The organism is Pedobacter sp. KACC 23697 (genome assembly GCF_045348445.1).
Taxonomy (GTDB): Bacteria; Bacteroidota; Bacteroidia; order Sphingobacteriales; family Sphingobacteriaceae; genus Pedobacter.
Map to the genome: position 1 here is coordinate 1 of NZ_CP157485.1, position 57,671 is coordinate 57,671.

Annotated in this window: 36 protein-coding genes, 4 tRNA genes and 6 rRNA genes (1 of these 46 running past the window's edge); 31 read left to right on the forward strand and 15 right to left on the reverse strand. The window is 41.6% G+C overall.

Translation table 11 applies throughout. The features are described 5' to 3' along the window. A complete protein-coding gene (dnaA, locus tag ABEG20_RS00005) occupies positions 1-1,431 on the forward strand; it encodes a chromosomal replication initiator protein DnaA (protein ID WP_090502090.1) in 1,431 nt (476 codons plus the stop codon). Positions 1,432-1,541: 110 nt separating this feature from the next. On the opposite strand, the gene ABEG20_RS00010 is transcribed toward dnaA, so the two are convergent. The 5 genes from ABEG20_RS00010 to ABEG20_RS00030 form a co-directional block, all read right to left on the reverse strand. Further along, on the reverse strand, positions 1,542-2,090 hold the full coding sequence (locus ABEG20_RS00010) for an NUDIX hydrolase (protein WP_406825382.1): 549 nt from the start codon (positions 2,088-2,090) through the stop codon (positions 1,542-1,544). 35 nt (positions 2,091-2,125) lie between these two features. Further along, positions 2,126-2,515: a hypothetical protein gene (locus tag ABEG20_RS00015; RefSeq protein ID WP_406825383.1), complete on the reverse strand. Its 390-nt coding sequence runs from the start codon at positions 2,513-2,515 to the stop codon at positions 2,126-2,128. Positions 2,516-2,654: 139 nt separating this feature from the next. Beyond that, positions 2,655-3,422 carry a TPM domain-containing protein gene (locus tag ABEG20_RS00020; RefSeq protein ID WP_406825384.1) on the reverse strand — a complete coding sequence of 256 codons (768 nt, stop codon included), beginning with the start codon at positions 3,420-3,422 and terminating at the stop codon, positions 2,655-2,657. A 1-nt stretch (position 3,423) separates the two neighbouring features. Beyond that, positions 3,424-3,867 (reverse strand): TPM domain-containing protein, encoded by a 444-nt coding sequence (locus tag ABEG20_RS00025; protein WP_406825385.1) that lies wholly within the window; start codon positions 3,865-3,867, stop codon positions 3,424-3,426. An 84-nt stretch (positions 3,868-3,951) separates the two neighbouring features. Continuing rightward, on the reverse strand, positions 3,952-4,533 hold the full coding sequence (locus tag ABEG20_RS00030) for a LemA family protein (protein WP_090502080.1): 582 nt from the start codon (positions 4,531-4,533) through the stop codon (positions 3,952-3,954). A gap of 553 nt (positions 4,534-5,086) precedes the next feature. On the opposite strand from ABEG20_RS00030, the gene ABEG20_RS00035 reads away from it, so the two are divergent. From ABEG20_RS00035 to ABEG20_RS00045, 3 genes are read left to right on the forward strand one after another with little or no spacing between them, the layout of a single operon-like run. Continuing rightward, positions 5,087-6,628 (forward strand): NAD(P)/FAD-dependent oxidoreductase, encoded by a 1,542-nt coding sequence (locus ABEG20_RS00035; protein ID WP_406825386.1) that lies wholly within the window; start codon positions 5,087-5,089, stop codon positions 6,626-6,628. Between the two features lie 34 nt (positions 6,629-6,662). After that, on the forward strand, positions 6,663-7,130 hold the full coding sequence (locus tag ABEG20_RS00040) for a DinB family protein (protein ID WP_406825387.1): 468 nt from the start codon (positions 6,663-6,665) through the stop codon (positions 7,128-7,130). Between the two features lie 53 nt (positions 7,131-7,183). Next, positions 7,184-7,543: a CoA-binding protein gene (locus ABEG20_RS00045; protein ID WP_406825388.1), complete on the forward strand. Its 360-nt coding sequence runs from the start codon at positions 7,184-7,186 to the stop codon at positions 7,541-7,543. Here the strand turns inward: ABEG20_RS00045 and ABEG20_RS00050 are convergent. Both ABEG20_RS00050 and ABEG20_RS00055 read right to left on the reverse strand, forming a co-directional pair. Continuing rightward, a complete protein-coding gene (locus tag ABEG20_RS00050; protein ID WP_406825389.1) occupies positions 7,540-8,649 on the reverse strand; it encodes an acyloxyacyl hydrolase in 1,110 nt (369 codons plus the stop codon). The two genes, ABEG20_RS00045 and ABEG20_RS00050, sit on opposite strands and share 4 nt — an antisense overlap. Then, positions 8,649-9,605, reverse strand: a complete 957-nt coding sequence (locus tag ABEG20_RS00055) for a lipid A deacylase LpxR family protein (protein ID WP_406825390.1) — start codon at positions 9,603-9,605, stop codon at positions 8,649-8,651. Before ABEG20_RS00055 ends, ABEG20_RS00050 begins: the two co-directional genes overlap by 1 nt. Positions 9,606-10,641: 1,036 nt before the next feature. Here ABEG20_RS00055 and ABEG20_RS00060 point away from each other — a divergent pair. The 13 genes from ABEG20_RS00060 to ABEG20_RS00120 all read left to right on the forward strand — a co-directional run bounded on the left by ABEG20_RS00060 (position 10,642) and on the right by ABEG20_RS00120 (position 26,578). Beyond that, positions 10,642-12,163: ribosomal RNA gene (locus ABEG20_RS00060) — 16S ribosomal RNA — on the forward strand. Positions 12,164-12,427: 264 nt separating this feature from the next. Further along, positions 12,428-12,505 (forward strand) — tRNA-Ile (locus ABEG20_RS00065). Positions 12,506-12,586: 81 nt separating this feature from the next. Next, a tRNA-Ala gene (locus tag ABEG20_RS00070) sits at positions 12,587-12,660 on the forward strand. Positions 12,661-13,072: 412 nt separating this feature from the next. After that, a 23S ribosomal RNA gene (locus tag ABEG20_RS00075) occupies positions 13,073-15,947 on the forward strand. Between the two features lie 127 nt (positions 15,948-16,074). Next, positions 16,075-16,186: ribosomal RNA gene (gene rrf / locus ABEG20_RS00080) — 5S ribosomal RNA — on the forward strand. Together the 16S, 23S and 5S rRNA genes with 2 tRNA genes alongside form the textbook arrangement of a ribosomal RNA operon. A gap of 605 nt (positions 16,187-16,791) precedes the next feature. Then, on the forward strand, positions 16,792-17,658 hold the full coding sequence (locus ABEG20_RS00085; protein WP_406825391.1) for a DUF808 domain-containing protein: 867 nt from the start codon (positions 16,792-16,794) through the stop codon (positions 17,656-17,658). 933 nt (positions 17,659-18,591) lie between these two features. Continuing rightward, positions 18,592-20,113 (forward strand): 16S ribosomal RNA (locus tag ABEG20_RS00090). Between the two features lie 264 nt (positions 20,114-20,377). Beyond that, positions 20,378-20,455, forward strand: a tRNA-Ile gene (locus ABEG20_RS00095). Positions 20,456-20,536: 81 nt separating this feature from the next. After that, positions 20,537-20,610 (forward strand) — tRNA-Ala (locus tag ABEG20_RS00100). Between the two features lie 412 nt (positions 20,611-21,022). Beyond that, positions 21,023-23,897 (forward strand): 23S ribosomal RNA (locus ABEG20_RS00105). A 127-nt stretch (positions 23,898-24,024) separates the two neighbouring features. Further along, positions 24,025-24,136: ribosomal RNA gene (rrf, locus tag ABEG20_RS00110) — 5S ribosomal RNA — on the forward strand. A 206-nt stretch (positions 24,137-24,342) separates the two neighbouring features. After that, entirely contained in the window at positions 24,343-24,636 is a 294-nt protein-coding gene (locus tag ABEG20_RS00115; protein ID WP_406825392.1) for a hypothetical protein, read from the forward strand. Next, the gene (locus tag ABEG20_RS00120) at positions 24,602-26,578 is read left to right on the forward strand and encodes a S8 family peptidase (RefSeq protein WP_406825393.1); all 1,977 of its coding nucleotides are present in this window, start codon (positions 24,602-24,604) and stop codon (positions 26,576-26,578) included. Before ABEG20_RS00115 ends, ABEG20_RS00120 begins: the two co-directional genes overlap by 35 nt. Before the next feature lie 170 nt (positions 26,579-26,748). Here the strand turns inward: ABEG20_RS00120 and ABEG20_RS00125 are convergent, their stop codons facing one another. The 3 genes from ABEG20_RS00125 to ABEG20_RS00135 are packed head-to-tail and all read right to left on the reverse strand — an operon-like array spanning position 26,749 to position 29,643. Next, on the reverse strand, positions 26,749-27,528 hold the full coding sequence (locus ABEG20_RS00125) for a polysaccharide deacetylase family protein (RefSeq protein ID WP_406825394.1): 780 nt from the start codon (positions 27,526-27,528) through the stop codon (positions 26,749-26,751). A 1-nt stretch (position 27,529) separates the two neighbouring features. Further along, positions 27,530-28,462, reverse strand: a complete 933-nt coding sequence (locus tag ABEG20_RS00130; protein ID WP_406825395.1) for a glycosyltransferase family 2 protein — start codon at positions 28,460-28,462, stop codon at positions 27,530-27,532. Next, positions 28,459-29,643, reverse strand: a complete 1,185-nt coding sequence (locus tag ABEG20_RS00135; RefSeq protein WP_406825396.1) for a glycosyltransferase family 87 protein — start codon at positions 29,641-29,643, stop codon at positions 28,459-28,461. Before ABEG20_RS00135 ends, ABEG20_RS00130 begins: the two co-directional genes overlap by 4 nt. A 173-nt stretch (positions 29,644-29,816) precedes the next feature. Here ABEG20_RS00135 and ABEG20_RS00140 point away from each other — a divergent pair, with 173 nt between their 5' ends. After that, complete coding sequence (locus tag ABEG20_RS00140; RefSeq protein WP_406825397.1) at positions 29,817-30,785, forward strand: phosphatidylinositol-specific phospholipase C; 969 nt, start codon at positions 29,817-29,819, stop codon at positions 30,783-30,785. Positions 30,786-30,911: 126 nt separating this feature from the next. On the opposite strand, the gene ABEG20_RS00145 is transcribed toward ABEG20_RS00140, so the two are convergent. Together ABEG20_RS00145 and ABEG20_RS00150 are read right to left on the reverse strand one after the other, a co-directional pair. Then, positions 30,912-33,497 (reverse strand): alpha-L-arabinofuranosidase C-terminal domain-containing protein, encoded by a 2,586-nt coding sequence (locus tag ABEG20_RS00145; protein WP_406825398.1) that lies wholly within the window; start codon positions 33,495-33,497, stop codon positions 30,912-30,914. A 6-nt stretch (positions 33,498-33,503) separates the two neighbouring features. Next, a complete protein-coding gene (locus ABEG20_RS00150) occupies positions 33,504-34,565 on the reverse strand; it encodes a glycoside hydrolase family 43 protein (RefSeq protein WP_406825399.1) in 1,062 nt (353 codons plus the stop codon). Positions 34,566-35,045: 480 nt separating this feature from the next. On the opposite strand from ABEG20_RS00150, the gene kdpF reads away from it, so the two are divergent. The 9 genes from kdpF to ABEG20_RS00195 all read left to right on the forward strand — a co-directional run bounded on the left by kdpF (position 35,046) and on the right by ABEG20_RS00195 (position 44,536). Next, complete coding sequence (gene kdpF / locus ABEG20_RS00155) at positions 35,046-35,123, forward strand: K(+)-transporting ATPase subunit F (RefSeq protein ID WP_138820818.1); 78 nt, start codon at positions 35,046-35,048, stop codon at positions 35,121-35,123. Between the two features lie 39 nt (positions 35,124-35,162). Further along, positions 35,163-36,881 carry a potassium-transporting ATPase subunit KdpA gene (gene kdpA / locus ABEG20_RS00160; RefSeq protein WP_406825400.1) on the forward strand — a complete coding sequence of 573 codons (1,719 nt, stop codon included), beginning with the start codon at positions 35,163-35,165 and terminating at the stop codon, positions 36,879-36,881. A gap of 128 nt (positions 36,882-37,009) precedes the next feature. After that, the gene (kdpB, locus tag ABEG20_RS00165) at positions 37,010-39,037 is read left to right on the forward strand and encodes a potassium-transporting ATPase subunit KdpB (RefSeq protein WP_406825401.1); all 2,028 of its coding nucleotides are present in this window, start codon (positions 37,010-37,012) and stop codon (positions 39,035-39,037) included. 123 nt (positions 39,038-39,160) lie between these two features. Next, positions 39,161-39,721 (forward strand): K(+)-transporting ATPase subunit C, encoded by a 561-nt coding sequence (locus tag ABEG20_RS00170; protein ID WP_406825402.1) that lies wholly within the window; start codon positions 39,161-39,163, stop codon positions 39,719-39,721. 309 nt (positions 39,722-40,030) lie between these two features. Then, complete coding sequence (locus tag ABEG20_RS00175; protein WP_406825403.1) at positions 40,031-41,101, forward strand: porin; 1,071 nt, start codon at positions 40,031-40,033, stop codon at positions 41,099-41,101. 137 nt (positions 41,102-41,238) lie between these two features. Continuing rightward, positions 41,239-41,487 carry a hypothetical protein gene (locus ABEG20_RS00180; RefSeq protein WP_293743699.1) on the forward strand — a complete coding sequence of 83 codons (249 nt, stop codon included), beginning with the start codon at positions 41,239-41,241 and terminating at the stop codon, positions 41,485-41,487. Positions 41,488-41,492: 5 nt separating this feature from the next. Then, on the forward strand, positions 41,493-42,623 hold the full coding sequence (locus ABEG20_RS00185; protein ID WP_406825404.1) for a sensor protein KdpD: 1,131 nt from the start codon (positions 41,493-41,495) through the stop codon (positions 42,621-42,623). 53 nt (positions 42,624-42,676) lie between these two features. Beyond that, positions 42,677-43,054, forward strand: a complete 378-nt coding sequence (locus ABEG20_RS00190) for a hypothetical protein (protein ID WP_406825405.1) — start codon at positions 42,677-42,679, stop codon at positions 43,052-43,054. Positions 43,055-43,567: 513 nt separating this feature from the next. Further along, entirely contained in the window at positions 43,568-44,536 is a 969-nt protein-coding gene (locus tag ABEG20_RS00195) for a helix-turn-helix transcriptional regulator (RefSeq protein WP_406825406.1), read from the forward strand. A 159-nt stretch (positions 44,537-44,695) separates the two neighbouring features. Here ABEG20_RS00195 and ABEG20_RS00200 read toward each other — a convergent pair whose 3' ends face one another. From ABEG20_RS00200 to ABEG20_RS00210, 3 genes are all read right to left on the reverse strand, one after another. After that, a complete protein-coding gene (locus tag ABEG20_RS00200) occupies positions 44,696-45,154 on the reverse strand; it encodes a DinB family protein (protein WP_406825407.1) in 459 nt (152 codons plus the stop codon). Positions 45,155-45,257: 103 nt separating this feature from the next. Continuing rightward, entirely contained in the window at positions 45,258-45,509 is a 252-nt protein-coding gene (locus tag ABEG20_RS00205) for a hypothetical protein (RefSeq protein ID WP_406825408.1), read from the reverse strand. Positions 45,510-45,688: 179 nt separating this feature from the next. Continuing rightward, positions 45,689-46,810: an acyltransferase family protein gene (locus tag ABEG20_RS00210; protein WP_406825409.1), complete on the reverse strand. Its 1,122-nt coding sequence runs from the start codon at positions 46,808-46,810 to the stop codon at positions 45,689-45,691. A gap of 191 nt (positions 46,811-47,001) precedes the next feature. Between ABEG20_RS00210 and ABEG20_RS00215 the strand changes: the two genes are divergently transcribed. The 4 genes from ABEG20_RS00215 to ABEG20_RS00230 all read left to right on the forward strand — a co-directional run. After that, positions 47,002-47,319, forward strand: a complete 318-nt coding sequence (locus ABEG20_RS00215) for a DUF6660 family protein (protein ID WP_406825410.1) — start codon at positions 47,002-47,004, stop codon at positions 47,317-47,319. A gap of 113 nt (positions 47,320-47,432) precedes the next feature. Continuing rightward, on the forward strand, positions 47,433-51,809 hold the full coding sequence (locus tag ABEG20_RS00220; protein WP_406825411.1) for a CusA/CzcA family heavy metal efflux RND transporter: 4,377 nt from the start codon (positions 47,433-47,435) through the stop codon (positions 51,807-51,809). Between the two features lie 11 nt (positions 51,810-51,820). Beyond that, on the forward strand, positions 51,821-52,993 hold the full coding sequence (locus ABEG20_RS00225) for an efflux RND transporter periplasmic adaptor subunit (RefSeq protein ID WP_406825412.1): 1,173 nt from the start codon (positions 51,821-51,823) through the stop codon (positions 52,991-52,993). 589 nt (positions 52,994-53,582) lie between these two features. Continuing rightward, on the forward strand, positions 53,583-57,671 hold the 5' portion of the coding sequence (locus tag ABEG20_RS00230; RefSeq protein WP_406825413.1) for an FG-GAP-like repeat-containing protein. Its footprint extends 1,731 nt past the window's final position; the window shows 4,089 of its 5,820 coding nt (coding positions 1-4,089); its start codon is at positions 53,583-53,585; its stop codon lies beyond the right edge, outside the window.

Sequence of the window (57,671 nt, forward strand, 5' to 3'; positions counted from 1 at the left end):
ATGGAAAAAACTTGTACAGAAGTATGGAAGAACTGTCTTCAAATTATTAAGGATAACATTCCGGGCCAAAGTTTCAAAACTTGGTTCGAGCCAATAACGGCTCTTAAATTGGAAGGCAAGGTTTTAACCATACAGGTGCCAAGTTTGTTCTTTTACGAATGGCTTGAAGAACATTATGTAGGCTTGCTGCGCAAGACTGTAAAAAAACAACTTGGAGAGGATGGCAGGTTGGAATATAATATCGTTGTAGATAAATCATCAAACAGCGGTAATCCTTATACTACCAATATGCCCTCAAATGGAAACGGAGCGGAGGCAAAGGTACAATCGATGCCGATTCCGGTTTCCATTAATAAGGATATTAAAAACCCATTTATTATCCCCGGATTAAAAAAATTAAATGTTGATCCGCAATTAAACGCTAACTATACTTTCGAAAATTATATTGAGGGAGATTGCAACCGCTTGGCACGTTCTGCAGGTTACGCTGTAGCGGCTAAACCGGGCGGTACGTCTTTTAACCCTTTAATGATTTACGGTGGAGTTGGTTTGGGTAAAACACACCTGGCGCAGGCAATCGGTAATGAGATTAAACGCAGTATGCCAGATAAACTGGTGATCTACGTAAGTTGTGAGAAATTCTGTCAGCAGTTCGTAGATTCCCTAAAAAACAATACCATTAACGATTTCGTTAATTTTTACCAGGCGATGGATGTCATCATCATGGATGATGTACATAACTTTGCAGGCAAAGAAAAAACACAGGATATTTTCTTCCACATTTTTAATCACCTGCATCAATCGGGCAAACAGGTAATCTTAACATCAGATAAGGCGCCAAAAGATTTAGCTGGTTTGGAAGAGCGTTTATTGAGCCGCTTTAAATGGGGTTTGTCTGCAGATTTACAGATTCCTGATCTGGAAACGCGTATCGCCATTTTAAGGAAAAAAATGTATGCCGATGGTATTGAGTTGCCCGGCGAAGTGGTAGAGTATGTTGCGCATAACATTGATAATAATGTGCGTGAGTTAGAAGGGGCTATGGTATCTCTTCTGGCACAAGCCACTTTGAATAAAAAAGAAATCGATTTAGCCCTGGCTAAACAGATGCTGAAGAATTTTATCAAAAATACTTCAAAAGAAATTTCAATGGAATACATCCAGAAATTGGTTTGCGAGTATTTCGAGGTTCCTGTTGATATGGTAAAGTCGCAAACACGTAAACGCGAAATTGTTCAGGCCCGTCAGATTTCAATGTATCTTTCTAAAAGCCATACCAAATCGTCGTTAAAAACAATTGGTGCTTTCTTCGGTGGCCGCGATCATAGTACCGTAATTTATGCTTGCCAAACGGTAGAAGATTTAATCGATACCGATAAGAAGTTCAAAGCTTATGTACACGATATCCAAAAGAAATTAAAAATGAGCTAAGCTTTTACAAGCTTATTGCTCAATAAAAAAGCAGCCAGATGTTTAAAATCTGGCTGCTTTTTTTAACTATAATTTTTGAGATAGGAATAAGGGACCTATCTCGAATTTTATTAACCTTGAGCTATTTCTTCGAGTCCGTAAAACAAAGCAGCAACATGTAACGCCTGGGCTATTTTATTTTCTTTGATCAGTTGCTTTACCTCCTCAACAGTATATTCTTCCACATTTAAAATTTCGTGTTCATCTAGATGCTGCTCATGGGTTTTGATACCACCCGTTAAGAAATAGGTAAAGGTTCTGTTGTTTGAAGTAGCTGGATTAGGATAAAGTTCGGCAACAAATTTACAGGTTTTAAAACTGTAACCGGTCTCTTCCAATAATTCACGTTTCACGGCAAACTCCGGAGCTTCATCACCGTCAATTACACCACCAGGAACCTCAAGCGAAATAATATCAGCTGCATGGCGGTACTGGCGTACCATAATTATTTTCCCTGCTTCTGTAAGTGCTATCGCATTAACCCAGTTAGGATACTCTAAAACATAATAATCGTCTTTTATCACGCCACCTGGAAGCTTTACTTCATCAATACGCAAGGTAGCCCACTGTGCGCGTACTAAATATTTAGAGGCAAGTTTCTGCCACTTTTCTATAATCATTTAATTTATATTGTTTAGTGCCGTGCGCCAGGCGCTTAGCGTATGTATTGCTGTATCGTTTTCTGGCGGTGCAGATTTACCAAATGTACAATCTTATGTTTGTCTGACAAGTATTGATAAACTAAATTAAGTTTGGGCGCTATGCTTTGGTTACGCTCCTGGCTTAGCCCTAACTCATAATATAGAAATTCGCTTAACGAATCGAGTTTTTCAGGAGGAAGGTTACCTGCAGTGAGCCACTTTTCAAAAACAGAAAGATCTTCATTTTCAAGAATTTCTTTTGGTAACTTAAAGCCTCCTTCCATAGTTTCGTCAAAAAGCTGGTTGGCCTCAGCCAATTTTCCCTCCAACTTTAAGCCCATAATACGGGCCAGAACCTGTGCAAGTTTTTGTATTTCTGCTGTGATTAAATCTCTTCGGTACATTATTGTTGTAATGTTAGGTTGTTAAAAAGTTAAAATATTCTGTAACATTCAGAACAAAAATCTTTTCCAATCTACGGACTACGGACTACGGACTACGGACTACGGACTACGGACTACGGACTACGGACTACGGACTACGTTACCAGCTTCCGCTGCTACCGCCTCCACCAAAGCTTCCTCCGCCAAAACCACCGAATCCACCGCCACCGCCAGAAGAACCGCCGCCCCAGCCACCGCTGCTCCGGCCACCGCCACTTCCAAAGAGCATAGCCCAAAATAATGCATTAGATGCGCCGCGTCCGCCAATTACTTCACTTCCACCACCTCCACCTTTTCGCATGATGATGATAATCACAATTACAATAATAATAATGATAACAATACTACCTGAGCCACCTTTTTTTGACGAGGCTTTCGGGTTATCGTTTTTATATTCACCTCTGGTATATTTTATAATCGATGTGGTAGCTTCATCCAGGCCTGCATAATAATTCCCAGCTTTAAAATTGGGTTTAATATCGTTATCAATGATCCGCTTGGCATAAATGTCGGGTAGTGCACCTTCCAGGCCGTAGCCTGTTTGGATAGAAATTTTTCGGTCGCCCACGGCCACAACAATCATAATGCCGTTGTTTTTGCCATTTTGGCCAACACCCCATTTTCTGCCCAGTTCTACGGCATATTCATTAATATCATAATCGCCTATAGATTTTAAAATAGCAATGGCGATCTGTGTGGAGGATGAGTCGTTAAAGGTTACAAGTTTATTTTCGAGCGCCTGTTTCTGATCTGCCGGTAATACATTGGCATAATCGTTAACTAAAGTGTTAGGCTTTTCTGGAAAATCCTGCGCAAAAGCAAAAGTGAATAATAAACTGAATAATGATAAAAGGAATATTTTCTTCATCTTATTTGTTCTTTAGGTTATCCATAAAAACAATATCGTTCGGCAATTCATTAATATCACCTTTTTGCGGAGGGAAAAACAAGGCTAACTTTTCTCCGGCCAATGCTATGCCTGCAATAATGCCATCAGCCAGATTACCTTTTGCAAAATGCGCTGTCATGGCAATTTTAGTCGTTTCCCAAAAGTTGTCAGGCACCACCTGGTGAATGCCAACATCGCCTATAATGGCAAATTTATGGTCGGCATGTGCCAGGTAGATCAGCACACCATTTCTCTTTGCAGTTTTATCCATATCCAGTTTAGCAAAATATTCGGTGGCCTTTTCATACGGATCGCCTGCGCAATGTTTATCAATAGCAATTCTAATTTCTCCGGAAGTTGCTCTTTCCGCATCGGAGATTGCATTTGCTATTCTTTCTTGTTCAATATCTGAAAATAATGGCATGTACTTATTTTTATATGAAGTAAAAAGGGTAATAAATGTTTAGTTTATAAACATTCACTACCCTTATATCTTTTGTCGGGAATATTAAAATTCTACTTTAGGTGCATCTTTTGCAGAAGCATCAGCCTCAAAATATCCTTTAGGTTTAAATCCGAACATGCCAGCTGTTAAATTAGTAGGGAAAGATCTGATTTTACCATTATATTCCTGTACGGCATCATTAAAATCTTTACGCGCAACAGTAATCCTGTTTTCGGTACTTTCCAGTTGCGCCGATAAATCACTAAATTGTTGTGTTGCCCTTAATTCAGGATAATTTTCTGTAATGGATAATAATTTACCTAAAGCCTGGCTCAATTGTCCCTGAGCAGCCTGATATTTTTGGATGTTCTCCGGCGTTAGTTCATCAGCTTTAACTGTCATCTGTGTTGCTTTTGCACGTGCTTCGGTTACGGCTGTTAAAGTACCCTGCTCAAATTTAGCCGCCCCTTTTACTGTAGCTACCAGGTTCGGAATCAAATCTGCTCTTCTTTGATACTGGGTTTGCACCGTTCCCCATTTCGATTTAACGTTCTCATCCAATTTAACCATGCTGTTATAGCCGCATGAACTTAAAGTGCTCACTGCAATAACTGCAGCTAAAAATCCAAATATTAATCTTTTCATTTTTATGGTTTTGTCTTTTTAATAGAATTGATTGATGGTCAATTTACGAATTAGATATCAAATTGCATGCCTTTGTTACACTTTCGGTATTTATCTGACAGGTTGACAAGCTACTCCTTGAATTTAATGAGATTATATTAATGTTTTTTGTTTTGGAGCGCGAGGTTCCCCACATTTTTTAAGCGGATGTTCCTGCTCTCCGCTTTATCCCGGTGAAAACCTGTGAAACCAGCAGGCACACCAAAATATTATATAACCTGGTGCTTAATCGGAATGCCCGCTCCGATCAGGGCTATACCATTAGGTCCGTAGCATGGAAAACCGAAATAGTAGCAGAAATAACCCGTATAAACCCGATCGAACGGATGCCCCCGGCCTTGACCGGGGCAGGAGGTAGAGCGGGAAGAAACCGACCTATGGAATACCGCATTTGCTTTCCAAAAAAATAAAGGATACTTTAGTCTGTTAATAACTTTTATTCATCACCTGAAATCATCAAATATGCTATCAGTTGCCTATCTTTGTATTGTTCAGGATAAAAACCTGACTGAATATGCAGAAAGACATCGAAATTACTTTGCTCCCTGATCAGGTTGAGCAAACTGAAGTTATTAAACAGAAACTGGCCGAAGGTTTAAAACTTTCTGAAACAAGAATTAAAGGCTACGAAATTCTGAAAAGATCGATCGATGCCCGTTCCAGAAAGGTGATTTTTCGTTTACAGGTAAGGGTTTTTGTAGATGAAGAAGCCATTCCTGAAGTTTATACCCTCAACTACCCCAACGTGAGCGGAGCCAAACCGGTAATTATCATCGGCGCTGGCCCGGCAGGTTTGTTTGCGGCACTGCAATGTATTGAAAATGGATTAAAACCCATAATTATCGAAAGAGGTAAAGACGTTAAACAACGCCGGAGAGATCTGGCAGCCATCAATAAGCAAGGTTTGGTTAACACCGAATCTAATTATTGTTATGGCGAAGGCGGCGCAGGTACCTACTCTGACGGTAAACTATATACACGTTCCAATAAACGTGGCGATATTAATAAAGTACTGCAGGTTTTTGTAAACCATGGGGCAGAACCTGATATTGCCATTGATGCCCGTCCGCATATTGGTACCAACAAACTTCCACACATCATTACTGCGATAAAAGATACCATTTTGAATGCCGGGGGAGAGGTATTTTTCGATAGTAAGATGACCGACATTTTGATCGAATTTGGAAAGGTAAAAGGAATAGAGGTGAATTTTGAAGAAAAACTCCTTGCTGATAATATTATCCTGGCAACTGGTCATTCTGCAAGAGATGTGTATCAATTATTGAACAGTAAAAACATCTTAATTGAAGCCAAGCCATTTGCTTTAGGTGTGCGGATTGAACATCCCCAGGAAATTATCGATTCAGCCCAATACCACTGCGATATCCGTTCTGAATTTTTGCCGCCAGCTTATTACAGTTTAGTTGAGCAGGTTGGTGCACGCGGCGTATTTTCTTTTTGTATGTGCCCTGGAGGTATAATTGCTCCCTGTTCTACTGGCGAAAATGAAATAGTGGTTAACGGCTGGTCGCCATCTAAAAGGAATAATCCTTATGCCAATTCGGGGACGGTAGTTCAGGTGACGTTAAATGATGTTCAGGGTTATGATCCGCTGAGGATGTTGCATTTTCAATCGGAGATCGAGAAAATGGCTTTTGAGGCCGGTGGCGGAAACCTGGTAGCCCCTGCACAGCGTATGGTCGATTTTGTGAACAATAAATTATCGATAGATTTGCCAAAGAACTCCTATCTGCCTGGAACCAAAAGTTCGATGCTGGATAATATCCTTCCTGAATTTGTATCTGATAGTCTGCGCGCGGCATTGCCTTTATTTGGTAAAAAAATAAGGGGCTATTACACAAATGAAGCTATTTTAGTAGGAGTAGAAAGCAGAACTTCCTCTCCGGTAAGGATTCCGAGAGATAAAGAGACTTATCAGCACCCCCAGGTAAAAGGTTTATATCCCTGTGCAGAAGGGGCAGGTTATGCCGGTGGGATTGTTTCGGCAGCAATTGATGGAATTAACTGTGCAAATGCAATATTGAACGCATCATAACAAACTTTTATAGTATGCCAATTGTTATTTTGTCATGTTCAATATTACAAACGAAATAAAAAAAGCTTTTAACGGAGATGCCTGGCATGGTAACCATGTGATGCAGACACTAAATAATGTGAATCCTGAAATTGCATTTAGTCATTTTGTACCGGGCGCACATTCTATTGCCGAAATTGCCCTGCACTTAACCGCATGGACCGAAGAAGTTTCTTCCAGGTTGATAGGTAAACCAGCTGCTGAGCCTGAAAGAGGCGATTGGCCTGAACCTGAAGAGCGGACAGCCCAGGCTTGGGAGCGCATTATCTTTGATTTTAAAATTGCGAACGAAGAACTGATCCGCCTTTGTGAAAGCCTGAAAGATAACCAATGGGATGATGAAGTAAAGGGCGAGCGTAATCCTGCATTAGGTACGGGGGTAACCAATATAGAATTGGTAAGCGGTTTGGCACAACACCATGCCTACCACTCCGGTCAGATTGCTTTATTATCTAAATTTTGATTTGCGTAACTTTCAATCGGTGTAATCTCTTCATCTGAATAATCAATTTTAAAATGAAAAAGACTTTAATTATTGGCGCATCGCCAGACCCATCAAGATATTCGTACAAGGCAGCCCATATGCTCAAGCGCTTCAATCATGACATTGTTAATGTTGGCATAAAAAAAGGAGAAGTAGCAGGTGTTGAAATTGAAAAGCCCGGAGAAATCCATCAGGATATCGATACCATTACCTTATATATTGGTCCTGCTTTGCAGCCACAATACCACGATTATATTCTGGCTACCAAGCCAAAGCGGGTAATCTTCAATCCAGGCACTGAAAATTACGAACTGGAGAAACTATTGGATCAGCATGATATCGAACCTGTTGAAGCCTGCACTTTAGTATTACTTAGTACCGGACAGTATTAAAACCTGTACACCACCCCCCAGTTTACAAAATCTGCCTGTGCAAAGTGCATATAGGTTTTGGCTTGTAATCCAATATGTGGAGTAATATTAAATGTAGGTCCAAATGTCCAGTACCAGGTCGCTTTATCCATTAATCTGTTGTAGTGGATGTATTTCCCGATCTGAGCTGCGATAGTTACCCTCCATAAATTAATGTCGGCACCAATACTGATGCCTGTGCGCCATTTATCATATGAGGTGCCGTAGTTTTGAAACGTGTTGCTATAATTATTGGGATCGAAAGTGGTATAGTAATAAACCGCATCGGCACCTGCCTTAAGCGACATGATATCATTCAGGTAAAAATTGTAACCTGCATAAATCCCGCTTTTGTATAAGCTTTTGGTTCTGTCACCAAATACCCCCCTGGCGCCTAAACCCGCACTAAGTTCAATAGAATTGCGCTGTAAAGTAGTATAGGTGCTTTTCCGCTCTGCAGTTAATGGCTTCTGATTGTTTAACTTTAAGCCTATATAAACATTTCCAGTATTCAAACCTCCGTTAGGCACCGTTGCACCACCATTTGAAACATGTAAGAAACCTAAACCCAAGAGTAAATCAGTGAATTTGCTTATTGGCAACTCCATGCCTAAATCTGCTTTAATGGTTTCGTTAACCGGGCTTCCCAAAAATCTGTTTTTGGTATTATTATAATAATACTTGTTTGTATAACCCAAGCCGACACCAGGTGTAAAATTAAATTTGGCTTTCCCGATTTTCAATAACTGGAAATCCATCTGGGCTACCAGGCCATATACCTGCCCAAAAGCATTGGCCGAAGTATCTTTTGTACCTTTCAGTTTGCTTAAATCCCTAAAAATAAAACCGACCCCGTAAGATTTAGCTCCACTAAATCCAATCCATTTATCGCTGTTCTGGCTAATGTCCTTAAAATAAGCGGCATCAAATCCGGTAATCTGATCCTGAAACAAATGTCCCTGATCGTTATTGATATGTGTGCCAAATATGGGCTTAAGAATAATTGAATGGTTCTCAGGAGCAATTTGAGCCTTCGCAAGTGAGCAAACGGTAATAACGAAAATAAAAAGGAGTAGTTGTTTTTTCATTAGTTTTTACTAAAACGGTAAGCAAGACTATAAAAGGCATAACGGTAGCCGGTCGCACTGTTTTTAACTTCATTCGAGGTAAAGGTAGCGGTGTAATTGGCTGTCCAGCGTGCAATGGCAAAAGTTAAGCCCAGCTGAGTGGTAAAAACAAAAGGTTTTGGTTTAAAGGTAATCGGTCCCTTATCACTCCTGAATAAACCACCCTGCAGGCTCGAATCAAATGCCACAGCATGTAATTGCGGACTAACCGAAAGAAAAAGTTCGTATTTACGTGGCGCTTTATAGTCATTGTTATTACTCACCAAACTGTTAAAAGCTGCTGAGCCTTCCATATCGTTAAATCTGCCCAAACGGAACATGGTGCCAAGGTTTGCCTTTGTAATCACGTTGCCAAGTGCAGCTGAAGCCGTTCCGGTAACATCGAATACCTTATTATTGGTGGTTATTAAAAGCTTGTTGTATTCGGCGCCCAAGTTCAGTGCAGGCTCACTTTTTAAGCCATATTCCCAACCTTCAATCTGGTTTTGACCAACTAATTTGTGAAATGCTTTCTGAAATTTTTCGCCCAAAGCATCTTTTCCCGTAACGCCAAGCTGTGCCGAAACCTTTAACAGCTGTTTGTTATTGTAAAACCGGCTATAATTAGCCTCGCCATATAAGTACGCTGTGAAAGGCCTGTCATGTAAAGCCGGATTAGGCACGAAACTATAATAGGGATTGTATATTTTTTGACCAAGCTCAAAGCCGATAATCTCTTTGCTTCTCGCGGTTTTCAGTTTTTCACCATTTAAAGCATGCCTAAATTTAATAAAAGCACCGTTTGTATAATAGCGGTCGCTGGTAATATCAATATAAGCATCATTCTCGGATATAATAACAAGCTCATTTTTGTAATTTTGCGCGTAACTAATTTCTGCTATGCCGATAAATAGCATAGAAAAGTATATTTTGAGCATCAACTTCATTGGTTTGGATGGTTTATTAAAGGCTATAAAAGTATTAATTATTGTTCAAAATATCGATACCACAATCCTTTGTTAGGCTTTGTTTATTCTTTTAGAATTTTTTTATTACTTTTTTCAGTAAAGCAGGTTTCGTGCTACTATATAGGTATGTTCCCGTTATTCGCTTCAAAGCCTCGGTTCGTTCCTCACCTTCGTGTTTTCCGCTGCTATCGGGTTTAGGTGGGCAGGTGATCCGGAAGTTTTAAGGGGCTGGGTGCAGGGGGAAGTTTCGGAAGTTTTTTAGATCAACCCTCACGGGCTTTCAAAACCTGCGGCGTTTATCGGCAGGTGCAAACACTCAATTCCTTAAAAAGTTTTAAGCGCATCAAAACTTTTTCTTACTGAAAATCATGAACTTACATAAAAGGCAGTATTCTCCCGGAGAAAACGTTTGGATGCTGTGATATTTTTCCTACTTTTGCATCCCGCTTCGGAGGAAGGGTTTTAGTTTGAAAGGCAGGCATAGAGATACAGGGAGCGAGATTTATTTTAAAATAAATATTGCGGAAGCGTAAAAGATTGCTACCTTTGCAGCCCGGTTCGGAAGAACGGAAAGCCAGTTAAACCTGGCATATTGAAAAGCAAACAAGGAAAAAAAAGAAGGCTTAAAAAATAAAATTTATTTTATTTGGAAGTTCGGAAAAGTTCCTTACCTTTGCACTCCCAACTGAAACGAAGGGCAAAAAAGTTGGAGCAGCGGATGTTGCACAAACAACAAAAAAGATTGAAACAAACGGAAACACGTTGAAGACGAATAAGACTTGAACGAACAGAAGTTTGAAGATATATAAAGACGGGCCGTGAGGCAACAACAGTCAATAAGTTCTTAAAAGAGATGTCAATGTAGCGTAGCGAGGTAATGGAGTACCGATCAAAGTACATGATTACGTAGCTTTATTTTAAAGGTGGTGTCTAACAGACAACATAAAAAAAAAGAAGACTATTTTTAACAATAGTTAAAACTGGTCAGCATCTTACAACACATTTTACAATGGAGAGTTTGATCCTGGCTCAGGATGAACGCTAGCGGCAGGCCTAATACATGCAAGTCGAACGATATTTTCCAGCTTGCTGGAAGAGAAAGTGGCGCACGGGTGCGTAACGCGTATGCAACCTACCTTTATCAGGGGGATAGCCCGGAGAAATCCGGATTAATACCGCATAAAATCACAGAATAGCATTATTTAATGATCAAACATTTATGGGATAAAGATGGGCATGCGTGTCATTAGCTAGTTGGCGGGGTAACGGCCCACCAAGGCGACGATGACTAGGGGATCTGAGAGGATGACCCCCCACACTGGTACTGAGACACGGACCAGACTCCTACGGGAGGCAGCAGTAAGGAATATTGGTCAATGGAGGCAACTCTGAACCAGCCATGCCGCGTGCAGGAAGACTGCCCTATGGGTTGTAAACTGCTTTTATCCGGGAATAAACCTCTGCTCGTGAGCAGAGCTGAATGTACCGGAAGAATAAGGATCGGCTAACTCCGTGCCAGCAGCCGCGGTAATACGGAGGATCCAAGCGTTATCCGGATTTATTGGGTTTAAAGGGTGCGTAGGCGGCCTGTTAAGTCAGGGGTGAAAGACGGTAGCTCAACTATCGCAGTGCCCTTGATACTGATGGGCTTGAATGGACTAGAGGTAGGCGGAATGAGACAAGTAGCGGTGAAATGCATAGATATGTCTCAGAACACCGATTGCGAAGGCAGCTTACTATGGTCTTATTGACGCTGAGGCACGAAAGCGTGGGGATCAAACAGGATTAGATACCCTGGTAGTCCACGCCCTAAACGATGAACACTCGCTGTTGGCGATACACAGTCAGCGGCTAAGCGAAAGCGTTAAGTGTTCCACCTGGGGAGTACGCCCGCAAGGGTGAAACTCAAAGGAATTGACGGGGGCCCGCACAAGCGGAGGAGCATGTGGTTTAATTCGATGATACGCGAGGAACCTTACCCGGGCTTGAAAGTTAGTGAATGATCTAGAGATAGATCAGTGAGCAATCACACGAAACTAGGTGCTGCATGGCTGTCGTCAGCTCGTGCCGTGAGGTGTTGGGTTAAGTCCCGCAACGAGCGCAACCCCTATGTTTAGTTGCCAGCATGTAAAGGTGGGGACTCTAAACAGACTGCCTGTGCAAACAGAGAGGAAGGAGGGGACGACGTCAAGTCATCATGGCCCTTACGTCCGGGGCTACACACGTGCTACAATGGACGGTACAGAGGGCAGCTACATAGCAATATGATGCGAATCTCACAAAGCCGTTCACAGTTCGGATTGGGGTCTGCAACTCGACCCCATGAAGTTGGATTCGCTAGTAATCGCGTATCAGCAATGACGCGGTGAATACGTTCCCGGGCCTTGTACACACCGCCCGTCAAGCCATGGAAGTTGGGGGTACCTAAAGTATGTAACCGCAAGGAGCGTCCTAGGGTAAAACCGATAACTGGGGCTAAGTCGTAACAAGGTAGCCGTACCGGAAGGTGCGGCTGGAATACCTCCTTTCTGGAGTAGCACCGCCTACTCGCCACGCAACATGATATTTCGAATTAAGGTAGAATGTTAAAGCATAAAGACTAAAGCTGAAAGGCGGTTGTTGATACTTGATACTGACTACTTTAAAAACACAAGAGAAAAAAAGAAACACCCAGAAGAAAACGGTGGGCTGCTATCAAGGTAAGCTTAACGGAGACAAGAAGGGGAAGCCAAAGGAAGCAGTAGCGGTAAGATACTATATACTGCGAACAGATGCTTTACCTTAAAACAAGAAGTCCCGTAGCTCAGCCTGGTTAGAGCACTACACTGATAATGTAGGGGTCTCCAGTTCAAATCTGGACGGGACTACCATTGAAGTTTACAATTGGCGGTTTGCAGTTAACAGTTATCATAACTGGAAACTGATAACTGAACAATGGAAACTGATACTCTGGGGGATTAGCTCAGCTGGCTAGAGCGCCTGCCTTGCACGCAGGAGGTCAACGGTTCGACTCCGTTATTCTCCACCTTGGAGCTGTAAAGCTTAAAGACCAAAGCAGAAAGCTTTTAAAAAACAGAAAACACCTTATTATCGGGATCGGTAATATACATTGACATAAAGAAAAAATAAAAGAAGAAAACGCCATGGGGCACATATACAGATATAATGATATCGAAATATGAAACGGTTCGAGACCGCAGTTTTTTACTAATAAGGTTAAGCAGAGGCTTAGGCGCAGGACAATGAAACCCTCCACCTTTACACCCTCCCCCTTCAACCTTAATAAAGTTCTTTGACATATTGGAAGAAGTTAAAAAAGAAGAGCAAACAACAATAGGCGACTGTTGTGTTTGTGCTCTCCCGACGTAAAGTTGGGAATGAGACATCATAACAAGAGCAAAAAAGCATACCATATGGCGCAAAAGGCATATGAGTAGAAGAAAGTAATAAAGAGTACACGGGGGATGCCTTGGCTCTCAGAGGCGATGAAGGACGTGATAAGCTGCGATAAGCTTCGGGTATTTGCAAATAGGAATTGATCCGAAGATTTCCGAATGGGGCAACCCGGCATGTTGAAGACATGTCACATATAATGAGCAAACCTGCCGAACTGAAACATCTAAGTAAGCAGAGGAAGAGAAAATAACAATGATTTCCTGAGTAGTGGCGAGCGAAAGGGAAAGAGCCCAAACCTACCTTGTTACGGCAAAGTGGGGGTTGTAGGACTGCAACATGGCATTAGCAACCAGAAGTGGAATGGGATGGGAAGCCCAGCGATACACGGTGATAGCCCGGTACACGTATAGAATGCTAGCCTAGCAGTATCCTGAGTACCGCGAGGTCGGAGACGCCTTGTGGGAATCAGCCGGCACCATCCGGTAAGGCTAAATACTCCTGAGAGACCGATAGTGAACCAGTACCGTGAGGGAAAGGTGAAAAGAACCCCGAACAGGGGAGTGAAATAGAACCTGAAACCGTGTACTTACAAGCGGTCGGAGCTGGCAGGTCCAGTGACGGCGTGCCTTTTGCATAATGAGCCTACGAGTTACTCTTCTCTGGCAAGGTTAAGTGCTTCAGGCACGGATCCGAAGCGAAAGCGAGTCTGAATAGGGCGTATAGTCAGAGGAGGTAGACGCGAAACCTTGTGATCTACCCATGGACAGGTTGAAGGTGCGGTAACACGTACTGGAGGACCGAACCGATAAACGTTGAAAAGTTTCCGGATGATCTGTGGGTAGGGGTGAAAGGCTAATCAAACTGGGAAATAGCTCGTACTCCCCGAAATGTTTTTAGGAACAGCGTCGGTGTAGAGTTATATAGAGGTAGAGCTACTGATTGGGTGCGGGGGAGTCAAATCCTACCAAATCCAGACAAACTCCGAATGCTATATAATATAACCGGCAGTGAGGCGCGGGGTGCTAAGGTCACGCGCCGAGAGGGAAAGAACCCAGACCATCAGCTAAGGTCCCCAAGTTACAGTTAAGTTGAACTAACGAGGTCCGATTGCACAGACAGCTAGGATGTTGGCTTGGAAGCAGCCATTCATTTAAAGAGTGCGTAACAGCTCACTAGTCGAGCGATCGGGCATGGATAATAAACGGGCATTAAACTGTACACCGAAGCTATGGGATTGAAATATATCGGTAGGGGAGCATTCTATCGGCAGTGAAGGTACCTGGTAATGGGTGCTGGAGCTTATAGAAAAGCAAATGTAGGCATAAGTAACGATAAGGCGGGCGAGAAACCCGCCCACCGAAAGGATAAGGTTTCCTGATCAACGCTAATCGGATCAGGGTTAGTCGGGACCTAAGGAGAACCCGAAGGGGAAATTCGATGGACAACGGGTTAATATTCCCGTACTTTTTATAACTGCGATGTGGGGACGGAGTAGTGACACTGCCGCGATCTGACGGAATAGATCGTTAAAGGCTGTAGGTATTAGAACGGTAGGCAAATCCGCCGATCTAGCTGAGCGCTGATAGTACCGCAAGCCTTCGGGTGCGTGGATAGAGCAGGTAATCAGACTTCCAAGAAAAACCGCTAAGCTTCAGGTTATAAAAACCCGTACCGCAAACCGACACAGGTATCCGGGAAGAGGATTCTAAGGTGCTCGAGTGAATCATGGCTAAGGAACTCGGCAAAATGGCCCTGTAACTTCGGGAGAAGGGGCGCTGGCAGTAATGTCAGCCGCAGTGAAAAGGCCCAGGCGACTGTTTAACAAAAACACATGGCTTTGCAAAATCGAAAGATGAGGTATAAGGCCTGACACCTGCCCGGTGCTGGAAGGTTAAGAGGGGATGTCATCGTAAGAGAAGCATTGAATCGAAGCCCCAGTAAACGGCGGCCGTAACTATAACGGTCCTAAGGTAGCGAAATTCCTTGTCGGGTAAGTTCCGACCTGCACGAATGGTGTAACGATCTGGGCGCTGTCTCAGCCATGAGCTCGGTGAAATTGTGGTCCCGGTGAAGACGCCGGGTACCCGCAACGGGACGGAAAGACCCCATGCACCTTCACTACAATTTAACATTGACATTGGATACAGGATGTGTAGGATAGGTGGGAGGCTTTGAAGCGGCGTCGCTAGGCGTCGTGGAGCCAACGTTGAAATACCACCCTTTCTGTATTCGGTGTCTAATCCTTCAAAGAGGGAGACATTGTTTGATGGGTAGTTTGACTGGGGTGGTCGCCTCCAAAAAGGTAACGGAGGCTTTCAAAGGTAAGCTCAGTACGCTTGGTAACCGTACGCGGAGTGCAATAGCATAAGCTTGCTTGACTGTGAGACATACAGGTCGATCAGGGTCGAAAGACGGATATAGTGATCCGGTGGTTCTGCATGGAAGGGCCATCGCTCAAAGGATAAAAGGTACGCTGGGGATAACAGGCTGATCTCCCCCAAGAGCTCATATCGACGGGGAGGTTTGGCACCTCGATGTCGGCTCGTCACATCCTGGGGCTGGAGAAGGTCCCAAGGGTTCGGCTGTTCGCCGATTAAAGTGGCACGCGAGCTGGGTTCAGAACGTCGCGAGACAGTTCGGTCCCTATCTGTTGTGGGCGTAGGAATTTTGAGTGGGGCTGACCTTAGTACGAGAGGACCGGGTTGGACCAGCCTCTAGTGAATCTGTTGTTCCGCCAGGGGCATTGCAGAGTAGCTACGCTGGGAATAGATAAGCGCTGAAAGCATCTAAGTGCGAAACTAGCCACGAGATGAGAATTCCATATAGGACCGTAGCAGACTACTACGTTGATAGGCTACAGATGTAAAGCTGGTGACAGCACAGTCGAGTAGTACTAATCATCCGAAGCTTTCAAAGCAAACAGACTGTTGTTTGTTCTTCAAACTAACTTCTTTCAATAATATGTCACTGTTTAGCGTATAGCGCTGAGCGTACAGCGGTAAACGCCTGACGCGAAACGCCAACCGCTCAACATTAAAAATATTCAGGTGCCTATATCGGTGGTGTCCACCTCTTCCCATTCCGAACAGAGAAGTTAAGCCCACCAGAGCCGATGGTACTGCGGTAACACGTGGGAGAGTAGGTCGGTGCCAGATCTTAAAAGAAACCCTTCAGCAGAAATGTTGAAGGGTTTTCTTCGTTTACAGGGGTTTGGGCAGCGGGCGAAGCGCATGGGGTATAGGGTGGTTTCACACCATTGAGGGGTTAAGGAAAGTCAAGTTAGCTGTATCCGCCGAACACACCGATATCCGCAGAGACCATAGATCATCGTTTATCCATCTTACGTTGCTATTCTTCTTCGGTCCCGGGTTAAATAGCCCTGATGGGAGCGGCATCCCTTTTGGGCGGGTTAATCTGCCTAACAGATCAGGTTTCCCAAAAGGATAAAGCGTACAGCAGGACAGGACCCAGCCCATACACACAGGAAACTGCGCTTCAAAGTAATAAAGTAGTTTCTCACTACAAATAAAACTACCTTAGGTTAATAGGCCTATTTCAGTTTCAACAACATAAAATTTATTTCTTTCTTTTTCGAACAGTTTTAGTGTATTACTGTTATAATCCGTGTTAATAAATATGATTTACTTTTAAATGAACCTGGCCAGCATGGTTTCAATGCAGGTATGGGTTAAAAGATTTGGTCTGTGATCATCCAAATCTAAAAAGGAATTGATATTTTGCAACATTAATAAATTTAAATATGGCTTCTGGTTTTTTTGCAATTTTAGATGATATTGGTGCCTTAATGGACGATGTGGCTGTAACGGCGAAGGTGGCGGCTAAGAAAACGGCTGGCATTTTGGGAGATGACCTGGCAGTAAATGCAGAAAAATCGACAGGTTTCCTTTCTTCAAGAGAATTACCGGTGCTATGGGCAATCACCAAAGGTTCTTTAGTAAATAAAATCATCATTGTTCCAGTTGCCTTGCTGCTCAATGTTTTTTTTCCGGTTGCGATTAAAGTAATCCTGGTATTGGGTGGCTTGTATCTTGCCTACGAGGGAGTAGAAAAAGTTGTTGAGTATTTTTTTCATCGGTCTAAGCCTTCACATGTTGAAGCTAAAGAGGTGACTCAGGAAGGTGAAGCTGCAGAAAAGTCAAAAATCAGATCTGCTATCACTACAGATTTTATCCTGTCTGTAGAGATTGTCATTATTGCATTAGGCAGTGTTTTGGATGAAAAGCTTGTCATTCAGATCATGACTGTTTCGGTTATCGCATTATTGGCTACCATTGGCGTTTACGGTATTGTGGCACTTATTGTGAGGATGGACGACGCGGGCTACCGTTTAATGAAAGCTTCAGGTGAAAAAGGTATTTTTTCAACAATTGGTAAGATACTGGTTAAGTCACTACCCGTTATCATCAAAATATTAAGTATTGTGGGCACAATTGCACTAATATTGGTATCAGGTGGAATCTTTGCGCACAATATTGCTTTTCTACATCATATTTTCCCTTCTTTCCCCTCAATACTTCGTGAATTTGCTTTTGGATTAATAGCTGGATTAATTTTGGTAGTGCTGTTAGCTTTAGGCAAAAAACTTGTAAGCCTTATCAAGGCCTAATAGAGAAAGAATTATTAAGTTGTTTTTTAGGGTCTTTTATTACTTTTTTCAGCAAAGCAGGTTTCGTGCTACTATATAAGGATGTACCCGCTATTCGCTTCAAAGCCTCGGTTCGTTCCTCCCCTTCGTGTTTTCCGCTGCTATCGGGTTTAGGTGGGTAGGTGATCGGGAAATTTTAAAGGATACTAGACACAAACCAATCGGGTTTTCGAAGCTGATCGGTTTGGTAGGCCCGCGCTAAACACCCAATTCCTTAAAAAGTTTTAAGCGCATCAAAACTTTTTCCTGCTGAAAATCATGAACTTACATAAAAGGCAGTATTCTCCCGGAGAAAACCTTTGGATGCTGTGATATTTTTCCTACTTTTGCATCCCGCTTCGGAGGAAGGGTTTTAGTTTGAAAGGCAGGCATAGAGATACAGGGAGCGAGATTTATTTTAAAATAAATATTGCGGAAGCGGAAAAGATTGCTACCTTTGCAGCCCGGTTCGGAAGAACGGAAAGCCAGTTAAACCTGGCATATTGAAAAGCAGACAAGGAAAAAAGAAGGCTTAAAAAAATAAAATTTATTTTATTTGGAAGTTCGGAAAAGTTCCTTACCTTTGCACTCCCAACGGAAACGAAGGGCGAAAAAGTTGGAGCAGCGGATGTTGCACAAACAACAAAAAAGATTGAAACAAACGGAAACACGTTGAAGACGAATAAGACTTGAACGAACAGAAGTTTGAAGATATATAAAGACGGGCCGCGAGGCAACAACAGTCAATAAGTTCTTAAAAGAGATGTCAATGTAGCGTAGCGAGGTAATGGAGTACCGATCAAAGTACATGATTACGTAGCTTTATTTTAAAGGTGGTGTCTAACAGACAACATAAAAAAAAGAAGACTATTTTTAACAATAGTTAAAACTGGTCAGCATCTTACAACACATTTTACAATGGAGAGTTTGATCCTGGCTCAGGATGAACGCTAGCGGCAGGCCTAATACATGCAAGTCGAACGATATTTTCCAGCTTGCTGGAAGAGAAAGTGGCGCACGGGTGCGTAACGCGTATGCAACCTACCTTTATCAGGGGGATAGCCCGGAGAAATCCGGATTAATACCGCATAAAATCACAGAATAGCATTATTTAATGATCAAACATTTATGGGATAAAGATGGGCATGCGTGTCATTAGCTAGTTGGCGGGGTAACGGCCCACCAAGGCGACGATGACTAGGGGATCTGAGAGGATGACCCCCCACACTGGTACTGAGACACGGACCAGACTCCTACGGGAGGCAGCAGTAAGGAATATTGGTCAATGGAGGCAACTCTGAACCAGCCATGCCGCGTGCAGGAAGACTGCCCTATGGGTTGTAAACTGCTTTTATCCGGGAATAAACCTCTGCTCGTGAGCAGAGCTGAATGTACCGGAAGAATAAGGATCGGCTAACTCCGTGCCAGCAGCCGCGGTAATACGGAGGATCCAAGCGTTATCCGGATTTATTGGGTTTAAAGGGTGCGTAGGCGGCCTGTTAAGTCAGGGGTGAAAGACGGTAGCTCAACTATCGCAGTGCCCTTGATACTGATGGGCTTGAATGGACTAGAGGTAGGCGGAATGAGACAAGTAGCGGTGAAATGCATAGATATGTCTCAGAACACCGATTGCGAAGGCAGCTTACTATGGTCTTATTGACGCTGAGGCACGAAAGCGTGGGGATCAAACAGGATTAGATACCCTGGTAGTCCACGCCCTAAACGATGAACACTCGCTGTTGGCGATACACAGTCAGCGGCTAAGCGAAAGCGTTAAGTGTTCCACCTGGGGAGTACGCCCGCAAGGGTGAAACTCAAAGGAATTGACGGGGGCCCGCACAAGCGGAGGAGCATGTGGTTTAATTCGATGATACGCGAGGAACCTTACCCGGGCTTGAAAGTTAGTGAATGATCTAGAGATAGATCAGTGAGCAATCACACGAAACTAGGTGCTGCATGGCTGTCGTCAGCTCGTGCCGTGAGGTGTTGGGTTAAGTCCCGCAACGAGCGCAACCCCTATGTTTAGTTGCCAGCATGTAAAGGTGGGGACTCTAAACAGACTGCCTGTGCAAACAGAGAGGAAGGAGGGGACGACGTCAAGTCATCATGGCCCTTACGTCCGGGGCTACACACGTGCTACAATGGACGGTACAGAGGGCAGCTACATAGCAATATGATGCGAATCTCACAAAGCCGTTCACAGTTCGGATTGGGGTCTGCAACTCGACCCCATGAAGTTGGATTCGCTAGTAATCGCGTATCAGCAATGACGCGGTGAATACGTTCCCGGGCCTTGTACACACCGCCCGTCAAGCCATGGAAGTTGGGGGTACCTAAAGTATGTAACCGCAAGGAGCGTCCTAGGGTAAAACCGATAACTGGGGCTAAGTCGTAACAAGGTAGCCGTACCGGAAGGTGCGGCTGGAATACCTCCTTTCTGGAGTAGCACCGCCTACTCGCCACGCAACATGATATTTCGAATTAAGGTAGAATGTTAAAGCATAAAGACTAAAGCTGAAAGGCGGTTGTTGATACTTGATACTGACTACTTTAAAAACACAAGAGAAAAAAAGAAACACCCAGAAGAAAACGGTGGGCTGCTATCAAGGTAAGCTTAACGGAGACAAGAAGGGGAAGCCAAAGGAAGCAGTAGCGGTAAGATACTATATACTGCGAACAGATGCTTTACCTTAAAACAAGAAGTCCCGTAGCTCAGCCTGGTTAGAGCACTACACTGATAATGTAGGGGTCTCCAGTTCAAATCTGGACGGGACTACCATTGAAGTTTACAATTGGCGGTTTGCAGTTAACAGTTATCATAACTGGAAACTGATAACTGAACAATGGAAACTGATACTCTGGGGGATTAGCTCAGCTGGCTAGAGCGCCTGCCTTGCACGCAGGAGGTCAACGGTTCGACTCCGTTATTCTCCACCTTGGAGCTGTAAAGCTTAAAGACCAAAGCAGAAAGCTTTTAAAAAACAGAAAACACCTTATTATCGGGATCGGTAATATACATTGACATAAAGAAAAAATAAAAGAAGAAAACGCCATGGGGCACATATACAGATATAATGATATCGAAATATGAAACGGTTCGAGACCGCAGTTTTTTACTAATAAGGTTAAGCAGAGGCTTAGGCGCAGGACAATGAAACCCTCCACCTTTACACCCTCCCCCTTCAACCTTAATAAAGTTCTTTGACATATTGGAAGAAGTTAAAAAAGAAGAGCAAACAACAATAGGCGACTGTTGTGTTTGTGCTCTCCCGACGTAAAGTTGGGAATGAGACATCATAACAAGAGCAAAAAAGCATACCATATGGCGCAAAAGGCATATGAGTAGAAGAAAGTAATAAAGAGTACACGGGGGATGCCTTGGCTCTCAGAGGCGATGAAGGACGTGATAAGCTGCGATAAGCTTCGGGTATTTGCAAATAGGAATTGATCCGAAGATTTCCGAATGGGGCAACCCGGCATGTTGAAGACATGTCACATATAATGAGCAAACCTGCCGAACTGAAACATCTAAGTAAGCAGAGGAAGAGAAAATAACAATGATTTCCTGAGTAGTGGCGAGCGAAAGGGAAAGAGCCCAAACCTACCTTGTTACGGCAAAGTGGGGGTTGTAGGACTGCAACATGGCATTAGCAACCAGAAGTGGAATGGGATGGGAAGCCCAGCGATACACGGTGATAGCCCGGTACACGTATAGAATGCTAGCCTAGCAGTATCCTGAGTACCGCGAGGTCGGAGACGCCTTGTGGGAATCAGCCGGCACCATCCGGTAAGGCTAAATACTCCTGAGAGACCGATAGTGAACCAGTACCGTGAGGGAAAGGTGAAAAGAACCCCGAACAGGGGAGTGAAATAGAACCTGAAACCGTGTACTTACAAGCGGTCGGAGCTGGCAGGTCCAGTGACGGCGTGCCTTTTGCATAATGAGCCTACGAGTTACTCTTCTCTGGCAAGGTTAAGTGCTTCAGGCACGGATCCGAAGCGAAAGCGAGTCTGAATAGGGCGTATAGTCAGAGGAGGTAGACGCGAAACCTTGTGATCTACCCATGGACAGGTTGAAGGTGCGGTAACACGTACTGGAGGACCGAACCGATAAACGTTGAAAAGTTTCCGGATGATCTGTGGGTAGGGGTGAAAGGCTAATCAAACTGGGAAATAGCTCGTACTCCCCGAAATGTTTTTAGGAACAGCGTCGGTGTAGAGTTATATAGAGGTAGAGCTACTGATTGGGTGCGGGGGAGTCAAATCCTACCAAATCCAGACAAACTCCGAATGCTATATAATATAACCGGCAGTGAGGCGCGGGGTGCTAAGGTCACGCGCCGAGAGGGAAAGAACCCAGACCATCAGCTAAGGTCCCCAAGTTACAGTTAAGTTGAACTAACGAGGTCCGATTGCACAGACAGCTAGGATGTTGGCTTGGAAGCAGCCATTCATTTAAAGAGTGCGTAACAGCTCACTAGTCGAGCGATCGGGCATGGATAATAAACGGGCATTAAACTGTACACCGAAGCTATGGGATTGAAATATATCGGTAGGGGAGCATTCTATCGGCAGTGAAGGTACCTGGTAATGGGTGCTGGAGCTTATAGAAAAGCAAATGTAGGCATAAGTAACGATAAGGCGGGCGAGAAACCCGCCCACCGAAAGGATAAGGTTTCCTGATCAACGCTAATCGGATCAGGGTTAGTCGGGACCTAAGGAGAACCCGAAGGGGAAATTCGATGGACAACGGGTTAATATTCCCGTACTTTTTATAACTGCGATGTGGGGACGGAGTAGTGACACTGCCGCGATCTGACGGAATAGATCGTTAAAGGCTGTAGGTATTAGAACGGTAGGCAAATCCGCCGATCTAGCTGAGCGCTGATAGTACCGCAAGCCTTCGGGTGCGTGGATAGAGCAGGTAATCAGACTTCCAAGAAAAACCGCTAAGCTTCAGGTTATAAAAACCCGTACCGCAAACCGACACAGGTATCCGGGAAGAGGATTCTAAGGTGCTCGAGTGAATCATGGCTAAGGAACTCGGCAAAATGGCCCTGTAACTTCGGGAGAAGGGGCGCTGGCAGTAATGTCAGCCGCAGTGAAAAGGCCCAGGCGACTGTTTAACAAAAACACATGGCTTTGCAAAATCGAAAGATGAGGTATAAGGCCTGACACCTGCCCGGTGCTGGAAGGTTAAGAGGGGATGTCATCGTAAGAGAAGCATTGAATCGAAGCCCCAGTAAACGGCGGCCGTAACTATAACGGTCCTAAGGTAGCGAAATTCCTTGTCGGGTAAGTTCCGACCTGCACGAATGGTGTAACGATCTGGGCGCTGTCTCAGCCATGAGCTCGGTGAAATTGTGGTCCCGGTGAAGACGCCGGGTACCCGCAACGGGACGGAAAGACCCCATGCACCTTCACTACAATTTAACATTGACATTGGATACAGGATGTGTAGGATAGGTGGGAGGCTTTGAAGCGGCGTCGCTAGGCGTCGTGGAGCCAACGTTGAAATACCACCCTTTCTGTATTCGGTGTCTAATCCTTCAAAGAGGGAGACATTGTTTGATGGGTAGTTTGACTGGGGTGGTCGCCTCCAAAAAGGTAACGGAGGCTTTCAAAGGTAAGCTCAGTACGCTTGGTAACCGTACGCGGAGTGCAATAGCATAAGCTTGCTTGACTGTGAGACATACAGGTCGATCAGGGTCGAAAGACGGATATAGTGATCCGGTGGTTCTGCATGGAAGGGCCATCGCTCAAAGGATAAAAGGTACGCTGGGGATAACAGGCTGATCTCCCCCAAGAGCTCATATCGACGGGGAGGTTTGGCACCTCGATGTCGGCTCGTCACATCCTGGGGCTGGAGAAGGTCCCAAGGGTTCGGCTGTTCGCCGATTAAAGTGGCACGCGAGCTGGGTTCAGAACGTCGCGAGACAGTTCGGTCCCTATCTGTTGTGGGCGTAGGAATTTTGAGTGGGGCTGACCTTAGTACGAGAGGACCGGGTTGGACCAGCCTCTAGTGAATCTGTTGTTCCGCCAGGGGCATTGCAGAGTAGCTACGCTGGGAATAGATAAGCGCTGAAAGCATCTAAGTGCGAAACTAGCCACGAGATGAGAATTCCATATAGGACCGTAGCAGACTACTACGTTGATAGGCTACAGATGTAAAGCTGGTGACAGCACAGTCGAGTAGTACTAATCATCCGAAGCTTTCAAAGCAAACAGACTGTTGTTTGTTCTTCAAACTAACTTCTTTCAATAATATGTCACTGTTTAGCGTATAGCGCTGAGCGTACAGCGGTAAACGCCTGACGCGAAACGCCAACCGCTCAACATTAAAAATATTCAGGTGCCTATATCGGTGGTGTCCACCTCTTCCCATTCCGAACAGAGAAGTTAAGCCCACCAGAGCCGATGGTACTGCGGTAACACGTGGGAGAGTAGGTCGGTGCCAGATCTTAAAAGAAACCCTTCAGCAGAAATGTTGAAGGGTTTTCTTCGTTTACAGGGGTTTGGGCAGCGGGCGGTTTCACACCATTGAGGGGTTAAGGAAAGTCAAGTTAGCTGCATCTGCCGAACACACGGATATCCGCAGAGACCATACATCATCGTTTATCCATCTTACGTTGCTATTCTTCTTCGGTCCCAGGTTAAATAGCCCTGATGGGAGCGGCATCCCTTTTGGGCGGGTTAATTTGCCTAACAGATCAGATTTCCCAAAAGGATAAAGCGTACAGCAGGACAGGCCCCAGCCCATACACACAGGAAACTGCGCTTCAAAAACAGAATGTTTTTACACTATCGTGGAGTGCAGAAAAGTTAAGGGATTATTCCATTACGCTGATCTCCTCACAGCCCATTCCATCATCGTTTATCCATCTTAAGTTGCTATTCTTCTTCGGTCCCGGGTTAAATAGCCCTGATGGGAGCGGCATCCCTTTTGAGCGGGTTAATTAGCCTAACAGATCAGGTTTCCCAAAAGGATAAAGCGTACAGCAGGGCAGGCCCCAGCCCATACACACAGGAAACTGCGCTTCAAAAACAGAAGAATACTCTTGTTAAAAGATGTGAAAACTTTCATCCTGAAAGTAATAAAACCGTATTATTGCAGTATTACGTACATGTTATGATGATGAATGTGAATCTTAAGAAATTAATTTTTCTTGTTTTTATTTTGGGCTTAAATTTTAATGTTTTTGCACAAAGTAAGAATGTACAACTCCCTGCAAATTGGTTTAACCTCGATTTACAGGAGAATGGATATTTTGGTATTAGTACGGAGAAAGCTTATCGTGAACTCCTAAAGGATAAAAAACCAAAACAAAATGTTATTGTGGCGGTAATTGATGGTGGTGTAGATATCAATCATCCGGATTTGCAAAGTGTATTATGGACCAATAAAAAGGAGATTCCTGGAAATGGAATAGACGATGACGGCAATGGTTATATTGATGATATCCATGGCTGGAATTTTATCGGTTCTAAAAAAGGTAATCTGGAGTTCGATAATTTAGAACTGGTTCGTTTATTAAGAATTTACACTCCAAAATATCAATCAACAACCAATTTAACTCCTCTGGATAGTGCACAAAAGGAAGAATTTAAACTGTATAAGAAAATGGTTGGCGATTTCGGTAAAAAATACGAAGATGCCAGCAATACTTTTTCTGTTTTGTTTGCCATAAACAAAGTTTTGGATTCTGTAGCTAAGATCAATAAAAAAGAAATGCCAACGATGGCGGATATCGATCAGTATAAGCCTGATGATGAAACGGAAGAGCAGGTAAAAACAATTATCAGAAAGGGTGCGAGGGAAGATGGTAGTTTCGAGAAATTTTATAAGAACATAAAGGAGGGGTACAAGCAATATGATGCGATGCTGAAGTATAACCTGAACCCTAAATATGATATGCGCGCTGAACTGGTTGGCGATGATTATAGTAATGCTTACCAAAAGGATTATGGAAACAACGATGTTAAAGGTCCCGATGCTTTTCATGGTACGCACGTATCGGGAATTATTGGTGCTGATCGTACCAATTCTACTGGTATTTTGGGTGTAGCCAATCATGTCAGTATTATGGCGATCAGGGTAGTGCCCACGGGTGATGAACGTGATAAAGATGTAGCCAACGGCATCAGGTATGCCATTGATAACGGTGCTAAGGTAATTAATATGAGTTTTGGCAAAAGTTACAAGTGGGATAAAAAAGCCGTAGATTCTGCGGTTAAATATGCCGAAAGCAAAGGGGTATTATTGGTGCATGCCGCAGGGAACGATAACCAGAACAATGATGTAGAAGAAAATTTCCCCAATAAGTTTTTTGACAGTAAAGAGGCAGAAATTTACAAAGAAGCCAATAAAAAACCGAGTAAACCAGATTTTACGCCACCTAAGCCTATGGCACAAAATAACGGAATGGGCATGAGGCCACCCTATAACCGATCTACATTTGTAAAACCTGTTCCAATAGACTCCGCAAAGTTTAATCTGCCGCATGCCAATAACTGGATTGAAGTAGGTGCAAGCGCTTATAAAGATGATGATAACCTGAAAGCTGATTTCTCTAATTATGGTAAGTACAGCGTTGATGTTTTTGCCCCAGGGTTTTTGATCAAATCGACTGTTCCTGATAACAAATATGAAGAGGCTGATGGGACGAGTATGGCTTCTCCTGTTGTGGCTGGCTTGGCTGCTTTAATCTTAAGCTATTACCCTGATTTAAAACCAGCACAGGTAAGAGAGATTATCATAAAATCTGTTTCGAAAGTAGCACACAAGATAAAATACAAGAATGATAGAGGGGAGAATACCCGCGTACTTTTTAGCGAAATTTGTGTGAGCGGAGGGATTGTGAATGCTTATAACGCACTTAAATTGGCAGAGACGTATAAATAAAAAAGAGGCATTTGGTTTTTTTGAAGCGCAGGGGCATTACAGCTATCAAGGTTTGTTCCCGTGCTCCGCTGTATCCCCTCGCTGCACTTTCGGGGATGCCGCTTCGCCCGGGGCTAAACACTCCGGAAAATGCCCTGAATGTTAAGCGAAAGAATACATTTAATAAAAAACTAAGATTTCAGGGTTTTAATAAACTCCTGAAAGGTGCCAAATCGATAATTTTTACGCTTCATCCAGGAAATGAGTATTTCCATACGCTCAATCATTTTTACACCCGTATTTTTTCTTACATAACCGGGGAAACCAAAACGTTCGAAATCATTTAAATCGGTAAATTCCCAGGGATGGAAATAGATATTCAGGTATTTATCCTTTTTATAAGTCCAGCTGGCTAATGTTTTGTAAATGCTTAAAGGCAGATTGTGGAAAGAGAGCCAGAATAGCGGGAAGCGAACCATCGGGCTAACAGAAGCAGGGATCTGCAAAACGTTATCTTTAATAAAATGCGTTCGCGAAATATTAAAATTATTATAGCGTCCGGGCAGGTAAGTTGGATTGATGGATGTATTGTAGGTGTATCCTGCCTTCTCAATCTCCTTTTCATCAACTGGCATCATTCTCGCCATGCGGTAACCGATAATTTCTTTACCTGAAAGTTCTTCGAGCTTTAGCTTTGACTGAAGCAAATGTTCGGGTTTAAAATTGGAATGATAATAACCGTGCGAAGCGAGTTCGTGCCCTGTTTCCGTAATCCGCTTAATCAGATCCGGAATATTTTCAGCGAAAGTAACCGTGCAGAAAAAAGTAGCTTTCACACTAAATTTATCCAAAAGGTCTAAAATAGCGATAGTACCTGCTCTCGAAATGGCAATCTGATCTTCAAAAGAGATTGCTTTCCCATATTCGAAAGGCATGTCAAACTCTTCGATATCAAAACTTAACAGTACCATTTTATTTTTGCTGAATATTGGTTGAACGGATAATATAATTCGGGCGGTTTTTAGTTTGCATAAACATTTTACCTACGTAAATGCCTATAATGCCCAATATAATGAGCTGTAGTCCGCCAAAAAAAACGATAGTCATAATTACCGATGCCCAGCCAGAAACTTCTACATGGTTTACAAAGGCGTAGATAATATACGGCACATAAAGCACAGAGGCAAAAGACAGGATAAAACCCAGGTAGACTGCTGTGTAAAGTGGCTTGATGCTAAAAGAAGTTACGCCATGCAGGGCTAGCCTAAGCATTTTTTTGAGGGTGTATTTACTTTTACCTGAAAAACGCGCAGCCGGATTATATTGAATAGCGTATTGCTTAAATCCGAGCCATTTTACCAGGCCACGAAGAAATGGTTCATTTTCATGAAAATTACGGAAAACATTAACCACCCGCTGATCGAGCAGTCGGAAATCTGCCGCCCCAGGCTCTAAATCAATATCAGAAAGCCAGTTTAATACTTTATAAAACAGGCTTGATGAGCTTCTTTTGCCTTTTGATAAATTTTTATCTTCTTCGCGAATGGTATAAACTACCTCATAACCCGCTTCCCATTTTGCAATCATGTCGGGAATCAATTCCGGAGGATGTTGCATATCGCAATCCATAGAAATCACACAATCACCAAAAGCATGGTCCATGCCAGCTTTAACAGCCAGTTGGTGACCGAAATTCTTCGAAAATTCCAGGAAAAATATATTACTTGCCGTTGAGGCGTAATCCTTAATTTTGTCAAGCGTGTGATCGGCACTACCATCATCCACCAGTATAATTTCGTAGGCATAATTGATGGTCGAAAAAACTTGTTTAATACTTTCGGCAATTACAAAAATATTATCGGCTTCGTTGTAGGCAGGGATTACTATAGAAACTAATTTATTCATTTATCGGAAATCAGATAAGACTCAAAATCTTCTTTCATCATTTGATAGATTATGGTTAGCCAAATGATAACGCAAGGTAGGGCTTTAAGCGAATATAGACGAATAAATTCTTTAACCGGCCTGGGGAAAATATCGGTTGGCGATAAGCTGGTTAATATAAACGCAAAAATAAACAAGGCTATTATCCACCCTTTTTTGGGGTTTTGCTGCACCATAAACCAAATGGCAATGCCTGCAAAAGCGATAATATAGGTGGGCGATTCGGAACCGCTGCTAAATATAACGGTAAAAATAAGCGTCGATGCCAATAACATTAACCTAAAGGCAATATGTTTATATTGTTTAATCCGTAAATAGGGCAAACCAAAAAGTATAATACCAACTAATAAAAACGGCGCATTCGGAATGTTTACATTACCTGTTGCTCTTCTTACTATTCCCATTAAAGAAATATCCTGAAAAGAAGTTAACGAGGCATTTAAATCATTTTTATGAGCAAGGGAATTATACCAGTCGCTATAGGATTGCATGACAAAAGCCGGCGAGGAAATGACCATTGGCAATGCAAACAACCCCACAAATGCAATAAAACAGCCTAAAACAAATTTTAACTTATTTTTTGTGAAAAAGAAAAATGCCAGTCCAACAATGCCATAAAGTTTAATCAACGTGCCTAAGGCAATAAAAAAAGCAGACTGTACTTCTTTCTTTTTAATCAGATAAGAGAAACTAAGCAATATTAATCCAGTCAGGGCGATGTTAAACTGGAAACTGAAAAGTGCGGTTAAGGTTTCATGTGCACAGATCCACGCTATGATTGTTCGCTTGTTAAGGGATATGGGGAGGCTGTAAATGCCCCAGAGTAATATAGTTACATTAGCTATGTTCCACAATATACAACCCAGGCCGTCAGGCAATAAGGCAAAAGGCGCTATGAAAATAGAAAATACAGGCCCGTAATGGTTACTGTCCTGGTATTCGGGATAATTATTATATAAATTCTGCAAGTCTACAGTATGCCAGTAAACATATTTGAAGATCAGGTAATTATTGTATGAATAATGGTGATATTGTTTGAAACCAGCTACCAAAGCCAGTATGAGATAAACAGCAAATACGCATTGCTTTTTTAAAAGTAATGAAGACAGTTTGCCAAGATTATTTTTTGTGAAAAAGTTCATTATAATTTGAGGCCGCAATATAACTATTTCGTTACGTCAATACGAAATAGATCATCGGACTAGCCAGACAATATTAACTAATTATGAAATTATTTACGGAATATCGATTTAGTAAATCATTTTACTAGTTTTAGTAACCTGAACCAAATAAATCATCAATCTTAAAAAAAACTATGAAAAAATTACAATTGCCGCTTTTTGTAGCCCTGGTACTAACCTTTAGTGCCTGTAAAAAAGAACAACAAGAGACTGAAAAATTTTCAGGGCCGAAACTTAAAGAAAATGTAAATCCAGGTACGGCTTTATCAACGCTTTCGCTTAATAGCTGGATGAGCTTACTTGCCGATCAAAATAGCATAGCGCTCATTTCTATCCCAGGTACGCACGATTCTGGCGCTACCATCGAGCCAATTTCAGGCACGGCTAAATGTCAGAACCTAAGTATAACCGATCAGCTAAATGCAGGCGTTCGTTATCTGGATATCCGCTGCCGGCATATCGATAATTCTTTTGCCATTCATCATGGAGCCATTTATCAAAATCTTAATTTTAATGATGTGCTGAATGCCTGTATCAATTTTCTGAACACTCACCCAACAGAAGCCATTATTATGAGCGTAAAAGAAGAACATACCCCATCGAACAATAGCCGTTCTTTTGAACAAACATTCGATAGTTATGTACAGCAAAATCCCGGCAAGTGGGACTTGGGAAACAACATTCCTACTTTGGGCAGTATCCGTGGAAAAATCAGGTTGTTGAGAAGATTTTCCGGATCATCGCCAAAAGGAATCGATGCTACGGCCTGGGCCGATAATACCACATTTGAGATCAATAACAGCGCTGCAAATTTGAAGGTTCAGGATTTTTACAATGTTAATGATGTAAATACCAAGTGGGCGAGAATCGAAACCTTGTTAAATGAATCCAAAAATGATACTTCGAATAAACTTTACCTGAACTATGCAAGTGGTTATAAAGCTGGTGTATTCAGTATCCCCAGCATTACTACGGTATCCAATTCGGTAAACCCAAAAATCACAACCTTTTTTACCAATAATAACCATGGTAAATTTGGTATTATTCCACTTGATTTTGTTGATTCTGGCAGAAGTCAATTAATCATTAATACAAATTTCTAATATTAACGCAGCGATTTATTGGTTCAGTTTGAGTTAAAGAGGATGCACAGCTTAATCAGCTAAAGTGCATCCTTAATACATACTGTTTCCTATTATATAGATTGTTAATGGGTTTTATATTTCCTGTTACTTAACATTAATCGGTTTAAATCTTAAAACCGTAAATGAATAAGCTGGTAGCTCAAGGTGTTCGGTTGACTCGGTACTGATTATTTTAATAACCGGAACAGCTTTCTTATCATTTGGTTTACCCGAGAGAACGGTTTTAACGGCATTTTTTTCGAGTTGTTGCGGATTGAAATCAAGCGAGGTGTTCACGGTAACCGGAAGCAGGTTAACCAGTTTAATGATCAAATCTCCGGTTTTGGCATCTTTAACCATCGAACAGGCCATCCGCTTATTTACGTTTTCCTGGTTTGAAGAAAGAACCACAGTTGATGGGATATATTGATCACCGGCATTTTGTCCGTATAATTGTTGTACAAAATAGCCTGTTGTGGGTTTTACCTCCGCGTTGTTAAAATAAATCAGGTCAGGATTCCACTGCGTATGCCCCTCTTTAGCGATAAGCGGGGCATAAGATGCCATACTCACCACATCACCATTGCGCTCCAGTGAAAGGAGATACAGTGCTTCAGCAAGTGAAGTTTCCAGGTTTGTTCTATTGCCACCAGGTAAACTAGCAGCATATTCGCCCAGGTAAACTTTAGATTTAGACCGATCGTAACTGTCGTAAAAATTTTGATTATTGATAAACCAACCAGGCGATTGGTAATAATGTTCGTCGATAATTGGAACATTAAGGTTTGATGCAATTTGCCAGCCAGCTTCATAATCGGTTCCTTCGTAAAACGGACCTGCCGTACCAATAATTGTAATTTCAGGATGCGATTTTTTTAGTGCTTTATAGATCATGGTAAACCGTTCAGCAAATACTTCTGTAATCTGGTCTTCATTACCAATGCCTATATACTTTAGGTTAAATGGCTTTGGGTGACCTGCTTCTGCACGTTTCTTCCCCCATTCGGTTTTTACATCGCCATTGGCATATTCTATTAAATCTACGATATCCTGTATATATTGTCCCATTTCACTCATGGGTATACCACCCTGTTGGCCACCACCACCTGTACCTGAATTTTGGCAGGGTACACCGGCAGCTACTACCGGAACGGGTACAGCACCAATATCTTCGCAGAACTGGAAATATTCATAATAACCAAGTCCCATGGTTTGATGGTAGCCCCAAAGGTTTCGGTCTGGTTTACGCGCAGCTAAGGGACCTATTGAATTTTTCCATTTGTAAATGTTGGCAATGCCATCGCCATGCGCCAGGCAACCTCCCGGAAAACGTACAAAACGAGGGTGTATATCTCCAATGGTTTGAGCGAGATCTGCCCTTAACCCATTTTTTCGGCCTTTAAAAGTATTTCTTGGAAATAATGAAACCATATCAATTGCAATACGTCCCGGATTACCCATCACGATTTCGAGTTTTGCATCGGTCACATCTGCAGAAGATACCAAAGTTAATGCTGCTGTTTTCCAGTTACTTGAGGTGATGCTTAAATTTGATTTAGCCAAAATCCCCTGTTTATCACTTATCAGCCTTACTTCGAGATTCATCTTTTTTATATTCAATAACTTTGCTGATAACGAAAAATCATAAGTTTCGCCTTTTTTCAATGCTATTCCATCAAAACCACTATTAAGAATGGATGCTCCGGTAAGGGGGACATCTAAAACTGCATAATGCGGATTATTGGCATGAACTGGCGAAATTGAATCTATTTTCATGGTCGCGCGATCACCTTTTAATGTCCAGGCATAACTGCTGTTCCAGTTTTGGTCGTTGTATTCTTTATCACGGGGGTGATATTCAAAATCACGGTTCTGAATCAGTTCGGCATACAGACCGCCATCGGCTGCATAATTTAAATCTTCGAAAAACACACCTGTTAGCATATTGCTGATTGCTTTTGCTTTATCAGGTTGAAAAGTTATTTTTGCTTCCACATTTTTAAGCCCTGCAAAACGCTGTGCATCATCCAGGGTAGTTTCCCTGTCCTGTTTGTTTTTATAATCTTTTAGTTCGTATGCTTTTTTTAAGCCCAGAATAACTTTCCATGGTAAACGGTGTACCTGTCCATTGCCTGTATTAGCCAGATTGACCGATGTACCTCTATTTACATAAGCTGAAGCGGGAACTTCTTTCACAGGGCTGTAATGGCTTAAATCATTGGTTTTGGTCTGGAAATATTTTCCATTGGCATCTGTATAGGTTACAGTATATTCATCAAGATTACGGTTATAGGTAATAACTGGGCGTAACACGTTTTTACCCTGATTTACATAGGGATAACTTTGTGGATTCCAGTTGATCAAATCTGTTGAACTTGAGGTTGCAAACTGTAATGTGCGGTCGTTCAGGCTCCAAATACATACCCAAAGTCCATTTTTGCCCTGAATAAGAAAAGGCGTAATCATTTTTTTTTCGCTTCCCCACCGGCCATAATCACTTTTTAAAAAGGTATAATCATTTCCTATTGGTGTCCAGTTTTGTCGATCCAAACTCCAGGCAAACCGAAGTCCGTTGGCATTATAGGCAAATAAGTAGGCCGAATCAGGCTCGTTGGCTATTTTTTTATTTGTAGCCAGTACTTGGGTTGCCAAGAAGAACAGTACGGCAAAAAGCCAAAATTTTCTTTCCATTTTGTGTTAAAATTTCATTTTTAAATTCCATTTATCGGCTAACGCTTGTGCCTCCTTTTTAGTGAGGTGTATTACTGCGCCGTGTTTTGGCGAAGAAAAGTTAGTTGATTTCATTATACCTTCGTTAAAGTGGCCCAGGTTTGTAAATTTTTCAAAATCGGTGGTTTCGCTAAAACCAAAATTGTGCGGATTAATACCGTAGATATCGTAAATCAATACCCACTTATTTTCCCCGATACGCTTGTAAATGGTTGGGGCCTCACATTCCCTGGACTCTGGATCATACCACTTATCATCATATTGATAATCTTTGTTAATAGTTGAAGAAACAGCTTGTTTAATACCCGCGGTGCCATCATGCGGAACATAGAACATGTGGAATTTATTGCCCACTTTTGTAATATCAGCATCTATATAGGAAACATCTTTCGGATATTGGAAAAGTAACTGTGGTGCATTTTCCAGCCTGGTGAAGCCCTTATCCATATAGGCATAATAAAGTTTGTTTTCTCCATTGCCAAAACGCAGGGTAAAGTAAATCATCCATTTCTTTTCCTTTTGATCATAAATTAATTCTGGTGCCCAGGCGCAACCAATATCTGCTAATTCGGGAAAAGACTGGTCGACCCGTAAAACCTGGTGCGACCAATTAATCAGATCGCGCGATTTCATCAATACCATTCCCCGGTTATTTCCCCATCCATAGTCTTTTCCATCGCGTTCCCATTCGCTTGTTCGGTAACCTGCCTTTTGCCCATAGATATGCAGATCAGTTAGCGCCATATAAAATAAACCGTCCGGTCCGCGGCAAATATATGGATCACGGATGCCCTTTTGTTCCGCAATGCTATCACCCGCAATTACTGGCTTCGCATTATTTATATCGGTAAAGCTATAACCGTCTCTACTTAGTGCCATGTAAAGCCCATGTGTACTATCCTTGAAATATACCATAAGATAAGCCGCCATGTCTTTTTCGCGGGGCAATTTCCTTTCATACTGTGCATCTGCGCTTAAGGAGGAAAGTGTCAGCAACAAAACTATCCCGGTTTTATAAAGTGTAGTCATATTGATTAGAAATTTTTCTAATTTAAATAATAATCGTTATAACGACGATTATTATTCAAATAACTTATGCAGAAATAATTACGATAATGGCTATTTATCTGATACAAAAGAAAAACACAAGCTTATGACCAGCTCATTTTGTCTGCATTGCCATTAGCGTTATGATATGCAAATAAATTGCAGAAGAAAGAAACGGCAGGCCATCTTAGATTATGCGTAACATAACTATAGATACCAATCTGAAAAAAACCCTTCCATTTTGGAAGGGTTTTTTAATGGCAGCTTATTTCTAAAAAACATGTTTTTTATTTAATGTTCTGTTTGTCAGTTGTTTATGTGTTTAATATTTTTTATGGTATAAGAGTTGGCTACTGGCCTGTAAAATCATTACAATCATGACAATATTACTTTTTTTAATCCTGGTGCTGCTCTGCTGGGCTACTTACAAATCGATAAACTGGTTCGAAAAAATCTAACACTATGACCGCATTATTTATCATCGCCGTCGCCGTATTTATCTATATGATTTACGTGCTGATTAAACCCGAAAAATTTTAATCCTTACCTCCTATAACGGAGCAATTAAAAAATTAAGAAATGAATACTGAATTAACAGGCATTATTGCCACATTTCTGCTCACCCTGGTTATTGCCATACCTTTAGGTAAATACCTGGCCAAGGTTTTTGCAGGAGAAAAAGTCTGGACAGATTTTTTAAAACCACTGGAAACTGGTATTTACAAGCTTTCCGGAATCAATATTAAAGAACAGATGAACTGGAAACAGCAGTTAAAAGCACTGCTTACCATTAATATACTCTGGTTGTTTTACGGTTTTTTTGTACTCATCTTTCAGGATAAACTTCCATTCAATCCGGATGGAAACCCTGGAATGACACCAGATCTGGCTTTTAATACCATTATCAGCTTTGTTGCCAACTGTAACCTGCAGCATTATTCGGGCGAGAGTGGCGTAAGTTACCTTACCCAGCAATATGTGCTGATGTTTCTTCAGTTTGTGAGCGCCGCAACAGGTATTGCTGCTGCTGTAGTCCTTTTTAAAGCTTTTAGAGATAAAACGACAACTGAGCTCGGCAATTTCTGGGAATTTTTTGTAAAATCAATTACCCGGTTATTATTGCCTTTATCTTTTGTAATGGCCCTAATCTTAACTTTTAGCGGTACACCTGCAAGTTATGAGGGTAAAGATCAATTTATCTCCCTACAGGGAGACACCGTGCATGTTTCGAGGGGACCAGCTGCTCAAATGATTGCAATTAAACATTTAGGTACAAATGGTGGAGGTTATTTTGGTGTCAATTCAGCACATCCTTTTGAAAATCCAAGCTACTTTACCAATATGGTTGAGCTGATTGCGCAGGTCATCATTCCGATTGCCATGGTAATTGCCTTCGGTTATTTTATCCGCAGGAAAAAACTAGCCTGGACCATCTTTGGTGTAATGACCATCGGTTTGTTTATGCTGCTGCTCCCTATGTTAAGCTCCGAACTGGGTGGAAGTCCGTCTCTGGCGAAAATGGGGATTTCACAGACTACCGGAGCGATGGAAGGTAAAGAGGTCCGTTTCGGCCCTGCAGCCTCCGCTTACTGGGCAACGGTTACGACAATTATTTCTACCGGATCGGTAAACAGCATGCACGATAGTACCATGCCGATGTCGGGTACCTGGCAGTTACTGGGTATGATGATCAACTCTTTTTACGGAGGTTGCGGCGTAGGTTTATTGAATTACTTCATTTACCTGATTGTTGCCGTGTTTATTTCGGGTTTGATGGTAGGGAGAACGCCGGAGTTTCTGGGCCATAAGGTTGAGGCCAGGGAAATCAAGATTGCGGCCATCATTACTTTGTTAAGCCCGTTTTTGATCCTTGCCGGAACTGCTGTTGCAAGTTACATCTTTACCAGTCATGGTAATGCAGCCTGGGCTGTTCAGCCTAAAAACTGGCTTAATAATCCTGGTTTTCACGGATTCTCTGAGATGCTGTATGAAATGACTTCATCAAATGCCAACAATGGTTCGGGATTTGAAGGATTAGGAGATAATAACATATTCTGGAATCTATCCACTGGCATTGTGATTTTTTTAGGTCGTTTCTTACCAATTATTGGTCCGGTTGCTATTGCAGGGTTATTAGGGGCTAAAAAATTCATTCCTGAATCGGCCGGTACACTTAAAACAGATACCAAAACTTTTGCACTGATGACTTTTGCGGTAATCATCGTTTTAAATGCACTTTCTTATTTCCCTGCCCTTGCTTTGGGCCCGCTGGCAGAATATTTTACCATGCTTAAATAAATGAGAGTTGTCACATTGAGCCTGATGAAATGAAATTATCAAAGGTCTTTCGACAGGCTCAGGATGACAAACTACACCATAATCTGTGAAATCAATTAAATCTGTGAAATCACATAACAAATAAAAAAATGAAACCCAATAATAAACTGTTCGAACCTGCCTTGGTGCAGACCGCGCTAAAACAATCATTCATCAAACTTGATCCAAGGGTAATGGTACGGAACCCGGTAATGTTTACCGTGGAAATCGGAACACTGGTAATGGCTTATGTTACTGTATATTCTTTCAGCCATAGTGGACAGGGATCACCTTTATACAATTTCTTTATCTTTTTAGTTTTATTGCTTACCGTTCTGTTTGCAAATTTCGCTGAAGCCATTGCAGAAGCAAGAGGTAAGGCACAGGCCGATAGCTTACGTAAAACCAGAGAAGAAACACCAGCTAAAGTGCTTTTGGCAAACGGAACCATCGAAATCCGTTCATCCAACCAGTTAAAAAAAGGTGATGTATTCGTTTGCGAAACCGGGGATACGATTCCAACTGATGGGGAGATTATTGAAGGTATTGCCACTATCGATGAATCGGCCATTACTGGTGAGTCTGCCCCGGTCATCCGCGAATCAGGAGGTGATAAGTCTTCGGTAACCGGCGGAACAAAAGTTTTATCTGATGAGATTAAAGTTCAGGTAAGCACCGCGCCCGGAGAAAGCTTTTTAGATAAGATGATTGCTTTGGTTGAAGGTGCATCGCGTCAGAAAACACCAAACGAGATTGCTTTAACCATTCTGTTGGCCAGTTTTACCCTGGTGTTTATCATTGTATGCGTAACCTTGAAACCTTTCGCTGATTATGCCAATACGCCAATAACCATTGCCGCATTGATCTCCCTGTTCGTATGTTTAATTCCAACCACCATTGGCGGACTTTTATCGGCCATTGGTATCGCAGGGATGGACAGAGCGCTTAGGGCCAACGTCATTACGAAATCTGGTAAAGCGGTTGAAACAGCAGGCGATATTGATGTATTGCTATTAGACAAAACCGGAACCATTACCATCGGTAACCGTAAAGCCACTAATTTTTATCCAACTGCAGGTGTAAACATTAAAGCATTTACTGATGCCTGCGTATTAAGCTCATTGGCAGATGAAACCCCTGAAGGAAAATCGATTATCGAACTGGCCGCTGAGGAGGGTGTTAAATCTGCCGGAACACCGGAGGGGTCAACATTCATCAAGTTTACAGCCGAAACCCGTTCGAGTGGATTGGATACGGTAGATGGAAGAAGGATCAGAAAAGGTGCTTTTGACTCGATCAGGAATATGGTGCAAAAAGCTGGAAATCACTTCCCTTCTGATATTGAGAACCATGTAAAAGCTATCGCTACGAATGGCGGAACACCTTTAGTGGTCGCTGAGAATGAAAAAGCCCTTGGTGTGATCGAATTACAGGATATTATTAAACCCGGGATCAGCGAGCGTTTTGAACGCTTAAGAAAAATGGGTGTAAAAACAGTAATGGTTACCGGTGATAATCCTTTAACGGCTAAATATATCGCAGAAAAAGCGGGTGTTGATGATTTTATTGCAGAGGCTAAACCTGAAGATAAAATGAACTACATCAAAGATGAGCAAGCGTTGGGTAAGCTGGTAGCCATGATGGGCGACGGTACCAATGATGCTCCTGCTTTGGCACAGGCCGACGTGGGTGTAGCCATGAACAGTGGAACACAGGCGGCGAAAGAAGCAGGTAACATGGTTGATTTAGATAATGATCCTACGAAACTGATCGAGATCGTAGAAATCGGCAAACAGTTGCTCATTACCCGCGGTACATTAACCACTTTTTCCATTGCGAATGATGTGGCCAAGTATTTTGCAATCGTTCCGGCTTTGTTTATCGCATCAATTCCTGCGCTGCAAAGCCTGAATATAATGGGCCTGCATTCACCAGAATCGGCAATTATGTCGGCGGTGATTTTTAACGCGATCATTATACCGATCCTGATCCCACTGGCTTTAAAAGGTGTAGCCTACAAACCTATCGGTGCAACTGCCTTATTGCGCAGAAACCTGTTTATTTATGGGATAGGTGGTGTGGTAGCTCCATTTATAGGCATTAAAATAATCGATTTATTGGTTGGCCTATTTGTGTAAATGTCATTCTGAGCGTAGCGAAGAATCTTCAAAGATGAAGTAGTTGCTAAAAAATAGCATTATTAATAGTAAAGATGCTTCGTCCCTCAGCATGACAGCAAGAAAATTTAAAAAGAAAACAAAATGAAAAAGTACATTATTCAATCCATCCGCTTAACACTTGTCTTATTGGTATTGTTATGCGTAATATATCCCATTACTGTTGCCTTTATCGGTAAAATGTCTAAAGGAAACGGTGGCGGAGAAAAAATCACCAAAAATGGTAAAACAGTAGGGTATGCATTATTGGGTCAGTCGTTTACCAAACCGCAATATTTCTGGGGAAGACCATCAGCTGTGGCCTACAATGCAGCAGGTTCTGCAGGTTCTAACAAAGGACCATCAAACCCTGATTATTTAAAAGAAGTGCAATCGCGTATTGATACTTTATTGAAATACAATCCCGGTATTAAAAAATCAGATATCCCTGCTGATATGGTAACTGCATCAGGAAGCGGACTTGACCCAAATATTTCTGAGCAAGGTGCCGCCATTCAGATCGACAGGGTTGCAGCAGCCCGTAAAATTGATGTTAATAAAGTAAAGGAACTGGTTGCCATGAATACGCTTAAACCATTTATGGGTGTATTTGGGCCTTCATCAGTAAATGTGCTGAAATTAAACCTTGCTCTTGATGCACTTTAGTTAGCAGAAATCGTCATTGCGAGAAGGCTTTTTCAGCCGGCGAAGCAATCTTTATTGCAACGGTCGCTAGCATGAAAGATTGCTTCGTCGTTCCTCCTCGCAATGACGACATTTCTTGGGTGTCTGTTATCCTGAACTTATCGAATAACTAAAAGTTGTTATTTCAACAATTGACGCGTTGTCGACAGGCTTAGACTCACAACCATTATTTAAACAATTTCCCAAAACAATAACAACGGTAATGCTTTCTGGTCTGGTGCCAACTCACCTGGGCCTTAGGCTTTGCCCAATATAAAACAATCAGATAAAATGAAAAAATTACTATTACTTGCCGCTACACTTACCACAGGGTTCTTCGCTAATGCACAGGAAGAACCAAAAATTAAAGTAGGCGGTTACCTTGAAGCTTATTACGGATACGATTTTAACAAACCTGCTGACCATAACCGCCCGGGTTTTATTTATTCCCACAATCGCGCAAACGAAATAAACCTGAACCTTGGTTTTATCAAGGCAGCTTATGATAGCGGTTTGATCAGGGCTAATTTAGCGGTAATGGCCGGAACTTATGCCAATGCCAATCTGGCTGCGGAGCCCGGAGTTTTGAAAAATATCCTGGAGGCCAATGCCGGGGTAAAATTATCCAAAACAGAAAATCTTTGGGTTGACGCCGGAATTTTTTCTTCGCACATCGGTTTCGAAAGTGCGGTTTCGAAAGATTGTTGGGTACTTACCCGAAATATTTCTTCAGAAAATACACCTTATTACGAATCGGGTGCCAGAATTACTTATGGTACCAAAGATGGAAAATTTACGGCTGCCGCATTGTACTTAAACGGATGGCAGCGCATTACCCGCCAGAATGGAAATAATAAACCGGCCGGCGGACTTCAGCTGACCTGGAAACCAACAGATAAAATTACGGTAAACTACAGCAATTATCTTGGTACAGAAGGGGCCGATTCTGTTCGCTTAAACAGGGTTTACCACAATGTTTATGGAATTTTTCAGCTTACCGATAAATTTGGTTTAACCCTCGGATTTGACTACGGCACGCAACAGAAACAAAAAGGCAGCAGCGATAAAAACGAAGTCATTTCTCCTGTAGCCATTGCACAATACAAATTTGCACCGAAATGGGCCGTTGCAGGTAGGTTTGAATATTATGAAGATAAAAATGGAATTTTTATCGTCACAGGAACACCGCAAGGTTTTAAAACCAAAGGTTACTCTTTAAATCTTGATTACTCGCCAATCGCCAATGCTGTTGTAAGGTTGGAAGGGAAAGCCTATGATAGCAAAGACAAAATATTTGCAAGAGAAGGTGCTGCGGTTAACGGCAATGCAAGTTTAACGGCGAGTATTGCAGTATCGTTTTAATCTCCCCAGTTTTCGTCATTTAGAGCGGAGCGAAGCGCAGTCGAGAAATTTTTTAACTTAGTCCGAAGATCTCTCCATTCCGTTGCACTCCAGTCGAGATGACGACCACTCTTTTAAAAGTACTCTAAAATAAAACAATGCATCCCTACATAGAAATCATATTCAGCCTGTTTTTAGCGTTCTTAGGAATATTAATGATGCGAAAATTGAATTCGTTAAAAAGGAATAAAACAGGTGCAAAAAAAAGAAGTTATGCCACAGAAAAATATTTTAAACTGCTTTATCATAAAATCTCTTTCAGGTTTATGATCTTATTATTTACGTTGGTTATGATTGTTGCGATTACGATATTGATCGAAAAAGGAGTAATGAATGTTACCTGGTAAAAACGATGGAAGAAGAACAAAAAGAAGAATCGGTCAGGCACTTTTTAGATCTGGTTAAAAAATCCAGGCGCGGAAAGCTCAAAATCTATATTGGCATGAGTGCTGGCGTGGGTAAAACTTACCGTATGCTTCAGGAATCGCATGCATTACTGCGAAATGGCGTAGATATTTGCATTGGGTATGTGGAGACCCACAAAAGGGCGGAAACAGAAGCACTTGTTGCAGGTCTGCCGGTTATTCCAAGGCGGAAAATCTTTTACCGGGGCAAAGAAATCGAGGAAATGGATCTCAAGGGGATCTTGAACCGCCATCCTGAAATTGTAATTGTGGATGAACTTGCCCATACCAATGCCGGGGGCAGTAAAAATACCAAACGCTGGCAGGATGTTTTCGATCTGCTCGAGGCAGGAATCAGTGTAATCTCTGCAGTAAACATCCAGCACTTGGAAAGCATCAATGAAGAAATCGAGCAGATTACAGGTATAGCTGTTACCGAACGGATCCCGGATAAAATACTGGAAATAGCTGATGAAATCGTAAATATCGACCTTACGGCTGATGAACTGGTTACCCGTCTTAAAGAAGGGAAAATTTATGATCAATCAAAAATTGAAAGGGCATTAAGTAATTTTTTCCAATCCGATAAAATTCTTCAGCTGCGCGAGTTGGCGCTAAAAGAGGTGGTGCATCAGGTAGAACGGAAAATCCAGACTGAAATTCCCAAATCAATTAAGCTCAGGCCTGAACGCTTTTTGGCCTGTATTTCTTCCAATGCCGAAACCGCAGGGGTAGTGATCCGGAAAACAGCCAGACTGGCTTCCTATTACCGGTCGCCATGGATGGTGCTGTATGTGCAAAGCGATAGTGAAAGCATGGAACGCATTAAACTGGATAAGCAACGTCATCTGATTAACCATTTTAAACTGGCTACCGAACTGGGTGCAGAAGTAATTAAAATAAAAAGCAATGCCATTACCAAAACCATTATCGATATCGCCACTGAAAAAGAAGTTACCACGATATGCATCGGCAAACCCCATCTTAATATTTTTCAGGTAATTTTACGTACAGCGGTTTTTAATGGACTGTTGAAAAACCTGGCCATGAAGGATATTGATCTGGTGATTTTATCATAAAAATAACTTTATCAAAACTATATCTTTTGAGTGGGGTTAAAATAATAGAACCTATGAAAAGCGATATGGAAAAAAATGATACGAAAACACGGTTGATTAATGAGATTACCACTACAGGTTTACAAAGTGCAGCAAAGAAACTAGGTGTTCCGGCAAGTAAAAGGCAGATTAGAAAAGGCGTTTCCAAAAACATCAGTTTAATAGACGAACTAATGCGTCTTGTTTTAATCAGAAATAAGGATTCATCGAAAAGGTTGCAGCGCAATATAGAGTTTGTTGGCCTCGGTGTAATGGCTGCTCATACTCTTTATCGTGGTTTTAAAAAGAAAAAAACGTTATGGATTTATGAGGGTATCTTTTTAACTGCAGCACTCGGTGGTGTATTGTTCGCTACCCAAAATAAAGCTGTAAAAAAGAAAATTAATCAGTAATGCCATGAGTTGCGTTGCGATTAACATCACTGTATTCATACTTCAAAATAATTGTACGGTGTCTTAAAATCTTAAACGTATCTACTTATTAATGAATTGTGATCTTGCTTTAATTGCTATATTTGATTACTAATTTTAGGTATATGTTGTTATTTGCGGTTCCACTCTATTTTATTGCCTTTTTTGGTTGGATCGTTTATGCCGTCTTCGTTAAGAAAAACCTGAAACAAAACATGCCAATGTTTTATTTTGGATGTGTGTTCAGTTTGATCTGGACGGTGATTATAACCATTTCCTATATTTAAATTCCTCATACATCACTAAGTGGATGCGATGGTTGTATCGTATTTGATTGTACTGTTATTTAATTCTGACCACTTCAAAACTATTATCGCCGCTGCCATCAGGCTGTCACAAAGTATGCTAAATTTGCATGATGCTTATTAATTTTAGTTCCCGGCAAGGGCAAACACATTAATTAGCTGTTAAATTAAATACCTGCATTTTTAACAAATGGACATTACCAAAAGATTTGACCGGATACTACAGATTTTTTTTCTATTGCAGTCTAAATCTGTTGTATCTGCTGAAGAATTACAAAAGCGTTTCGAGATTAGCTTAAGAACAATTTACAGGGATTTAAAGGCCCTGGAGGTGGCGGGCATTCCGATTGTGAATGAATCCGGATCTGGTTACTCCATTATGGAAGGTTTTAGGCTACAGCCATCCAGGTTTAGTCAGGAAGAAATTCTGAGTTTAATGGTTGCCGAAAAAGTGATGCAGAAACATGAAACCGAATTTGTAAAAAAACATTTTGAGGCAGCATTGATTAAGATAAAAAGTTCATTCCAGGTGCATCAAAAAAGAGATTTTTTGCATTTAGAAGATACCATACATCTTAAAAATAACTTAACATCCAATGATTACCTGCCCAACATTATCGATGTATTGCTCAATAGCACTTTAAAGAAAAAGATAACCCACATCGACTACCTCAAAAGTAGTGATGTTCATGCAGTTGGCAGATCAGTAGAATCCATAGGTATATTTTACGAACATGGTTGCTGGTATCTTTTAGCCTATTGCCATTTAAGGAAAGATTACCGCAATTTTAGGTTGGACAGGATTAAAAAAGTTTGGGTACTGGAAGAAAACTTTACCATTTCGCACCCGCCAATTCATGAATTCCGTAATAAAGGCGTGTCTGAAACCAGAACGAAAATCGAAATCAGGGTAGACCGGAAGTACGCAAATTTCTTATACTGGGACCGCCAGATTTTCGGCTTTACAGGAGAGGAAATTTTAGATGATTTTGTTTTGATGTATTTCGACTGTTCCCTTCCTGTTGTTTCTTTTGTACGCTGGTTTATTAAATTTGTTGATATAGCTGAAATTATAGAACCAGCCCATTTAAATCATGAGCTGGTAGAGATCATGGAGGCTGGTTTGAAAAGGATAAAAATTAAAGAGGTAATATCGTAATGTTAGAGTTTAGTTTATATTAGAAAAAATCCCCTCAGATTATCGTCATTGCGTGGAGGAACGACGAAGCCTCCTCGCAATGACGATTTTTAGATTAGCACCCTGCCAACGATCGCAAATTAAAGTTACCGTTACAACTTATAAAACCGGCTGTTTATTTTAATACCGATCCCAGAAAAATGGAGGCTCGATACCCAATGCCCTCAAATACACAAAACCCTGGCCACGGTGGTGTATTTCATTATCGATAAAATATAAGAGGTGACTTATAATGGTAAACTCATACATTCCAAATAACTTAAGGGTTTCATGAAGCTGATCCTCATTTATTTGACTAAAGTATTCTTCGATTTGTATAGTATCCTCATCCCATCTTGTCAGGATCTCTTCTTTGGTGTTCAATGGAAGATCATGGCTAAAAGTCCCTGTTTCTCCGGTAACCATCTCTTTTAAGCCAGGTACATCAATCGATATTAGCTCTTTAATTAATGAAGAAAAAGGCCTCATTCCACCAATCGAAAATTCAAATAACTCTTTTTCAGGGAATTTTTCAATAGTTTTTCGGGTTAGTTTTCTGTGGCCTAACCAATGTTGTAGTAATTCTCTTTTAGTAATCATAACTGCTGATATTTTGTTGTATTATTTAATAGAACAAAACTAAAACCAGTCTATGACAACAGCTTGTCAGTCGCTCAATTGAGAATTATTTTTTTTAAAAAAACTACTTTAGTCCTCTTTCTTTTAAAAGATTTTCTAATTCGCCATTATCATATTTAGAATTATTGACCAATTTATAGATGAAAAACAAAGGGATGAGGGTTAAGAAGCCTAAAGTATTTTTAGCCACGCTAAAAAATATAATGCCAGCCAGAAACCCTATTAACAGTGCATTCATGATGGCTGCCGATTTCTTCTTCTTTGCTTCTTGCAACAGTTCTTGGTCAGTTAATTCAGATAGTATTTTTTGTTCCATTTTTGGTTAATTAGCATTTTTTAATTGATGATTCCAGTCGATACTCCAAATATAATTAATTGGTGCAACTGGGATAAAAAATTGTGTTTTTAAAACTATGATGTCAGAAGTGTTAAAAACATGCTTTTGTATACTATACCTGATGCTGTGGCTAATGCTAACGAAATATAGAATGATAATCATGTCTGTGCAGACTTTTTTCGCAGCCATTTGCGCACTGGTTCATCGTACCACTTTAAGGCGGCATAGGCCAAAAAAATACTGCCAACCAAAATAAGTAAGGCATAAGGCCAGGCCTGTATTATGGTAGTACCCTTATGATTACTGATCCAGGCCACGTAAAAATAAATTAAAGGATAATGTATCAGATAAAGTGGATAAGATACATCACCCAAAAATTTGCACATCCTGTGCTCCGTTTGTGTTTGCAATATACCACTGGCCCCAATATACACAATAAGTGGAAAAACAATGATAATGCATAAAGATTCATAAATTCCGTTCATCCACAGATGTTCAGCACCGCCGATACGGGGCATATAAAGTACCAGTGCTACTAAAAGACTGCACCATAAAAAGGCATTTTTAATCCGGGTGGGTTTTGCCATCCGTGAAAGTAATAAACCGGCAAAAAACGGATAAAGGGTACGGGTAAGTCCAATACGTACCTGTTCTACATTCAGTGTCCAGCCACCACTTAGATCACCATTTGTAATGGCCAGTTGTGCCAATGCAATAGCTGCGATAACCACAAAGATACTTAATACCGTTTTAGAAAATTTCCTGATCCATAATGCATAAAGAATATTGGCAATGTATTCGAAGAACAAGGACCAGCCTACACTATTCATGGGGTGCATTTCCTGCCAGCCGCGGATATCAAGCGATAAAGGTACTGGCAGGATGGTATAACCGATCAGGAGTACCAGCAGCACCTTCCAGATGGGAACGCTGTGAATGAGCGGCCATATGGTGGAATCTGTAAAGTAAAATCCGATAGCGCCGAGAGTCATCCCCAAAATCACCATGGGTTGCAGGCGGATGATACGGCGTTTGAAAAAACTGCCAACACTCATTTTATTCCATCGGTCGTCATAGGCATAACCCATTACAAAACCCGACAGTAAGAAGAAAAAATCTACCGCCAGGTAACCGTGGTTAACCAGAATATCAAGGTGGCCGGTGCCCAGTGGTTCGGTTAAATGAAAAGTGACAACTATTATAGCAGCGACACCGCGAAGGCCATCTAATATTGGATAATGTGGCTTGCCGGCCAAATCGGTACTAAGGTTAGTATTCATGTAAGGGCTCAAAAAAATGCAAGCCATAAAAATAACCAACATTCCTTAACACATCACTTTGCATCTATAATGATACTTAAGGTATCGAGTCTACTTGTAGAGGTGATAATTTTTTACTTTTAAAAAAGTATAGTGATTTAATAAAAACCAGCTTTGTAAATTAAATACTTAAATCACTACATTTGCCCTTAGTGAAAAACTTTGTATTCCTTTTTTCTTTTTACCTGATCCTTCTGGGCCTAATGCCCTGTCAGGACAAAGAAGATATGGTTTCCAGGTCTCACACCGAAAGCATTGTGCACAGCGATCAATCAAAAGCCGGGCATATGCATGGCGAATCCTGTCCGCCATTCTGCAGCTGTGCCTGCTGCTCGGTCGGTCAGCACTTCCCATCCGAAAAGTTAACAAACCTGATTGTTCCGGTGTTCCGGAAACCATACCCGGTTTTCCAGTGCTCGGCATTGAAAAAACAACCACTCGATATTTGGCAACCGCCTAAACTCATTTAATCAATCTTTCATCTCATGGCGATGTCCATGAAAATGATTATGCTACGTACATGCATATTTTGCACCATAAGTGCAATGATGCCTGCTATTTATTGATTTTGATTAAACTGACAATGCTGAACAGAATAATACAGTTCTCCATCAGGCAAAAACTGCTGGTGGGAATTATGATACTGGCGCTCATAGCCTGGGGTATATATTCCCTCAGGCAGCTGCCCATAGATGCCCTTCCTGATATTACCAATAACCAGGTCCAGATTATTACCGCCTCGCCAAGCAACGGCGCAGAAGATATTGAGCGCTTTGTCACCTACCCGGTTGAGCAGACTATGGCTACTATTCCCGGAATAGAGGAAGTCCGTTCCTTTAGCAGGTTTGGCCTTTCAGTTGTTACGGTAGTGTTTAAGGAAAATGTAGAGATTTACTGGGCCCGCCAACAGGTAAGTGAAAGACTTACCGAGGTAGAAAGGGCTATTCCGAAAGGGATCGGCACCCCTGAGATTGCGCCATTAACTACCGGACTTGGAGAAATTTACCAATATGTAATCCACCCTAAAAAAGGATATGAAAAAAAATATGATGCCACAGCGCTCCGCACCATTCAAGACTGGATTGTTCGCCGCCAGCTCCTGGGCGTAGAGGGCATAGCAGATGTAAGCAGTTTTGGAGGGTACCTTAAGCAATATGAAATTGCCCTTAATCCCGACAAGCTCAGAAGTATGGATATATCCATCAGCGATATTTTTAAGGCGCTTGAAAAAAATAATCAGAACACCGGTGGCTCTTACATTGATAAGAAGCCCAATGCCTATTTTATCAGAAGCGAGGGACTCATTAACAGTATAGAAGACATTGAGAACATCGTTGTTCGGACCAATGAGAACAGTATTCCGGTGCTGATCCGAAACGTTGCTGAGGTAAGGATCGGTGCGGCCACCAGGTACGGTGCCATGACCAGAAATGATCAGGGCGAGGTAGTAGGAGCAGTAGTGATGATGCTAAAAGGCGCTAACTCTTCGAAGGTTATTGCGAATGTCAAAACCCGGATGGATCAGATCGCGAAGAATCTTCCGGAGGGCGTGGTGATCGAGCCATTCCTAGACCGTACAAAGTTGGTAGACAGTGCCATTGGTACGGTGACCAAAAACCTGGCAGAAGGTGCATTGATTGTGATTTTTGTATTGGTACTGCTTTTGGGGAATTTCCGTGCCGGATTGATTGTGGCTTCGGTTATTCCGCTTGCCATGCTTTTTGCCATCTGCCTGATGAACCTTTTTGGTGTCAGCGGAAACCTGATGAGCCTTGGTGCCATAGATTTTGGGCTGATCGTAGATGGAGCAGTGATCATAGTGGAGGCATCTCTCCACCATCTGGGTATCCGAAAAAATAAAAGTAGATTAAGTCAGCAGGAGATGGATGCAGAGATTTTTGAATCTGCTTCCAAAATTCGTAACAGTGCTGCTTTCGGCGAAATCATTATCCTGATCGTTTACCTGCCGATTCTGGCATTGGTCGGTATAGAAGGCAAGATGTTCAGGCCAATGGCCCAAACGGTCGCTTTTGCTATCCTGGGTGCTTTTATCTTATCATTAACTTATGTGCCGATGATGAGTGCGCTGTTTCTAAATAAAACCATCAGCACCAAAAGAAATATCTCAGACAGGATCATGTCCTTTTTTCAAAGGGTATATTCGCCAATGCTCAATTTTGCACTTCGGGCAAGAGTGGCCGTGGTAGGTATTGCGTTGGGGTTATTTGTGCTTGGCCTCATCATTTTTAATTACCTGGGTGCAGAATTTATTCCAACATTGGAAGAGGGCGATTTTGCCGTCGAAACCAGGGTGCTTACCGGAAGCAGTTTATCACAAACCATTGAGGCCGCTACACGGGCTGCAAAAGTGTTAAAAGCAAATTTCCCTGAAGTAAAAGAGGTTATCGGGAAGATTGGTTCCAGCGAGATTCCTACCGACCCTATGCCGGTAGAGGCCTGCGATCTGATGATTATTTTAAAGGATAAGGGGGATTGGACCAGTGCTTCAACCAGGGATGAACTTGCCGGAAAAATGCAGGCCAAACTTGAACAGTACATTCCTGGCGTGACCTTCGGGTTCCAGCAGCCCATCCAGATGCGGTTCAATGAACTGATGACTGGTGCAAGGCAGGATGTGGTGATTAAGATATATGGAGAGGATTTTTCGAAGCTGAGTACATATGCAGCAAAGATCGGTGCTATTGCAGGGAAAATTGAGGGTGCCCAGGATGTTTATGTGGAACAGGCTTCAGGACTTCCGCAGGTGATCATCAAATTTCATAGGGAGAAGATTGCACAGTTCGGACTGAACATCGAGGATGTGAATACGGCTATCCGTTCAGGCTTTGCCGGAGAAGTGGCTGGCCTGGTATTCGAAGGCGAAAAACGGTTCGATATGGTTGTCCGCCTGGAAAAAGAAAACAGGCAGTCGCTTGAAGATGTGAAAAATCTGTTTGTAACTGCGCCCAATGGTAACCAGATTCCGCTGGAGCAACTGGCTGATATCCAGTATAGGGAAGGCCCGAACCAGATTCAGCGCGATGATGCAAAGCGGCGCATTACCGTTGGCTTTAATGTGCGGGGAAGAGATGTGGAAAGTATTGTAAAGGAAATCCAGCAGAAGATTGATACAGAGGTTAAGTTTTCACCAGGTTATTATCCAACTTTTGGCGGTACTTTTGAGAACCTGCAGGCAGCGAATAAAAGATTAGGTGTTGCAGTGCCACTGGCCTTACTGCTCATCTTACTGTTGCTTTATCTTACTTTTTCATCCATTAAACACGCACTTTTAATTTTTACCGCAATCCCGTTATCGGCTATTGGTGGTGTATTCGCCCTATGGGCACGGGGCATGCCATTTAGTATCTCAGCTGGCATAGGCTTTATAGCGTTATTTGGTGTGGCGGTACTTAATGGTATTGTTCTCATCAGTGAATTTAACAGGTTAAAAAAAGAAGGAATGAAAGATATGCTAGAAATTATCAGAACAGGAACCTCAGTCAGGCTTCGTCCGGTTATTATGACGGCCCTTGTAGCCTCTCTGGGCTTTCTTCCAATGGCCATCTCGGGTGGCAGCGGTGCCGAAGTGCAACGCCCATTGGCAACGGTTGTTATTGGCGGACTCATCTCTGCAACATTGTTAACCCTTTTGGTGCTTCCGGTGCTTTATATCTGGATAGAAAAAATAGGGCGTAAAAAAGTAAAAATCTTACCGGTCGCAGGCATTATAGTTGTGTTTATTACTTTGTTTGGATTGCAGCCTGCTCAGGCGCAAACAGCGCTAACCCTAAAACAGGCGGTATCTTCGGCACTGGAAAACAACCGGGCAATTAACGGAGCTAACCTTGGTGTAGGGTTGCAACAGGCACTCAGGAAAGGCGCTTTCGAAATACCAAAAACAGAAGTATCTATGCTTTACGGGCAATACAATAGTCTGGTTAAAAACGACAATAACATTACCATTTCGCAAAATATTCCCTTTCCAACGCTTTTTGCTGCAAATGCGGCATTAAGTGATGAACGTATCAAAGCGGGCCAGCTGCAAGTTGCTTCCAGTAAAAACGAACTTGTTTTTCAGGTAAAAACGGTCTACACGAATCTCCAGTACCTTTATTCTAAAGAGAAACTACTGCTTGAGCAAGACAGTATTTATAAAGGTTTTGTAAAATCGGCTTCGTTGAAGTATAAAACAGGAGAGGGCAACCTGCTTGAAAAGGTAGCCGCAGAAACACAGCTGAAGGATGTACAAAGCCTGCTTGACCAAAATGGATCTGATATCGAAATTTATAAAGCGCAGCTTGCTACACTTCTTGGTCGGGGTGGCTTACCCTTAATTGCGGACAGGTTTTTAGCCGAAACTCCTGAAATTTCTATCGGTGATACTGCGCTTCTACATGAAAACCCGGCCATTGCCTATTTCAGGCAGCAGATTGTAATTGCCGAAAAACAGCGTAGCGTAGAAGTGGCCAAAGCTTTACCCGATTTTACCCTTGGCTATTTCAACCAATCGCTAACCGGTTTTCAAAACGTTAATGGAAACGAGGTTTTCTTTAGTCGTGATAAACGTTTTCAGGGATTCCAGGTAGGGCTTTCCGTTCCGTTATTTTACAGGGGCTATTCAGCAAAGGCAAAGGCTGCATCAATTAACCGTGATATTGCCTCTAACGATCTGGAACTCCAGCAGCGAAAACTAACAGGCCAATATCAGCAAGCCCTGGGCGAATACCTGAAAAACAGGAAACGTTACGATTATTTTATCACTTCGGCGCTGGCCAATGCGGCGTTGATCTTAAAAAATAGCCGAATTGCCTACCAGAACGGAGAAATAGGCTATTCGGAATATTTGCTGAACCTTAAACAAGCAAATGGAATTTATGAGGGGCGCCTGCTGGCCCTGCTCCAGTTAAGTCAGAGCATCAATCAGTTAGCGTTTTTAACCGGTAATAACCAATCATTTTAAGCATAAATATCATGAGATCCATATATAAATATTTTATTTTGGTAGCCTTTCTGTTTTATTTGGCTGGCTGTAGCCGTCGCAGTAAAGAAAAGGAACCCGAAAAAGAAACCGTTCACGAAAAGAGCGACATCATAACCCTTACTCCGGAGCAATACAAGTTATCGGAAATTACCCTCGGCAGTATTGAACTGAAGGAATTAAGCGGCACAACAAAAGTAAATGGCATGCTTGACCTCCCGCCACAAAGCCTGGTATCGATATCGACACCGCTGGAAGGGATTTTAAAAAGTACCGATATGCTGCAGGGAAAACGTGTAGCCAAAGGGGCACTCATAGCGGTTATGCAAAATCCGGAATTTATTCAGATGCAACAGGATTATCTGGATTATAAAAGCCAACTACAGTTCCTGAGGGAGGAGTTAGACCGCCAGGAAGAATTGGCAAAAGAAAACGTAAATTCTAAAAAAGCATTGCAGAAAGCAAGAAGCGAATACCAGAGTGTAAGTGCAAGACTGTTGGGACAACGATCTAAACTTTCCATCATGAATGTTAATTTTTCAGCGTTGGAAAAAGGACAGATCCAGAAGACTTTTAACCTGTATACGCCAATTGCAGGTTACGTTATACAGGTTAATACCAATATGGGTGCCTTTGCCAGTACAACAGATGTATTGTTTAAAATTGCAGATACCGAACATTTACATGCAGAACTTACGGTGTTTGAAAAAGATGTACCCAAGCTTAAACTGGGGCAAAAGGTTCGGTTTGTACTCGCTAACGAAGAAAAGGAACGTATGGCTACGGTTTATCTGATCGGCAGGGAAATCAGTAAAGAGCGTACTGTGCAAATCCACTGTCACCTGGATCAGGAAGATACACAACTGCTCCCGGGCATGTACCTTAAAGCTTATGTAGAAAGCGGCATGAATAAGGTTGAAGCACTACCAGATGTGGCAATTGTTGAATTTGATGGTAAAAAGTTCATATTTATAGATCAATCCGCTGAAAAGGATAATAAAACTTATCGCTACAGGATGATAGAAGTAAAAACGGGTGTTGCCGAGAATGGTTACACCCAGGTTTCTTTTGCAGAACAGATTAATGATGCAAAGGTAGTGGTAAAGGGCGCATACGACTTATTAAGCAAGGTGAAAAATACCGAAGAAGAAGGGGAGGGACATTAAAATCAAAAAAAAGCCTTTGTTTTTATTTTTCATTGATTTGATAGTATTGAGTCTGTAGACTCAATACTATTCATACGCCTTAGAGACGTTTCGGTTGACGCTAAGGAGAGGTGGGTTAGAACGATTCTGTCCTAACCATTTTGGATCTGCTAACTAAGGCCTCCGGTATCAATTCGTCAAAACAAAATAAATCTGTTTTACAGTATGTTTCTATTTATGTAAAATCGATCTGTGTGTATAGTTTCAAAATTATTTACATTCACTTTTCAACTTCTATAAGTCATTTCGGAATTTGTTTGGAGTGCTTGTTAACATTTTTTTTGAATTCGGAGAAGTCAATGCTAATAGTGTTGTCTCTAGAATAATATCATAATGTTTAGCCTTTGAATATATGATTTTTAGATTTTGCTAATTTTTTAGTTTAGCAATACTTTTTTGACCATAAGATATAGTCTTATTAATTTTAGGATACCAACTTTTATTACCTGTTCATAGTCATAAATCTAGATCAGGCTGAACTAAACAAGGAAACTATTTTTGCCACTCAAAAAATAATCCATAGCTTAGGTATTTAATTTAGCTCTTATTAATGAAACGCCTTATTGTTTTTTTTCTGTGCTTTACGGCATGGTATAATTCATATTCACAAGTTCCTGTTATCAATTCTTTTTCGCCTTTGTCTGGTAATACTGGAACATCTGTTACAATTAATGGGGATAATTTCGGTACAACTGTAGAGAACAACATTGTTTATTTTGCAGGGGTGAAGGCTCAGGTAACATCTGCCACTCCGAATCGGCTCACTATACTCATTCCCAAAACAGGATCAGTAGGAACCTTCAATGTACTAAACAAAACTACAGGACTCGCTGTATCTGCTACAAATAGTTTTATTACAACCTATTCAAGAAAAGACAGGATATATGCGTCTGATTTTGACATTGAAAGTACTAGAAATATTGGTTCTTTTATCTCTTCCATTATTGCTTCTGATCTGGATGGTGATGGAAAGAAAGATCTTATATTTATTAAGACGGGAACTGGTTCTGGATCTATTTCCATCTTATCCAATACCAGCACTTCTGAGTTATTAAATTCCTCATCATTTTCAACTTCAATAAATTTACCAACGAAATACAACGCTGAAAGCCTCGCAATAGCAGATATGGATGGCGACGGTAAACCAGATATTATTGTTGTGGAAAACGGTGTCATAAGTATATTGAAAAATAATATTTCATCAGGGATAAGTGCAGAGGCTTTCACAAAGACTGAAGTTATTTCAAACAATGATCCTGGAAAAAAATTAGCTGTTAGTGACATGGATGGCGATGGCAGACCGGATATATTAATTGGAACTATTGGTATAACCATTTATAAAAATAATTGTAGCCCTAATCAAATTTTAGATAACTCATTTGCTTCGAAGACAACAATTTCTGGTAATGGAGACATCGGTCGTATAATTGTTACGGATATGAATAATGATGGGAAACCAGAAATTCTTACTTCAGGTGGGGTAGGTAATTTTATAAATATATTTTACAACGGGATTGTAAATAGTGTCTTAAGCTCAGATGCTTTTTCACTAACCAGATTGGATGTTGCAAGTAATTCTGTACTTGCAATCGCTGATATTGATGGCGACGGGAAAAAAGATTTGGCTATTGCGCAAAGAAGTGCTAAATACCTGCGCATTTACAAAAATATTTATGAGTCGGGAAAATTTACAAATAGTTCGATTAGCCTTATGTCTAAATATTACATCGGCAACGATCCCTGGGATATAGTAACAGATGATATAGACGGAGATGGTAAAATTGATATTATGACAACGAGTGTTAGCGATAGCAGGGTTTCAATATTTAAAAACATATATTCACCAGCAAATCCCAACAAACCTTGGTTCGAAAACATTACATTTTATAGTTTTTCGAATTCTCCTTATACTTTACTTTCAGAAGATTTGAACAATGATGGAACACCTGATTTGATTGCTCTTAACCGCGATAATTCCATTACATTTAGGAAAAATAAAGAGTCATTAGTACCTACAATTGCATCAATTGAGCCTATAATGGCCTCGGTTGGTGCAACAATAACAATTAGCGGGCATAACTTCGGAGAAACTATTGCAGATAATGTCGTCTTGTTTGCCGGTAGAAAGGCTGAAATAATTTCGGCAAGTAATTCTTTAATTACTGTAAAAGTGCCGTTGGGAGCTGCTTCCGCTATGGTAAGCGTGCAGAATAAAAACTCAAAGCGTACTGCACGTTACAGTAGGTTGTTTAAATACGTTTATCGCAAGCCTAAAGATATAAGTGCTGCGGATTTTGGGTTTCGATTGAGGATGACGATGCCACCTGATTATCTCGGCAATAAAATACAATTTAAAGATTTGGATGCAGATGGCTTTCCGGATATGATTTACCGGGCTGAAGATAAAAGGGTAATTATTCAGAAAAACAGCGGTAGCGGCAACATAGATTGTGCGCTTTTTGGCGACAAGGTAACTTTGGCAACTGACGTAGGCGACGATGCATTCAGGATCGAAGATCTGGATGATGATGGTTTGCCGGATATCCTTGTCTGGCAACAAATGAATACACTTTTTTATAAAAATAAATCTACAATCGGAAATATCGATTTTGAAAGCCCCAGATCATTGCCCCAAATGGGGCTAAATGCTATTGATATTGATGGAGATGGAAAAATCGATTTTTTTCCTTACCGAAATGTTACGGGCGAAAATACACCAACTTTGGCTTTTAAAAAAGTAATGAATGATTATGTTACTCCGATAGATATAAATGGGGATAGCAAGCCAGACCTCCTTACTTATAATAATTACAGTCTGGGTATTTCCTTAAATAGAACCACGCCTGGAATGGTAAGTGATTCATTATTTCAAAAGGTTGCTACAGTACCTAGCAGTTTCGAATATAAATTTAAAGATTTAAACAATGATGGTAAACCTGATATGCTCTTTAGTGAGTATTATATGAGGAATACCAGTACCTCAGCCTCATCAATAAGTTTTTCAAATAAAATAGAATTAGTAACCAATCCTAACGACAACGGTGATGGGCGTTTTGATACTAATAACCGGGTGTACGAAGATCTTAACGGAGATGGATTGGATGATGCCATCAGGGGTAAGAATGCTTTTTTAACGGAATGGCAGGACACTTTATTCGTTTATCAGAATAAAACAGTTGGTATAGAAGATCCAAAATATAATGCATTTGTTAAGTTTAATGCACGTAATGAAGTAGCCTATGGTGGGACTATTTCAACTCCTTCATTAGAAGCGTACCTAGATTTAAATAATGATGGCAAAGCGGACATGGTATGGCGGAGCGATAGAAACAGCTTAATTTTCTTTGAGAACACTACGTTCTCAGAAGAAGATACCCCACCAGTTATTACTTCGTTTAGTCCGGCTATGGCTGCTATAAAATCCAAGGTAACCATTACAGGCGCTAATTTTAACCCTGTTCCGGAAAAAAACCTCGTTTATTTCGGAGCTGTAAATGCAAAAATAATTTCTGGAAACGCAACACAATTAATAGTTGAAGTGCCTCCAGGGGCCGTTTATGATTTTATTAGTGTATTAAATATTGAGAACAAATTACGCGCTACAACCACGAAATACTTTACAGTACAGCTGGGTACCGGTAATGGTGCTGCTTTTACAGATGTATCTTTTAAAATTAAGGAGAATCTGTTTGTCAGACCACAGGTTTACAGCGCAACGGCTGCAGATCTTGACAATGATGGGACTGCAGAAATTGTAGTTGGTGCTACTAATGCTGATAAAAAGTTCACCATTTATAAGGCTGGATCAAGTGATGCTGATCATTTTCCAGAAAACTTCAATAAAGCAAGAGAGATAGATGTGGATAAAGCGAGCTATTACATGAAAATTGCTGATCTGGACGGAGATGGCAAGCCGGAAGTGATTACTCTTAATGACAAGATATCCATCTACGAAAACACAAGTACAAAAGCATGTAACCTAACATTTCTACCTGATATCTTAGATGATAATACCCGCTTTCAGCGGTTTTACCTTGGAGATGTTAATAATGATGGTAAGATCGATATTGTTGCTCCTGACGTTGGTCCAAACCTGCGGATATACTTAAATAATTCGAAAAGGGGAAGCGTTAGTTTCGACCCATATACCCGTGTAGTGTTACCGATAGATGAAATGTATTCAACCAGCTGGGGGTATGAACTTGCAGATCTGGATAATGATGGCCTGATTGATCTGATTGTTTCTGGATCAAATGGCACGAAAAGAATATGTGTATTCCGAAACACAACAGTTCCGGGAAGTAATACGCTTACATTTGCAACACCATTTTACCGTGGGATAGCAGCTGATGCAGGGCATATAGTTGCCCGTGATTTTGATGGCGATGGTAAAACAGATCTGATTTCGCTACAATATAAATACATGCTTTTGCTCAGAAATACCTCAACAACTGGTAATATCAATTTTGAACCAACGGTATCCATCGCAACTGATTTCCCAGCCCAATTTGTTGACTCGGGAGACTTTAATGGTGATGGAAAGCCCGATCTTGCTATAGCTTCTGTTAATGAGGAAAATCCAGCTATATATTTTTATAAAAACATTGCTAAAGCAGGAATATTCGATGAAACATCGTTT

Excerpts from the sequence above, each read along its gene's own strand:
- dnaA (WP_090502090.1), top strand. The coding sequence starts at position 1 with ATGGAAAAAACTTGTACAGAAGTATGGAAGAACTGTCTTCAAATTATT.
- ABEG20_RS00010 (WP_406825382.1), bottom strand. The coding sequence starts at position 2,090 with ATGATTATAGAAAAGTGGCAGAAACTTGCCTCTAAATATTTAGTACGC.
- ABEG20_RS00015 (WP_406825383.1), bottom strand. The coding sequence starts at position 2,515 with ATGTACCGAAGAGATTTAATCACAGCAGAAATACAAAAACTTGCACAG.
- ABEG20_RS00020 (WP_406825384.1), bottom strand. The coding sequence starts at position 3,422 with ATGAAGAAAATATTCCTTTTATCATTATTCAGTTTATTATTCACTTTT.
- ABEG20_RS00025 (WP_406825385.1), bottom strand. The coding sequence starts at position 3,867 with ATGCCATTATTTTCAGATATTGAACAAGAAAGAATAGCAAATGCAATC.
- ABEG20_RS00030 (WP_090502080.1), bottom strand. The coding sequence starts at position 4,533 with ATGAAAAGATTAATATTTGGATTTTTAGCTGCAGTTATTGCAGTGAGC.
- ABEG20_RS00035 (WP_406825386.1), top strand. The coding sequence starts at position 5,087 with ATGCAGAAAGACATCGAAATTACTTTGCTCCCTGATCAGGTTGAGCAA.
- ABEG20_RS00040 (WP_406825387.1), top strand. The coding sequence starts at position 6,663 with ATGTTCAATATTACAAACGAAATAAAAAAAGCTTTTAACGGAGATGCC.
- ABEG20_RS00045 (WP_406825388.1), top strand. The coding sequence starts at position 7,184 with ATGAAAAAGACTTTAATTATTGGCGCATCGCCAGACCCATCAAGATAT.
- ABEG20_RS00050 (WP_406825389.1), bottom strand. The coding sequence starts at position 8,649 with ATGAAAAAACAACTACTCCTTTTTATTTTCGTTATTACCGTTTGCTCA.
- ABEG20_RS00055 (WP_406825390.1), bottom strand. The coding sequence starts at position 9,605 with ATGCTCAAAATATACTTTTCTATGCTATTTATCGGCATAGCAGAAATT.
- ABEG20_RS00085 (WP_406825391.1), top strand. The coding sequence starts at position 16,792 with ATGGCTTCTGGTTTTTTTGCAATTTTAGATGATATTGGTGCCTTAATG.
- ABEG20_RS00115 (WP_406825392.1), top strand. The coding sequence starts at position 24,343 with ATGGGAGCGGCATCCCTTTTGGGCGGGTTAATTTGCCTAACAGATCAG.
- ABEG20_RS00120 (WP_406825393.1), top strand. The coding sequence starts at position 24,602 with ATGGGAGCGGCATCCCTTTTGAGCGGGTTAATTAGCCTAACAGATCAG.
- ABEG20_RS00125 (WP_406825394.1), bottom strand. The coding sequence starts at position 27,528 with ATGGTACTGTTAAGTTTTGATATCGAAGAGTTTGACATGCCTTTCGAA.
- ABEG20_RS00130 (WP_406825395.1), bottom strand. The coding sequence starts at position 28,462 with ATGAATAAATTAGTTTCTATAGTAATCCCTGCCTACAACGAAGCCGAT.
- ABEG20_RS00135 (WP_406825396.1), bottom strand. The coding sequence starts at position 29,643 with ATGAACTTTTTCACAAAAAATAATCTTGGCAAACTGTCTTCATTACTT.
- ABEG20_RS00140 (WP_406825397.1), top strand. The coding sequence starts at position 29,817 with ATGAAAAAATTACAATTGCCGCTTTTTGTAGCCCTGGTACTAACCTTT.
- ABEG20_RS00145 (WP_406825398.1), bottom strand. The coding sequence starts at position 33,497 with ATGGAAAGAAAATTTTGGCTTTTTGCCGTACTGTTCTTCTTGGCAACC.
- ABEG20_RS00150 (WP_406825399.1), bottom strand. The coding sequence starts at position 34,565 with ATGACTACACTTTATAAAACCGGGATAGTTTTGTTGCTGACACTTTCC.
- kdpF (WP_138820818.1), top strand. The coding sequence starts at position 35,046 with ATGACCGCATTATTTATCATCGCCGTCGCCGTATTTATCTATATGATT.
- kdpA (WP_406825400.1), top strand. The coding sequence starts at position 35,163 with ATGAATACTGAATTAACAGGCATTATTGCCACATTTCTGCTCACCCTG.
- kdpB (WP_406825401.1), top strand. The coding sequence starts at position 37,010 with ATGAAACCCAATAATAAACTGTTCGAACCTGCCTTGGTGCAGACCGCG.
- ABEG20_RS00170 (WP_406825402.1), top strand. The coding sequence starts at position 39,161 with ATGAAAAAGTACATTATTCAATCCATCCGCTTAACACTTGTCTTATTG.
- ABEG20_RS00175 (WP_406825403.1), top strand. The coding sequence starts at position 40,031 with ATGAAAAAATTACTATTACTTGCCGCTACACTTACCACAGGGTTCTTC.
- ABEG20_RS00180 (WP_293743699.1), top strand. The coding sequence starts at position 41,239 with ATGCATCCCTACATAGAAATCATATTCAGCCTGTTTTTAGCGTTCTTA.
- ABEG20_RS00185 (WP_406825404.1), top strand. The coding sequence starts at position 41,493 with ATGGAAGAAGAACAAAAAGAAGAATCGGTCAGGCACTTTTTAGATCTG.
- ABEG20_RS00190 (WP_406825405.1), top strand. The coding sequence starts at position 42,677 with ATGAAAAGCGATATGGAAAAAAATGATACGAAAACACGGTTGATTAAT.
- ABEG20_RS00195 (WP_406825406.1), top strand. The coding sequence starts at position 43,568 with ATGGACATTACCAAAAGATTTGACCGGATACTACAGATTTTTTTTCTA.
- ABEG20_RS00200 (WP_406825407.1), bottom strand. The coding sequence starts at position 45,154 with ATGATTACTAAAAGAGAATTACTACAACATTGGTTAGGCCACAGAAAA.
- ABEG20_RS00205 (WP_406825408.1), bottom strand. The coding sequence starts at position 45,509 with ATGGAACAAAAAATACTATCTGAATTAACTGACCAAGAACTGTTGCAA.
- ABEG20_RS00210 (WP_406825409.1), bottom strand. The coding sequence starts at position 46,810 with ATGAATACTAACCTTAGTACCGATTTGGCCGGCAAGCCACATTATCCA.
- ABEG20_RS00220 (WP_406825411.1), top strand. The coding sequence starts at position 47,433 with ATGCTGAACAGAATAATACAGTTCTCCATCAGGCAAAAACTGCTGGTG.
- ABEG20_RS00225 (WP_406825412.1), top strand. The coding sequence starts at position 51,821 with ATGAGATCCATATATAAATATTTTATTTTGGTAGCCTTTCTGTTTTAT.